The sequence below is a fragment of the Rhizobium glycinendophyticum genome, assembly GCF_006443685.1.
GTDB classification, from domain to species: domain Bacteria; phylum Pseudomonadota; class Alphaproteobacteria; order Rhizobiales; family Rhizobiaceae; genus Allorhizobium; species Allorhizobium glycinendophyticum.
Genome location: NZ_VFYP01000005.1, coordinates 113738 through 166916 on the forward strand (window position 1 = coordinate 113738; position 53179 = coordinate 166916).

The following is a 53179-nucleotide window of genomic DNA, read 5'->3' on the forward strand; positions in this document are numbered from 1 at the left end:
GATGCAAAGGCGACACTCGTGCAGGATGAGACGGGAAATGCGACGCCAGTCGCGGTCAACTCCCTGCACGCCAACAACTGTCTCCAACGCTACAGATCCTATCGCGCCGAGGACAATTCCTATCAGCCCTATGGCGGTGGTCCGCGTAAGCAGTGCGAGTTGCGTACCTTCTGAGCGTCAGAAGACAGACCCACCCGCCCGACCGGGATCGGGTTGCCCCTAACGCTTTAGACTTCCGACAATATTTGGCCTGAACGGCTAAACCGGTCAAAATAACTGGATCACTCCGCCAGAATGAGCCCTGGTGGCGGCGTTGAAGGCTGCAGGCCCGATACACGAGCCGTCAGATAGGTCAGCGCATTCTGCAGACCGTTCATCGTGTAAGGCTTCTCGATCGCACCGATCGCCCCGGCAAAATCATCGGGGATGCGTTTCACATTGCCGGTGACAAAGACAAACGGAATCCCGGTGGAAGCAAGATGCCGTCCGATGTCGATACCTGAGGGGCCATCGCTCAGATGTACATCGACGAACGCAAATTGCGGCCCCGTCTGATCGACGATTTCCAAGGCAGCGCAGCGTGAGGCAGCAGTGCCGACCACCTCGTGACCTGCCGCTTCCACTTCCATCTCCAACTCAAGCGCCAGCAGGGCTTCATCCTCGACAATCATGATCTTCAAACGTCGGAGTCCTTCATTTCCTCAACCAGAATGGTTACCAGCACATCGGTGCGGTACCCTTCGACCGTCCGCTCAACGTCAGCACGCAGTTGCTTTGCACAGGCCTCCAGCATCAGCTTGCCGAAGGCTTCCTCTTCCGGATTGACGGCCACGGGCATCGTCGTGTCGGTCACCCGGATCACAAAATGCCCATTCGTCCGTTTCACCTGCAGATGGATTTCTCCGCCACCATCGCTCAGCCCCCTTCGAACTGCGTCAAGCACCAGTTCGTTGACGATCAGGGCGAGCGCCGAAGCCTTGGCGGAAGGGACCAGCACCGGAGCGAGATCGGTGGTGACGCGAATATCGTCCCGCTTCAAAGCCCCCACCAGATCCTCAATCAGGTCCTTGGCGAAATCTGCCACATCGAACCGGCCCAGATCGTTGTTCTTAAACAGCTTGCGCTGCACGGTGCTGAGAGCTTCAACGCGGTTCAACACGGAGAACAGGGTCCGCTTCACCACGTCGTCTTGCGACATCCGTGCCTGAAGCTTGACGATTGAGGCGATGGTCAGAAGGTTGTTCTTGACCCTGTGATCCACCTCATGAACCAGCATTGTCTTTGCCTGAAGCGCTTCACTCAAGTCGCGTGTCCGGCGTGCCACTTCCTCTTCGGCGGAAAGCCGCGCCTGCGCAAGTTGCACCTCCTTGCTCTTGATATTGGTGAAATCGAGCTGGGAGGCGAAGAAATAGATGACCTCTCCCTTGGCATCCCGCACAGGGCTGACGAAGAGCGCGTTCCAGAATTTGCTGCCATCTTTCCGGTAGTTCAGGATATCGAGCGCAACATCATGCTCGCCGGCCACGGCCTCACGCAGCTGTGCGACCGCATCGCGATCTGTATCGGGTCCCTGAAGCAGACGACAGTTTCGGCCAACCAACTCGTCCGTGCTGTAGCCGGTAAGGGTCGCAAAGGCCTTGTTGCAGAAGATGATCGGATTGTCCGGCTGGCGAGGATCGGTAATCAGCATGGGCATCCGAGTCGCCTTGAAGGCGGCGGCAAATGGATCCTCGGACGGATGCGAAGCCAATAGCCGGTCGCCGGCGTCACGGGCATCCCGCCGAATGGAATTGTCATCAGTCATATGTATATTCTGTCCTGAAGCGGGCTGGTGATGACAATGATCGGCTCCCTCAAAAAGTTCCAGGAGATCAAAAAAAGTCGAGCGGTGATCGACACTCCCGTTTTTAACCTCCCCAAACTGACCCACATCCCGACATGGACTTGTCTCGACCTTTCGCGTATTCCACAGAAGAGTGATGGGCACATCGTGTTCGAGGTAGAGTGACTTGACTTCCACGGACGATGAAAACCCGCTGTCTACTGCATTCCTGAAGCACGGCGGCCGGATGGCCGATCTGATCCGGGACCATGATTGGTCGGATGGCCTGGGGCCTGTCGAAGTGTGGCCATCGTCTCTGCGGTCAGCCTTGTCCATCTGTTTGAGCTCAACCTTCCCGACTGCGATTTACTGGGGACCTGAGCTTCGCCTTCTCTACAATGACAGCTGGGCACCTATTCCGGGCGAACGGCACCCGGACGCACTGGGTCGCCCCGCGTCTGAGGTCTGGGCCGACATCTGGGACGTCGTGGGTCCGCAACTCGACGAGGTGATGACCACAGGCAAAGGTATATCGACCTATGACCAGATGCTGCCAATGGTCCGTGCAGGCGTGCAGACGGAGACCTACTGGAACTACAGCTTCACCGCGATCCGCGACGAATACGGCGCCATAGTCGGTATCTTCAACCAGGGCAATGAGACGACGGCTGCCGTTCTCGCGCGCCGTCAGGCGCAACAGGAGATCTCCAGGCTCGGACGCATGTTCGCCCAGACCCCTGCCGCCATCGCCATTCTGGAAGGACCAACCCACGTCTTCACGCTCGTGAACGCGGCCTACGAGTTGCTGGTCCAGCGCAGCGGCTTGGTCGGCAAGACGGTTGCCGAAGCGCTGCCAGAAGTTCAAGACCAGGGCTTCATAGACCTTCTCGATACGGTTTACACATCGGCAGAACCCTATATCGGCCGTGCGGTACCGATCGACTTCATCCTGGCCGGTGGGCAAGTCGAGCAGAAACATGTCGACTTCGTCTTCCAGCCGATGATCAACGCCGAGGGGGAGACGCTCGGAATATTCGTCCAGGCAACAGATGTCTCCGAAGTCGCGACTGCCATGGCAGCCCTGCGAGAAAGCGAAGAGCGGTTCGAAGCGATCGTCAATTCCATCGACCAGATGATCTGGTCGACCACGCCGGACGGCCACCACGACTACTTCAATCAGCGTTGGTACCAATACACCGGGCTGAACGAAGGTGAGACCAACGGCCTCGCCTGGGATAACCCTTTTCACCCGGATGATCGGGCGCACGCTTGGCAAGTCTGGCAACACAGCCTTGCAACGGGCGAACCCTATCATGTCGAATACCGCCTGCGGCACCACTCGGGCGAATATCGCTGGGTAATCGGCAGAGCGCAGTGCGTGCGTGACGAAGAGGCAAGGATCATCCGTTGGTACGGCACCTGCACCGATATTCACGATCTGAAACTCGCAGAGGAAGCACGCCAGTTGCTGCTGCGAGAACTGAACCACCGGGTCAAGAATCTCTTCTCGATCACCTCCGGTATGATCAATATGACGGCGCGAACGGCAGTGACCGTCCCGGCCATGGCGGAGACCCTTCAAGGGCGACTGCGCGCTTTGGCGAAGGCCCATGAACTGGTTCAGCCGGCGATATCGGCCGGCCCCCAGGCGCCGGAAACCGGATCGCTGCGCTCTTTGATCGAAGACATACTGAGCCCGCATGTGGAAGACTGCTCGCGCGTTTCCTTGTCCGGACCACCTGTCGAAATTGGACTGAAGGCATCGACCAGCCTTGCCCTGATTTTCCACGAACTCGCGACCAATGCTGCCAAATACGGTGCTTTCGCTGGCGCCGAAGGCAAGCTCAATGTTCGCTGGGCAATCATCGACCAGAACCTGTATCTCGATTGGAGCGAAGCACTCATCGGCCGGCAAATCAGCGCCCCCTCTAGCCTGGGTTTCGGAAGCAAACTGGCTAGAACGAGCGCGACGCAGCAGTTGGGTGGAGAAATTGCTTTCAATTGGGCACCGGATGGACTGCAGATCAACATGCGCGTCGCCGAAAACCGGCTCGACCGATAATATCTGCTGAACAAAGGATTGAGCGGCCAATCATGCGGTATGGGCGCCGTCCGCTAAAAGTTTAAGCAAAGATTTACGGCACTGTGGTTTGGTCGATCTTCAGTGGCATGTGCGAGGCGCTCCCGCCAGTATCGGGCCAGCCAAGAGAGCGACATGGATTTCGTTTCCATCCTTCTGTTCTGGGTGCTGCTTCTGGCAGCGGTGTTGAGCCGTGGCCCCTACATCTTCTATCTGCTGTTCGGCTCCATGTCCTTCGGCTCTTTTGCGGTCATTCCGCCCGCGCTGACGCAGGGCCTCAGTTTCACACCGCCGCCGATCATCGCGCTGGTGATCATCTTCATCTACGCAGGTGGCAAGAACGGCCTTTCACGCATGCTCAGCATTGCCCTTCGCCCGTCGCAATGCCTCCTCCTGACACTGTTCTGGATCGTTGCGATCTGGGTCACCCTCTTCATGCCACGCATTTTCGCCGGCATGGTCACCATCATTCCGATGCGCCTGGAGGAGGCGACGAACGGCGTCCCGCTCTATCCCACGCCACAGAATATTTCGCAGATACTCTATCTCTCCATCTCGGTGATGACCGTCTTTGCCTGTGCGCTCGCCTTCCGGGGGCAGAATATCCGTCAGCATGTGCTGGGCGCACTCTGCCTCGGCGGAGCCATGGTTGTGGTGACAGGTCTTCTCGATCTCGCTGGCGTCGGCCCTTACCTCGATATGTTCAGAACGGCGACTTATGTCTATCTTACCGACGTGGAGATCGCCAATGTCAGGCGGGTCGTGGGACTGATGCCGGAAGCCTCGGCCTTCGGTTCGCTGGCAGTCGCCTTCTTGACCGCCATTTATTTTCTGCGCCGCGCGATATCGAACTCCTTCATCAGGCTGTTTCTCGCACCCTGCCTAATCGTGCTCCTTGCGCTTTTTGCACTCCTGTCCACCTCCTCGGCGGCCTATGGCGGCCTTGCTGTCTTCGGCTGCGTCGCGGTAGCGGAGTGGTTCTGGCGACTTTTGATGACCGAGAAGGGCAGCAGAGCTCGCGAGGGACTGGTGCTGGAATTCTGGGCTATCGTCTCAGGGCTCGCTGCGGTTTATCTGTTGGCGCTTTTCGACCCCGCCGTTTTCAATCCCTTCCTTCAACTCATCGACACCATCATCTTCCAGAAAACCTCGTCTGATTCCTTCGAAGAGCGCAGCATGTGGACTGCGGTTTCACTGAAGGCACTCATCGACACCTGGGGCCTGGGCGTCGGAATGGGAGGCACCCGCGCTTCCAACGGCTTGATCGCTGTTTTCAGCAACACAGGCCTTGCGGGCGGCCTCCTGTATTACGGTTTCCTCATCCAGACCTACCTGCGCCGTGCGGCCAGAGGCGACGACGAGGCTCGGGTCATTCTGACAGCTGTCCGCTTCTACATGCCGCCGGTGCTGATCATGGGCATTCTCGCCGGAACCTCGGCGGATTTTGGCGTCATGAACGCCTGCATTTATGCGCTGGCCGCCGCGATCGCCGCAGATCTCCCTGCGCACGCGCACACCACTCCCGTTACGCGGCACCGGCAACCTGCCGGCGCACGGAGGACAGCCTGATGACGCAAGCCACTGGCGCCCCCCTGACGGATCGGACAATCCACGCCGGGCTGTGGACAATAGGCGCGCGGCTGGCATCCCGCGTCGTCGATTTTCTGACGCTGCTGGTTCTGGCACGTTTCCTTGGGCCCGCCGATTTCGGCCTGGTGGCCACCGCCATGACGCTGATCTTCATCGTCGAGGCGGTGCTGGAGCTGCCGCTTTCCTCCGCGCTCCTGCGCATGCCGGAGATGACACCAAGGGCCTTCGAGACGGCCTTCACCCTCGGCCTGTTGCGCGGTCTGCTGGTTGCCGGCGTGATGGCCGCGCTCGCCTGGCCGATTGCACGCATCTATGGCGACGACCGCCTCGTCCTGCTTGTCTGCACGCTGGCGCTCGCCCCGGCGACACGCGGCCTGATAAGCCCGCAAATGATCCTTTTCGAGAAGGCCTTGGATTTCCGTCGCAAGGGTGCGCTCGAACTGATTGGCAAAATGGTGGCTGCCACCATTGCTATCGGCACTGCCGTGACGACCGGCAGCTATTGGGCCGTCGCCGCAGGGACTGTGGCGACGCCCACGGTCATGATGATCTGCTCTTACTTCATGGCGCCGATGCGCCCACGCCTGACATTGGCCGACTGGCCGCTGTTTTCGGACCTCATCGGCTGGAATTTTGTCTCCCAGACGATTGCCGCCATAAACTGGCAGATCGACCGCATCCTCCTGCCGCGCTTCACGGATGTCGCCTCCTTCGGGCGCTTTGCCGCCGCCAACGACCTTTCGCAATTGCCGCATCAGGCGGTGATTGCCCCGGCCTCTGCCCCGTTGATGGCGGCTTTCGTTTCCGCTCGTGACAATGGCCGCATCCAACAGGCCTACTTGAGCAGCAGCGGCAGTCTTATCCTCGTGCTGATGCCGGTCTACGTCTTTATGGCCCTGCTATCCGGTCCCGTCATCCGGGTGCTCCTCGGCCCCAACTGGGAAGGCGCTTCGCCAATCCTGGCGGGGCTGGCCATCGCAAGCTTGCTCGGCCTGCCGTCCACCACGATGCCGCCTCTGGTGATGGTTCTGAACAAATCCCGCAGCCTGGCCGTTCGATCGGTAATCGAGCTCATTGTGCGGGTGCCCCTTTCCCTCATCGGCGTCACCTTCTTCGGGGTCGCGGGCGCAGTGATCGCCAGGGCAGGCGGATCGATCGCCGTCAGCGTCTCGTCCATGGCTCTCGTCCGTTCCGTTGCAGGCGTGAGCATGCTGGACCAGTTGAGGGCGATGATGAGGCCCGTGGCCTCCATCCTCCCGGGCGGGCTCGTATTAATGCTATGCAAACACTGGATGGACTTCGAACAGCACCTCTACCTGTCATTCATCGCTTCGGGCCTGCTCTTTTGCGCGAGCTACGCGATTTTCGTTCTGATCTTCTGGGTCCTTGCCGGCCGCCCTGGCGGCATTGAGGCCAGTGCCGTCAGAATTCTGTCGAAGATTTTCCTGAGAAAATAGAGCTGCGGCTCAGAGCTCGCCAGAAACCGGCAAGGCCCGCTGCGTCAGAAACCGGCTGATGATACGGGTCGCCTGGGTTCGGGCCGGTAGCGGGGTCAGGTTATGGTCGGCCCCGGCAATAACATGCACCTCGACATTGGGATAGGCGTGAAGCTTGGCAGCGCCTGCCCCGGCCCAGCTGTAGAGATCGTGCAGGCCGGGATCTCCCTCACTGAAGATCAAAGCGACCGGTACGCGTCGGGCGGCAAGCACCTGAAGGCGTTCGCGAACGATGCGGGTGATGCGGTTATGCCGCGACCGGTCTCCCAGGAGTGGCGAAAGCTTCCTTGCAGCGATCGCCAGAAGTGTCTTCGACACCTTGCGCAGGATGGTCGACAGCTTGAGTTCGCCCGCGAGGATCCGTTTAAACTGACGAGTGCTTCGCATGTTCTGCCGATAGGTCTCGATCGGCTCGACCGGTTCGAGGATGGCTTTTAAAATATCCTCGTCCGGCTCCCAATGCAGCTTGCGGACATTGATCATGATGGAGGCTGCAACCCGCGGATCGGCCACGGCCGAAATGAAAGCCGGATAGCCACCACTGCAGCGCCCCAGGAGCACCACGCGTTCGATCCCCGCACGCGCCGCCATCCAGTCGATTGCATAACGAACGTCATCATTGGCACGCAGAGAATACATGACCGGCTGCTCCTGCCCCGACCAGAGCGGCGTTTCCCCGATGCCTGCCAGGTCGATGCGCATGGCAGCGAACCCTTGCTGCGCAAGATCGCGCGCCAGATCGACGGAGTAACGACCCCATCCGATCGAGTGATCGGCGCCAGCATTCAGAATAAGGACAGCAGTCTTGGGCACCGGCCCCTGCGCCGGTGTGCTGAAGGCACCGAAGAACATATCCGATGGTCCGAACCGGACCAGGTCTTCGGAATAACCGTCACCAAGGATGCGCGCAACCGCCGCGTTGGACGCAGGCAGTGCGGGAGCATCTGACCCATGCGAAAAGTGAGCGCCGACCCAGGACACCACCTTTTGAAGCGTATCCACCGGCATGGAGCCGAAGATGGGGCTGGACACGTAGTCGGCATGGTCGAGGAATTCCGTGCTATCGACCGTGAGGCCACCGGCCAAAAGCTCCTCGGCCAGTCGGGCGTCGCCTGCGTTGTCGGGGCGCTTCGCCAGAAAAACCCGCTCGACCACGGGGGCAAGCGAACCCAGCGGCTTCAGCTGCCGGATTTCATTGACAGTAGCCGCCGACAGCACAAAGCCCGCCGAAATGAACCCGTTCGGCGGCCCATCCGTCGAGCCCACCTTGAACTCGCCCTTCGTCATGGCCGTCCAGGCCGCGACCTCGCGAAGGTAACCGCGCCCCTGCAATGCCGGCGCCAGCAGCACGAGGCCGGCGACAGGCCTATCCTGCGCCAGTTCAGCAGCCAGAAGTCCGCCCAGCCCCTGTCCAACGACGACAACCTTTTGGGCCCCAGTAAGGTCGCGCAGATGATCGTAAGCGGAGCAGGCTGCCTTGCGCCATGCGCCTTCATCATCGATCGCGGAGCTGGCATGGGCGGAATGTCCGGTACCCGGCAGATCAAAGCGCAGGCACGGATAGCCGAGCGCTGCCAGACGCTCTCCAAGCACCCGGTAGGTGATCCGCGAACACAGTTCCTCGAAGCCCCAGGGCGAAATCATCAGGACCGCGATCTCACCGGAGGCGGCGTGATACATGCCGGCCAGCCCGTCGAAGCTGACAGGACATGCAAGCGTCGCGCTTCCTGTAACCGTATCCGCCTTCAGGAGATTGCTGATGCTGACACCCATCAAGCTGCCTGCTCCGGCTCCAGGAACACGTCCCCCCCTTTGGCAAGGGGCACGCTGCTCCGCCGACCACAGAGGTAGCCTTCGATCCGTCCGGCGGTGACATGGAGGTAATAAAGGGCTCTGGGAAAATTCAGCCGCAGGCATGAGAGCACCGCGCCGCCTGCGGATCTCACGACATAACGTGCGAAGTATCCCAAGGAATAGCCGTGGCGGCCCAGTACATAACCCATTCCGCGGGCATACCCTCGAGCTTTCCTGCGCATGCGCGCATCGGGGCTGAAGACGTTCAATTCCGGATGGTGTGCGTAGAGGGCGGGATCGTACCAGCCGCGATAGCCGCTCGCGAGCATGCGCAAGACGATGTCCTGCCCTTCATTCGCCTGCCAGAGCGTCGAGGCACCGACACCGACGTCTTCGTCGAAACCGGATACGCCCTCGAATGCCGAACGCGTGAAAAAAAGCATCCACTCGATCTGGGTGGAAAACACATTGGCGGTAGTGACCGGCTGCGCCTGCGGTTCATAGCGTCCGTTGATGTCGCGACCGGTCTCGTCGGCCGCGCGGCCACAGACGATATCGACCCCCTTCTTCGCAAACAGCGCGAGCGCATCGTCGAGGACGCGCGGCGGGTAGAGACAATCATCATCGGGGAAGCAGACATAGTCCCCCACCGCCAGTTCGAAGCCGAGATTGCGGCCCCGGCTCGCTCCGCGAACCCCCGGCACATGCCGGTACTTGAGCGGAAAGGCGGGACTTAAGGTCCGCACCGCATTTGCCAGCACATCGTCGTCGTTCTGATCGACGATAATGAGCTCGAAGTCGCGGCAGGTCTGCGCCTCGATTGTCCGGATGAATTCCAGCACATCCGCCGGTCGCCCCAGGGTCGATATGATCAGCGAGAATTTCATCTTTGTCCCTTCCTCGAATGCTGCCGACTGCGCTCTCACAGATCCAGTATTTTCCGGGGATCGAGCCTGCCGGTCACGAGATCCCTGAACGCGAGGAGATTTCCCGACAACCGACCCCGCCGATCCACCCAAGGCTCCGGACTGAAGCTTTTGATGAGGTTGGCGCTGAAATTGCGCAGATTGCCGTCCCAGGTCTGAAAGAAATTCAAGTTGCCCTTCCGCTGGATATAAATGCGATTGGCGATCTGCGAATAGCCGAGGCGACGACCGGGGCTGCGGCCCGCTTTCTTGGTCCCGAGATGCACCCCGCGCAATTGCGTGGCATGCACCACAATTCCGTGAGCGGCCATCTGTCGGGAGAAATCGACATCTTCCAGCCAGGCATAAAGCGGCAGGTTCTCGTCGAAGCGGATGCCGTAGCGCCGTGCCGGCTCAAGCCGGATCGCCATGTTGCAACCATAGCCGTTGAAGGTTGGGCTGACCGAAAAGGGGCCCTGGAATCGGTCCCCCGCAAGGATCGCCTGCCCCTGCTCCAGCTCGAGCCCAGGCCCGAGCGCTCCATCCTCGATCACATGGCCCGTCGCGACCATGACCCGGGGATCGCCGGCAAAAAGCGCTTCCACTTCGGCCAAATAAGAGGCGGATGGCAGAAAATCATCGTCGAAGAATACCATGACATCGGCCTTGGACGCCCCGATCATCGCATTGCGCTGATGCGACGAGCCGATCGATCCCTCGACGATCCGGACCTCGCCATTGCAGTTCCGAAGCCCCTCCAGGTCGACGTCATCGGCGCGCGCCGGACAAATCAGAAACTCGTTCGGCTTGCGCTTCTGGTTGTTCATGAACGCAACCGTCTGCGTGAGAATGTCACGTCTCCCCGCTGTCGCAATCGCAACCGCCAGAGTGAGCCTTTCCTTGGCCATCAACACCATTCCCCGGAGCGGCATCGCCGCCGATTGTTGTTCATTTCCGCTTGAAGCTCCGGAGGAGCTCAATCCCGCCGATCTTCGATGGGCTAGACGAAACGTCCGCCGCTCGCGGCACTCCACCTCTCGATTGCGGAAGGCAGACGACCTGTGCTCGACAACCCGGTCGAGGAGAGCCAGCCGGGTATGACATCTGTCGACTTGACCAGCTTCGTCACGCGATCCGGATGGATCCCGAGGCCCATGGCCGAGAACGGCTTCAACAGAGCGGCAGCTGCAGTCACGATGGCGCGCGGCACCATGACGGTCTTCACAGCCGGCATGTGGCTGGCACGGAAGGTCTCGACAATCTGCTCGAGTGTGTAGCGGTCGGGATAGCAGCCATTGAACAGCACGAAACGCTCCGGCCGATCGACAGCAAACTGCAGCGCGTCAAGCAAGTCATCAACGTAGAAGCACGCCTTGATCGTGTCCTTGCGGCCTGGATAGACGAAAAAGCCCTTCTTCATGAGGGTGGCCATGCGCGTGAAATTGCCCCCTTCACCAGGTCCAAAAATCACGGCAGGACGGCAGATCACGAGCCTGCGGCTGTCGTCTTCCTCAAGCCAGGCAATCTGGATGCGCTCGGCCATGAACTTGGACCAGCCGTAGGGAGACACGGGCGCCGGCGGGGATGTCTCGCTCTTCGTTTCCTCGCCTGGCCCATAGACGGATATGGAGCTGGTAAAGACGATCTCCTTGACACCGAGACGTCGCGCAAGCGCGGTGATTGCCGTGGCGCCAAGGATATTGGTTTCGTAATACTGGTGATCCGGATGCCCGGGGGTCGTGTGGACGGCTGCAAGATTATAGATCCGATGGATCTGCATTCCGGGATCGAATTTGGACAGGTCTCTCACATCCGCGTTGAGATAGATAACGCCGTCCCGCCGGATGCGCGGCGGCTTGATGTCGACAGAGACGACACGATGGCCCTCGGCAGCGAGCCTCGCGACCAGATGCGTCCCGATGAAACCGGAACCACCGAACACCAGAGCGTTTTTCGAGCCTTCATTTTGCATGCACTAAGCCTTCCTACATCGGAGGTCGTTTGCCGGGGACACGGCCTACTGGCAGCTTGATCACAAAGCACAACCGGCCGGCAGCGTCCGCCATAGACAAAGGCTTTGAGAGCCCATCCTTGCGCGAACAAGCTGCCCGCCAGAGGGCAGACCGCATCCATCACTGCTAGGATAAAAACCCTATTGGTGTAATTTCTGTATGAATTCGGGACTACCGGGTCCTATAATGGCAAGAATGGTTAATCCTTGGTCTCGACAGTGAATGCGTCAAAGCCAAAAACAACACAACTGAAATGCCCTTTGAATACACGCGAGGTGTGTTCGGTGGTCATGGCACGGCATAGAATGTGAGACGACGTTAACCAGTTTCAATTTTTTTTGTCGCTTCTATTCCGGAATCGTACAGAAATTACGAGATCGCCGGGATTTTAACCGAAGGCGCACGTTTTTGTTCACCGCATTTCTATAGATGCTGCTGCCTATGACTGATCGTTGTCCGGGTTCGGATGCTCAATCGCTTCCATGGAGTCTCTGTTGAAGGTCGCACTGGTTCATTACTGGCTCGTGGGAATGCGCGGAGGCGAGAAAGTCCTTGAGGCTTTCTGTGACCTCTTCCCTGACGCAGACATCTTCACTCTGGTCGCAGATCCCGAACGCCTGTCGCCGAAGATTCGCCGGCACAGCATCACCACGTCATTCCTGCAGAAGATTGGCGGTCGCAAGCATTATCAGAAAATGCTGCCTCTGATGCCGCATGCATTGGAATCACTCGATCTCACGGCCTATGATCTCGTGATCTCCAGCGAAGCCGGCCCTGCCAAGGGCGTGATCACTCGCCCCGATGCACTGCACATCTGCTACTGCCATTCCCCGATGCGCTACATCTGGGATCTCTATCCGCAATACATGGCCGAGTCTGGCCTGCTGGCCCGGGCAGTGCTTTTCATGGCGGCACCAGGCCTGCGGCAATGGGATGTGACGACCGCGCATCGTGTCGACCACTTCATCGCCAACTCCGATTACGTCGCCAAACGCATCCGCAAATTTTACCGCCGGGAAGCGGAAGTGATCCATCCGCCGGTCGAGGTCAGCCGATTCAAGATCTCCGGCGGGCCGAAGGATTTTTACCTGTCGGCGGGCCAGATCACGCCCTACAAGAAGATCGAGCTTGCCGTTGCCGCCTGCACGCGCCTGAACCTGCCACTGGTGGTCATCGGCGATGGCGCCTCCACCAAGCTCAAGCAGTCGGCCGGCCCTACCGTCAGCTTCCTTGGATCAGTCTCGGATGCCGAGATGGAACGCTGCTTCTCGGGCTGTCGCGCCCTCTTGTATCCCGGCGTAGAGGATTTCGGTATCGTGCCGCTGGAAGTCATGGCAAGCGGCCGACCGGTGATTGCCTTTGCGCGGGGCGGCGCTTTGGAAACGGTAGTCGAGGGTAAGACTGGCCTCTTTTTTCAAGAACAGACCGTGGAAGCGCTGTGCGGAGCACTTACCCGTTTCGAGGCCGACAGCGGCAGGTTCGACCCGGCGACCGTGCGCGCGCATGCCATGAGTTTTGAGCCGGACCGCTTCCGCGCCGAGCTGAAAAAGTCCATAACAGACTGCATCAGCCGCCAGAACCAGAGGAGCGCGGTGAAGCCGCAGGTTTGGGACAAGAGCGCGTGAAACCGATTGTCTTCAACGGCAAATTCCTGACCGTCGCACCGACCGGCGTGCACCGTGTCGCAGAAGAACTCATTCAGGCCTTCGAGCGCCTGATGGTAAACTGTCAGCTTGTCGGAGAGCTTCCCGAGGTCACCGTCGCTGCCCCGACGACCGCCGAACGCAAACCGGCACTCTCCTTGATCCGTCTCATAAAGCAAGGCTTCGCCAGTGGCCTGCCGCGGGAATTTCCGTGGGAGCAGATCAACCTTCCCTGGATTGCCCGCAATGCGCTGCTGATCAATCTCTGCAACATGGGACCAATCTTCCACCCAGACTCGCTGACGATGATCCATGACGCGCAGGTGTATCTGACACCCGCTTCCTATTCTCTGGGCTTCAGGCTCTGGTATCGGCTGATCCAGCCCCTCCTTGGCCGGACCAACCGCCGCATCCTGACGGTGTCGGAATATTCTAAAGTTCAACTGGTTCGCTACGGCATCGCGCCCGCCGAGAAAATCACAGTCATCTACAACGGCTGCGATCACGTTCTAACGCATAAGCCGGCCCCTGGATTCGTCGCGGAAAGGGGGCTTGAACGCGGTGGATATGTCGTGGCTCTGTCGAGCACACAGGCGCACAAGAACATCCGGGTGCTGTTCAAAGCTTTTTCCGACCAGCGTCTTTCGCATCTGACCCTTGTTCTGTTCGGCGCGACAAACCGGGAAACATTCGAGAATCTGGGCTTCGAGGTTCCGGCCAATGTCCGCTTCGTCGGGCGTATCAATGATGCGGAACTGTCAGCCCTCATGGTAGAGGCACTGGCCTTCGCCTGCCCTTCGACCACGGAAGGCTTTGGCCTGCCGCCGCTCGAGGCGATGATCCTCGGCTGCCCTTCCATTATCTCCCCTTGCGGAGCGCTGCCGGAAGTGTGCGGCGATGCAGCGTTGCAGGCTGCCCCCCACACGCCCGATCAATGGGTTGAACAAGTCCTGCGCTTGGCCGACGATCAGGGCTTGCAGGCACGTTTGCGTGAAAAAGGCCGGCAACGAGCGGGTCTTTTCACTTGGGATACCGCAGCCCGCAAGCTGGCCGAGGTGATCGGGCTGACGGTGCTCGACGCATCCCTTGAGACGTCCGCGTCGGCGACCAAATCACGGTAAACAATATCTTAAGACATCGCCCATAGGCTTCGCTCGGATCAGTGGTGATTCCGAACATTCAGCCAACCTTTGAGCGGTACGTAGCATGGTCGATAATTCGATCCCTCCGGTGGAGCGCGAAGAGATGCAGAATTCAGGTTCGATCCCTCAGATCGACCTGGCGCATTTCTTTTCGGTCCTGCGTGGCGGCCTGCTGGGCATTATCGTCATGACCGTGCTCTTTGCCGCAGCGGCAGTGGGCTTTTCGCTATTGCTGAAGAACTATTATGTCTCAACGGTCAGCATCCTCGTCGACCCGGAAGGCTCACGGATCGTCGAAGGCGAGATCTACGGCGACAGCCGCGCAACCGAAGCTCGGGCACTGAACCAACAGTATATCCTCACCTCCGTGCGTGTTCTGAGCGCGGTGGTGGAATCGCAGTCGCTGGTCGATGATCCCGAATTCGGCGCCGCAAAGCCCTTCGAAAGCGATCGCGGCAAGCGCGCTCAGCGTGCGCTCGAAGCGTTGCAAAAGGCCATCGTTGCGGACCTGAACAAGGCGAGCTTTGTCATCGACCTATCGGTCACGACCGGAGACCCGGCCAAATCGGCACGACTCGCCAATGCTATAGCGGAAACCTACATCCAGACCCGAATTCAGATGAACAACGGCGTCGTTCGCCAAGCGACGACGGATCTTTCAGCACAGCTCGCGAGCCTGGAAAAGGCAGTCGAAGACGGTGACCGAGCCGTCCAGGCCTATAAGGCCGAGCATAACATCGTTGATGTCGGCGGGCGCCCGACGTCCGAGCAGCAGATCGCCGAGACAAACACCGAGATCACCCGCATTTCCGGAACGATTGCCGAAAACGAAGCGTTGATGTCGGAACTCAAGCTTGCGCGTTCCAACCCGGAATACCTGCGTTATACGCCAGACGCCTCCCTGACCCCGGCCATCATCGAACTGCGCACTCGCTACCACGCGGCGCTGGAGCAACAATCAGTCCTGCAGTCCTCCTTTGGTGATCGCCATCCGGCGCTGCAAAGTGCGCGCGCCCGTACCCAGGCCGTATCGGCCCTCCTCAATACCCAGTTGAAGGATTTTGAGACCTCGCTCGCGCGCAATGCCGAGAAGCTTAAAAGCCAGCGGCAGCTGCTGCAGAAGAACCTCGCCTCCCTCAAAGCGAACCTGAACGAATCTGACGAATCGATGGTTCAGTTGCGCGAGCTCGAACGCAAGCTCGCCAGCGATCGCCTCGTCTACGAATCCTTCCTACTGCGCACACGGCAGCTTTCGGGCCAGGAGCGGACCGTCAGTGAAAATCCGCAGATCATTTCTGCTGGCCAGGTGCCGTTGAGCAAGGCCGGACCCCGCCGCTCCCTGATTGTCGCCGGTGCAACGATCCTCGGTTTCCTCGTCGGATGCGGAATTGCGCTGGCGCGCGATATGCGGACGTCAACCGAGCCACGGGCTGCTTCCATACCGGCGTCAACACCGATGGCACAGGTGGCGGCGGCGAAAATGGCAGAACCCAAGCGCCGGCGGCGGACGTTCCGGGAATGGCTGCGCCCCGAGCCCCGCGACGAGCCTGCACCCTCGGCAGACAATGATACGCCGGATCGTGAGGAACTTCCGGCACGGATCAAGAACCGTCGCACACGGGTTACCGGCCCCGCCGCAGATGACGGTGACCTCTACGCCGCCGCGACGCGTCAGTTGATCCGACTGACCCAGGGAAGACCCAATCATATGGTTGTGGTTTACGCATCGGGCCAGCACCGCGATGGCCATCGTACGGCCCTGCAACTCGCCAAATCAGTGGCCGGCACAGGCAAGAACCTGTTGTTGGTCGACGCCGAGCGCGAGGCCAACCTCACCCGTCAGGCAGCAGCCGTCGGTAAGCCGGGATTGATGGACGCGATCTCTCTGCAGCGGATCGAGGGTGACTTCGTCAATCCGGACAGGACACCGGGTCTTTGGCTGATGCCGGCCGGCCGCCGCTCGCCGCGCATTTCAACAAAGGGTATTTCCCAATCGCAGACACTGGTCGACTGGCTGGAGGCTGACGGCCTGCTCTTTGATCTCGTCTTGGTCTATGTCGGTCGCTGGAACGTACAGCAGGCAACGCCTGCCATTGAAGCCGCGGCCGATGGTTTCGCTGTCATCGGCAACTGGTTCAACCGCCGGGATGTTGAAGAAACGGTTTCCTCGTTGGAAGAGCACGACCTGCGTCCCACCCTTCCCCTCTTCCTCGACGAGGAGGTGGACAGCGTTCCCCGCGCCGGCTGAGGCTGACCGGCTGCAGCCATTGCAAGCCGGGAGTGCTTGAACGTCGTCCCGTTAGGCACATCTTAAGTCTGTCTTGCGAATGACCGGGAAGTTGCAGGCAAGCCAGCATCTGGTTGCAGACAATTATCATTATCGAGAGAAAAGACATCTATGTCTTAAGCCGAAGATAATGAACTGCTGGCGATCTGGAGCGCGGCATTGAAGAAAACAGGATTGAACTTGGTCCTCGAGGGACACCTTCGAGTGAACTTACGTGGCGGCGGCAGCCACTGCCTGTGCCCTCTCTGCGCTTTACCGCCGGAGGTCTGCAAGCCGTGAAGCCACCGGTCGAGCGTGTCGTCATCATCAACGACTTCTCCGTTGCGCGCGGTGGCGCAACGACGCTCGTACTTCTACTGCTCAAACTTCTCAGATCTCGCGACATCCCGGTCACCCTTATCGTCGGGGACGATGGCGAGAACCCACTCTTTTCCGAGCTCGGATTGGACGTGGTTCCCCTGGGCCAAAAGGAATTGCTCAAGGGCAATCTGTTGAGAACTGCGGTCAGTGGTATCGACAATGCTCCAGCCAGTAAACTTGTCCAGGACTGGATTGCGCGGAACGATACGCCCGGCACCGTCTATCACGTACATACCTGGTCGCAGATCCTGTCGCCTTCGATCTTTCTGCCTTTGCGCCGCGTTGCGGATCGCACGGTGTTTCACGCCCACGATTCCTTTCACGCCTGCCCTAACGGCGCCTATATGAACTACCCGAAGGAAACCCAGTGCATGCTGGTCCCCCTTGGCGGGCGCTGTCTTACGACGAATTGCGATCGCAGGTCTTATGCCCACAAGCTCTGGAGATCGGCGCGTCAAGCCCGGCTTTTCGTCGCGATGGGCCAGGATATTCCCTGGGGCAGCATCTTGCTCATCCACGAAAAGATGACTGACGGTTTCAAGCGTGCCGGTTACACAACCGACATCTTGCGGACCATTCGCAATCCCGCCTCACCTTTCATTGCGTCCCGCGTGCCAGCAGAAGACAACAGGAGCTATTTCTTCATCGGCCGTCTGGAGCAGGAAAAGGGACCGCAAGATGCCCTTGCCGCCGCGCGGGCGGCAGGCGTCAGCCTCGAGGTCATCGGCGACGGCCCGTTGCGCGAGACGCTGATGGCACAGTATCCGGACATGGTCTTTCACGGCTGGCGCCAGGCAGACGAAATCGGCGAACTCATCAAGAGGGCCCGTGCGCTCGTGATCCCGTCCCGTCTTCCAGAGCCCTTCGGCCTTGTTGCCGTTGAAGCCGCCGCGAGCGGCATCCCACTGATCCTGACCGAAATGGCGCTGCTCGCCGACGAAGTGGTCCGGAGCGGCATTGGTCTCACCTGCAACACGCAGGACACCGCCAGCTTTGCCACAACCTTGCGCACGATCGAAGAGATGTCGCGTGAAGATCTGCATCGGATGAGTGAGCGGGCCTACGCGGGCGCAATTGCCATGGCCAATACGCCGGAGGCTTGGGCAGACAAACTCCTTGACGTCTACAAAGATCTACTGACGGCTAGCCACTGACCCTCTTGGGCACACTTGTGTGCCATACCCTTTAAACACCTTCAGCGCTTGCCCCGCTGCAGTCTGATCACACGGTCGAGCGCGACCAAAAGCGTGCGCTTAAAGCGCCGAAGAACCCTGCGCCAAAGCGGCAGATGCCCGTCAATCAAGAGCATGTTCATTGGTAGCGACGCCATGGTGCCTCGCACCGGACGCAGCGGCGCGTCCTCGGCAGTGATTTCGTAGAACAACTCCTGATCAGGCCATACATAGCCGTCATCCCAGGTCCAACTGTCATGTTTCTGATAGTGCTGCTTCAAGGACAGCGCGAGGCTCTTATTGGTCGGCAACGTAATGGAGCCCCCGAGCCGAGGCGTGTTCATTTCCATGAAGGAGAGGACTCGATCACTGGCATAACCGGTCACGACCAGCCGGAAATCGCGCTCCTTTTTAAGCACAGCCACGGCCCGGTAGACCTGCACATGCTCTTCGTGGCCGTATTCGCCCCAGGGATTGTGGGTGACCACCAGATCACCCTCCGCGATATGCTCGGCAATGGCGGCTCTCGCGAGTTCGAAATTGCGCTGATAACCGTCACGGTCCCGGCCACACTGAATGCCATAGGCCGTCTCGATCGGACGGCCCCAGTTCGTCGTCAAAAAACTGCGCGATTCCCGGATGTTGAGACCGATGACGGACGTCAGGGGAAAATCCCGCAGGAGTGCCGCACGGCCCCGGCTGACGGCAGCGTCGGCCGTGTCCCCGTAACAAAGGATAACCTTCTTGGCCGTAGCCAGGATGGAACTCGCCCAGAGGATTTCGTCGTCGGGGTGCGCCATGATGATGACGCAGTGATGGAAATCGCGCGGTTGCAGCATGGCGCCTGTCGTCGTTTCGGTGCCGATACACTGCCCGCCTTGACCGCCCGACGCAACCGGAAGAGGGTGTCCGGCTCTCGTTAAGGTTAAACCGCCTTCGCTGCTGCGCATGCATCGCGGAGGCTGCACGCGCCGGGGCGGTTAGGAACCCGAGCGGAAGATGCGCCACTTCGTCGGACTGAAACGCACCTTGGAACCGATCGATACCTCGGCGGAAAGCGGCAGCTCGATCTCGATATGGTGGGCAGGCCCCTCCCCCGATGTATCAAGTTCCGCAATACGCGTTCCAGCCAGGCGCCGCTGAGCGGTCACCGTTCCCTGAATGCTCTCCGGACCATCCGACAGCACGACATCCTGGGGACGGAAATAGAGATGCCCCGGGCCGGTGGCTTCGCCAGCCGCGAGTGCCACCTCAGCGCCCTGGAACACGACGTGTCCATCCTTGACCGTCACCGGCAGATGCGAGGACTCGCCGATGAACGAGAAGACGAAGGAGGAATTGGGCCGGTCATAGACATCGTCGGCCGTTCCCACCTGTTCTACTTTGCCCTGGCTCATGACCACCACACGGTCAGCCAGTTCCAGCGCCTCTTCCTGGTCATGCGTGACAAAGAAGGTGGTATGGCCGGTGCGGTCGTGAAATTCGCGCAGCCAGCGCCGCAGATCCTTGCGCACCTTGGCATCAAGCGCGCCGAAAGGCTCGTCCAGCAGAAGAACCGACGGCTCGATGGCCATTGCACGCGCAAGCGCCACGCGCTGCCGCTGACCACCGGACAACTGGGCCGGATAACGCTTGTCCAGACCTTCAAGTTGCACCATTGCCAGAAGATCGGCAACACGCGTCTTGATCTCCGCCTTGCTCGGCCGGGTGCCGCTCGGGCGCACTCGAAGACCAAAGGAAATGTTCTCGGCGACAGTCATGTGCTTGAACAGGGCATAGTGCTGGAACACGAAACCGACGTGACGCTCCTGCACCGACTTGAACGAGGCATCCTCGTTGCCAAAGAAGATCTGCCCTTCTGTCGGCTGTTCAAGGCCCGCAATAAGGCGCAGCAGGGTTGTTTTCCCGGAGCCGGAAGGTCCGAGCAATGCGATAAGCTCGCCCTTCTGGACAGAAAGGGAAACATCGTGAAGCGCCGGAAACTGTCCGAACTCCTTCCTGATGTTCTTGATGGCGACTTCCATGGGGACCCCTTTCAGTGCTTCCGCGTGCCGGAGAGTTCAGCGCTGTACCGGATTTCGAGGATCGTCTTCAGCGCAAGGGTTACGAGCGCGAGGACGGCCAGGAGCGTCGATACGGCGAACGCCGCGACGAAGTTGTATTCGTTGTAAAGAACCTCGACATGCAGAGGCATTGTTTCAGTCAGGCCGCGGATATGGCCAGAGACCACCGAGACTGCCCCGAATTCGCCCATGGCGCGCGCGTTGCAAAGCAGCACGCCGTAGAGAAGGCCCCATTTGATATTGGGCAGCGTGACATACCAGAAGGTCTGCCAGCCGCTGGCTCCGAGAGACAGTGCCGCCTCCTCGTCACCAGTGCCCTGCTCTTGCATCAGCGGAATAAGCTCGCGCGCAACGAAGGGAAAGGTGACGAAGATGGTCGCGAGAACAATGCCCGGGATCGCAAACAGGATTTCGATGCCATACGACTTGAGCCAGGGACCGAGCACGCTGTTTGCGCCGAAAAGAAGGACATAGACGAGCCCCGAGATGACCGGCGAGATCGAAAACGGCAGGTCGATCAAAGTCGTCAGGAAGGCCTTGCCGCGAAACTCGAACTTGGCAATGGCCCAGGCCGCCGCGACCCCGAAGACCAGGTTGAGCGGAACGGCAATCGCGGCAACCGTAAGAGTGAGGCGGATTGCCGAGAAAGTATCGGGTTCGGCCAGCGCCTCAAAGAACGCCGGCACACCCTTGCGAAAAGCTTCAATGAAGACCAGCAGCAGGGGCAAAAGCAGGATGATCGCCATGAAGCCCACGGCAATCGCAATCAACACGATGCGCGCTAGAGGAGTTTCCGTCGCAGGATCGTGAAAACGCGCGTGACGCTCAGCGGACATTGGCGAACCTCCGGCGGCTCCAGGCCTGAAGCAGATTGATCAGCAGAAGCATGGAGAAGGATATGACCAGCATGATTGCGGCGATGGCGGTCGCGCCGGCGTAGTTGAATTCTTCGAGCCGGATGACGATGAGGAGCGGCGCGATTTCGGAAACGTAAGGAATATTGCCTGCGATGAAGATGACCGAGCCATATTCACCGACGGCGCGAGCAAAGGCCAGCGCAAAACCGGTGAGGATGGCAGGCGAGAGGCTGGGCAGAACAACCATCCGCACGGTCTGAAAGCGTGTTGCGCCGAGCGTTGCCGCCGCCTCTTCTACTTCGCGGTCCACTTCCTCCATGACGGGTTGCACGGTGCGCACTACGAAAGGAAGTCCGATGAAGATGAGGGCGACAACGATACCGGCCGGCGTGAAGGCAATCTTGATGCCGAGAGGTGCAAACAGCGCGCCGATCCAGCCGTTCTGAGCATAGAGAGCGGCAAGTGCGATACCGGCGACGGCAGTCGGCAAGGCGAAGGGCAGGTCGACGATGGCATCAAGCAGGCGCCTGCCGGGAAAATCATAGCGGACCAGGACCCAGGCGACGATCACGCCGAAGATCACGTTGACGATCGCCGCGACGAGTGCCGCGCCGAAGGAGATTCTGAGGGCAAGCAGCGTGCGTTCGTCGGACAGAATGTCAAGGAAGCCACCAATCCCGAGCGAACTCGCCCGCACGACTAGGGCTGCAAGCGGAATAAGAATGATCAGGGTCAGGTAGGCAAGCGTATAGCCCAGCGTCAGCCCGAAGCCGGGCAGAATGCTCGGCTGGCGCCATGTTCGCTTCCTCGCTGTACTCATCAATATGCTCCCGGCCGGCCCGCGCTGACCGCGGTGTGTCGCCATTCATAGCGAGGCTAATCGCTGAAGAAAGGAAAATCCTTCCATTCCGCGCCGTCTCAGTAGAAATTCAGGTATGTCGGGTCCATAGCGACCATGAGACCGTACTGCAAAAGGCAAGGGACTTCCCGCAAAATTGGTGGAATGCCGCTTCAGCAACTTGTGAAACAAACACTCAAAAACTATTTACGAACTGGGAAATGTTTGTCTATGTGCACACCGGCACGTGGCACGGGACAGCAGGCACAGAAATGCTGACGAAAAAAGGCAAATACGGACTGAAGGCTTTGGTCGATCTCGCGCGACTCGGTCCGGGCGAAACTGCGTTCGTCTCCGAAATTGCAACTCGCAACAATATTCCGAAAAAATTCCTCGACACCATCCTGCTGGAACTGCGCAACACCGGCATCCTGCGGTCGAAGAAAGGCCCCAACGGCGGCTATTCGTTGTCGAAGCCGTCCGAGGATATCATGATTGGGCAGGTGATCCGGGCGCTGGATGGTCCGCTCGCGCCCATCCGCTGTGCGAGTCGAACAGCTTTCGAAACCTGCGACGACTGTCAGGATCCTGAAACCTGTCAGGTGCGCGTCTCGATGACCGAAGTCCGCGACGCGATCGCCTTGATTCTCGACAACATGTCGCTATCCGAGTTCGTCGCCAAGGAAAATGGAGTGGCGGAGACGTTTGTAGCCGGCGAGTGAGCCTGTAATCACCTGCCCACATAAAACACGACGACAATGCGACAGCGTTTGCAGAGGAGGTCGTTGCCCGGAAAGAGCGGGCAACAGAACGTTTGACGGTCAGAGCACCACGATGATCATCGCCACGAAGACGATAGAGGCGACCAAAGCGACCCTGCCAAGAAAACCATGCAGGCCCCAGCGTTTCTCTGCCTCCGTGTGGCTGACGCTCTTGGGGGGATATCCAACATAAGCCATGGTCGCCTCACAGGACCGGGAAGTAACCGAGGCCCCAGAAGGCCCGATCGGCAGCCTGGCGCTGATCATCTTCCAGGCCTGTTTGATCGTCGCCCGTGCGGCTCACGACCAGAGTACGATCATCGCCGCGAGAGACCTCGTCGGCTTGGGCGCGACGGAATGCTTCGAAGAAATCAAACGAAAACAGGTTGAAGCCAATGGGCATGTCATGTGCCTCCTTCTTCGCGGTTGCAGACACAGTTTTGCCGTAATCCCCGCTCCAGTCAACACAATCTACCAAATTACTATTCTATATTCTCGGGACTTTCAGCAAATTCCGTTTCGGTGTGCACATCTTCACAACATCCGGTGCCCGGTAAAAGATCCGGCTACTCAAAAGAAAACAGCGTCCACCTTGGGCCATCGGCTTGTCGGCCCCTGTTCAACGAAATACCCGCATCAGGAGGCCCGATGCGGGTATTGTCATTGGCACTGCGAAGATATCAGCGCGGCTTGTAGATCTGGTCGAAGATGCCGCCGTCGCCGAAGTGTTCAGGCTGTGCCTTGGCCCAGCCGCCAAACAGCGGATCGTCGATCGAAACCAGCTTGGTATCCGGAAGCTGCTTGAGGAGCTCCGGCTTTACCAATTCCGGCTTTGAAGGCCGGTAGAAGTGCTTGGCGGCGAGGTTCTGGCCCTCCTCGGAATAGAGATAGGCGAGATAGGCCTCGGCCTGCTTGCGCGTGCCCTTCGCGTCGACATTGGCGTCGACGACCGTCACCGGCGGTTCGGCGAGAATGGAAATGGGCGGAACCACGATATCAAAAGAATCGGGGCCGAATTCCTGACCGGCGAGATAGGCTTCGTTTTCCCAGGCAAGCAGGACGTCGCCGATCTGGCGCTGCGCAAAACTCGTCAGTGCACCCCGTGCGCCTGTATCGAGAACCGGCGCCCGCTTGTAGAGTTCACCGATATAGGCCTTGATCTTCTCCTGATCGCCGCCGAACTCCTCATTGGCCCAGGCCCATGCAGCAAGGTAGTTCCACCGCGCACCGCCCGAGGTCTTCGGGTTCGGCGTCACGATCTGGACGTCACCTTTCACCAGGTCGCCCCAGTTCTTGATGCCCTTTGGATTGCCCTTGCGAACCAGGAAGACGATGGTCGAGGTATAGGGCGAGGAATTGTTCTCCAGGCGGCCACGCCAGTCGGGCTTGATCTTGCCGGTCTCCTTGACGATGGCGTTGATGTCGCCTTCGAGAGCCAGCGTCACCACGTCGGCATCAAGGCCATCGATCACAGCACGCGCCTGCTTGCCGGAGCCGCCATGCGACTGCTGCACGCTGATATCCTCACCGGTCTCTGCCTTCCAGTGCTTGGCAAAGGCCGCGTTGTACTCCTTGTAGAATTCGCGCGTCGGATCATAGGACACATTGAGCAGGGTCGTCTGGGCAAAAGTCGACGTGGCGCCGGAAAGCGTCAGAGCAAGACCGAGCGCGGCCACGAGGCTCTTGGATATGAGAGACATCAGTTCCTCCGTAGTTGGACGAGAGAAAGCCTACCGATTGAATAGACTTAGTCAATTGCCCGTCGAAGAAAGGGAAAACTGGTTTCTTTTCAGCTTTTAGCTTAGCACGATCTCGGGAAACTACAGGCCCGCTCAGCCGACCGATCTACGGACATGTTGATCCGTGGAAAACCATTTCTCTCCTTTGCAGCAATCAACCGCGTTGCCGGTAAAGTTTAAAGGCCCAGAACAACCAGACACGGTCGAAGGCACCGGGTGCTGAATACCGGAGCATCGAGACAAGCAGGGGGAAATGCCACAAACGTACCCTGCGGCATCATAATGCCACGGAGCGAGGGAAGGGACGCGGATCTGTCAGGGAGGAGCCGCTCGGTTGTGACGAGGATTGAATAACGGCCGATACTCAAATCGGCATGGCACACCCGCCTCCACCGTACAGGGATGGAGACGGGCGGCGTTTCGGCTTGGGAGGAATCTTCAGGCAGTCGGTTGCTTGGTCTTGCGCAGGTAAGGCAGAACCGTATCGAAGGACCCGAAGCGCGTCAGTGCATCTTCGTTCGATACGGCGGCCGTGATGATCACGTCATCCCCCTGCTTCCAGTTCGCCGGCGTTGCTACCTGATGCTTCGCGGTCAACTGAATCGAATCAATCGTGCGCAGGATCTCATCGAAGTTACGACCTGTGGTCATGGGATAGGTCAGGATCAGCTTGATCTTCTTGTCCGGCCCGATCACGTAGACCGACCGCACCGTTGCATTGTCGGCCGGGGTGCGACCTTCCGAGCTGTCGCCTGCATCTTCCGGCAGCATGTCGTAGAGCTTCGCCACCTTCAGCTCCTTGTCGCCAATCAACGGGTAGTCAACCTCAAAGCCGGTGGCGACCTTGATGTCCTGCTTCCATTTGGAATGGCTCTCTACCGGATCCACAGAGATCCCGATGACCTTGACGTTGCGCTTGGCAAACTCGTGGGCGAGACCGGCCATGGCACCCAACTCCGTGGTGCAGACAGGCGTGAAATTCTTCGGATGCGAGAAGAGAACAGCCCAGCTGTCGCCGATCCAGTCGTGAAACGTGATGGCGCCTTGGGTCGTCTCCGCAGTGAAGTCAGGGGCAGTCTGGTTGATACGCAAGGTCATGGAAAATCCTCCTGAGGTTGGCGACAGTCAAACCCAAAATCCGCAACCAAGGAAGCGTGTCCATATCAATTCCTCACCCCGAACCGATGGATCTTTGCGGCAAAGGGGTGTCCGAGAGTTGAATTTTCCATCTGGGTCGAATGTGCAAAGGCAACCCGATAGGGAGCACTGCGATAAGCAAATGGCGGCCCATGACAAGGCCGCCATTTGAGAAGAATGGACGGGAGTTCTGGGCACTCCTCGTTGATAGAGGATCGCTCAGACCTAGGCGGTCACGGCGTCTGCTTGTGCATCCGTACGGTCCTCGGCCGAGGGACGCTTGACCCGGAACCAGACAACATAGAGCGCTGGCAGGAAGAGCAGCGTCAGCACCGTGCCGACGATGATGCCGCCCATCATGGCATAGGCCATCGGCCCCCAGAATATCTCGCGGGAGATTGGAATAAGTGCCAAGCTGGCGGCCGCAGCCGTCAGCATGATCGGCCGCATCCGGTGCTCGGTCGCCTCCTGGACAGCTTCCCAGGCGTGTCTTCCCGCTTTTCTAAGCGTATCGATCTGCACCACGAGAATGACCGAGTTGCGGATCAGGATCCCGATCAGAGCCAGCACGCCAAGGATCGCCACGAAGCCGAGAGGCGCACCACTGGGCAGCAAAGCGGCCACCACACCGATCAGTCCGAGCGGCGCCACGATGAAGACCATGAACAGACGCTGGAAGCTCTGCAACTGGAACATCAGGATGGTCGTCATCGTCAGCAGCATCAGCGGCACGACGGCCACGATCGGCGCCTGGCTCTTGGCGCTGCTTTCAACAGAGCCGCCCGCTTCCACCGTATACCCATCAGGCAGCTTCGCGCTGAAGGCCGCAATCGAGGGCTTCAGCGCCTGATCGATGGTGGCCGGCTGGGTCTCATCGAGGATTGCCGCTTTCAGCGTAATCGTCGCCATACGGTCGCGCCGCCAGACGATCGGCTGCTCGAGCTCGTAATGAAAGTTGGCGATGGCGGCGAGTGGGACGCCCTCGCCATTGCTGCCGGGTAATTGCAGATTACGAAGCGTTTCAATCGATTCCCGCTCAGCTTTCGGCGCTCGTCCGACGACATCGACAAGATAGATGCTGTCGCGGATCTGCGTGATGGTCGACCCACCCGTGAGGTTGTTGAGCGCCGAGGCTATGTCGGAGGAGCTGACACCGAGTTGACGGGCCTTGTCCTGCAGCAGATCCACCTTTACGACGCGCGCAGGTTCATTCCAGTCAGAGACGATCCGGCCGAGGCGCGAATCTCTGCCGATAACCGTACTCAGTTCCGATGCGAGAGTACGAACCTTCTGCGGATCGGGCCCTGAGACACGATACTGGATCGGTCGACCGACGGGCGGTCCGAGTTCCATCTTTTTGATGAAGACGTCGGTCCCCGGATATTCAACGACAGCCGCCTTGGTCAGGGCGTCGATCAGCCGGTCGCGCGCTTCCACGTCCTTGGCGACAATGACCATTTCGCCGAAGTTATTGGAGTTAGGCTGCACGTCGAAGGAGAGCACGAAGCGCTTGGCACCTTGGCCCACATAGGACGTCCAGTGCACAATATCTTCATTGCCTACCAGATGCGCCTGTTCGAACGCGTCCATCTCGGCCTTGGTCTGCGCCAGCGTGTAATTCTGCCGCGCCGTCCAGTCGACGATGAGTTCCGGCCTGTCGGATGACGGGAAGAACTGCTGCTGGACGAAACCCATGCCATAGATCGAGGCTGCGAACATCGCCATTGTCGCAAGAATTGTGAGCTTCGGCCAGCTCATGCAGGTCTGCAACAGCCCACCGAAGACACGCGTGACGATCCCCTTGTGCTCGCCATGCTTCTTCATCGTCTTCGGCAGGATTAACACGCCGAGCAAGGGCGCGAAAAGGACGGCGACAATCCAGGACACGATCAGTGAGACGCCGATGACGACAAAGAGGGTGAAGGTAAATTCACCAGCCGCGCTGTCATTGAGCCCGACGGGGATGAAGCTTGCGACCGTCACCAGCGTACCGGTCAACATGGGGAATGCCGTGGAGGTCCAAACCGCCGTTGCCGCCTTGGTGAGAGGCTCACCCTCCTCGAGCTTGGACACCATCATCTCGATCGCGATCATGGCGTCGTCCACGAGCAGACCCAGCGCGATGATCAGCGCGCCAAGCGAGATGCGCTGCAGCGAGATGCCCAGATATTCCATGAAGACGAAGGTGATGGCGAGAACGAGCGGAATGGAGACAGCCACCACCAGGCCCGCACGCATGCCAAGACTGATGAAGCTGACGGCCAGCACGATCACGATGGCTTCGAACAGCGCCTTGGTGAACCCGCCAACGGCCTCATCGACAACGACAGCCTGATCGGCAACATGATGCACGCCGATACCGACGGGCAAATCGGCTATGACCTTGTCCATCTTCTCCGTCAGTGCTTCACCGAAATGCAGGAGGTTAGCGCCTGCCTTCATTCCGATCGCAAGTCCTATGGCCGGCTGCCCGTTCACGCGGAACAGTGGCTGCTGCGGATCGGAGTAACCCCGTGTAATGGTCGCTACGTCGCTCAGACGGAAGAAGCGGTCGTTCACCCGCAAATTGATGTTGCGCAAGGCATCGTCGGAAGCGAATTGTCCGGAGACACGCAGATTGATGGTTTCGGCACCCGTGCGGAGCGTGCCGGAGGCGACGACTGCGTTCTGGTTTTGAAGGGTTTCGAGGATCTGCTGCTGCGTGATCCCGAGGGCTGCCATCTGCTTGGTCGACAGATCAAGATACACGACCTCGTCCTGCGCCCCGATCAGGTCGACCTTGCCGACATTCGGGACGGCGAGGATCTGCTGGCGGGCCGTCTCAAGATAATCGCGCAATTGCCGCTGCGTCAGCCCGTCGGCGGTGAACGCATAAATGTTGCCGTAGACATCGCCGAAGCTGTCGATGAAGGCCGGCCCCTGGACACCTGAGGGGAGATCCGACTTGATGTCGTTGATCATGTTGCGGACCTTCACCCAGGTCGGCTTCACATCCGCAGCCTTGGTGTTTTCCCGCAGATTGACATAGATCGTCGTCTGGCCCGGCGTGTTGAGGCTCTTGGTATAGTCGAGCGATTCCAGTTCCTGCAGCTTCTTTTCGATCCGGTCAGTAACCTGACTGGTCATTTCGTCAACCGACGCACCCGGCCAGGAGGCCTGGATCAGCATGGTCTTGATGCTGAAGTCGGGGTCCTCTTCACGGCCCAGATTGATGTAGGACAAGACGCCCGCCACCATCGACAGGATCATGAAGTACCAGACGAGCGACTTGTGCTGCAGCGCCCATTCCGAAAGGTTGAATGACTTGATCATAGCGAGGTCTCGTTCGAAATGCGGATGGGCTGGTTGTCGGTGAGCGAATTGACGCCAGCCGAGACGATGCGGTCTCCGCGGCTAATTCCGCTGATGATGTCGAACCCGCCGCCGGAAGATGGCTTCACCTCGACATTCCGCTTGGAGACGATGTGCTTGTCTCCGTCGATAACCCAGACGAATGGTTTATCCGAAGCACCACCGACAGCGCTCTGCGGCAGCCACAGATGATCATCCGTCCCCGCAATGGGCGATGCGGACACGGTACTTCCAAGGCGATAGCTCTCGGGCGGCGAATCGAGCGCGATCTTCGTCCGACGGCTGCGGGTTGCAGCATCGGCCTGTGGCGCGGTCTCGCGTACCGTCCCGCGCACCTTCTGTGTCGGATTCGCCTGTAGCGTGATCTCGAACGGGGTACCGATCGTCGTCAGCGCGTCGTAACGGTCCGGAATATCGACGACAGCATCGCGCGCCTCCAGCTGTGCGACCGTCACCACGGTCGTTCCGGCCGAAACCACCTGCCCGACTTCCGCCGAGACCGCCGACACGACACCATCGGTATCGGCGGTCAGCGTGGCATAACTGAGTTGTTCGCGCACCTTGTCGAGGCTCGCCTGCAGTTGCACAACGGTGGCTTCTGCGGCTTCGCGGGACTGAACGGCCTCGTCCAACTGCTCGCGCGTGCTGGCATTCGACGCCACCAGCGTCTTCTGCCTCTGTTCGTTGACCCGTGCGAGGTCGAGTTTCGCGACAGCAGACGCCAGATCCGCATCCGCTTGCTTGACGCTCAGCTGCAAGGCGGTGGAATCGAGGTTTGCCAGAACCTGACCCTTCTTCACGAGATCACCGACATTGACGTGACGCGCGGTGATGCGGCCGAGAACCTGGAAGCCGAGATCCGCGCTGAACTTCGCTTCGACCGTTCCCGTAAATCCAGCGATCACAGCTGCGCGTGGTTCGGCCACGACAAAAAGAACAGGGCGAACGGGTGCCTCCACCTCTGGCGCCTCCTCTGAACACGAGGAGAGAAACGCAGCAATCAGCATGAGCGGGAGAATGATGGGAGCTCTCATTGAGCCGCTCCTTTCGAAATGGCGACTTTCTGTTGCTCTCTCAGAAACTGGCCGCCGTCGACGACAACGAGTTCACCGGGTTCGATACCGGATGCGAGGACGACCCGGTCGGCGTCGTAACGCTCGACCTGAACCGGCTTGAGTGTCGTCGTAAGAGCATCCTTATCAACGACCCAAACGGCAGATTTACCCTCCTTTGAGAACATGGACTGCCACGGAATGGAAATGCGATCCTGCTGCGCCATCACCACATCGGCAACGATGGCCGCACCGAGCGTCATCTCGGGCGGCGGGTTGTCGATCGAGAGTTTGACGCGAATCGTTCCGAGCGAGCGATCGAGGGTAGGACTGATTTCGCGAACCTTCGCCGGCACCGAAATCTCCGGCCGCGACAGCAGGCTCACCGTCAGGGAAATCGGATTGGCGCCGGTGCTCAAGGCGTTTTCCTGCACATTGAACACCGCATCGCGAGCGCCGTCATGGGCAAGCGTAAACACGGTGCTGGAAGCCTGAACCACCTGCCCCACTTCCACGTCACGTGCGGTAATAGTGCCGTCTGCATCCGCCTTCAGCTCTGTCTGCTCCAGAGCTTCCTGCGAAGTCTCAAGGGCAGCCTTGGCGGCATCCAGATCCTTTTGCGCCGAAAGGAATTCCTGCTGAGCGCTGTCGACTTCCTGCTGCGAAAGTGCGCCCGTCTGAATGAGCGTCTTGCGACGGTTCAAGACAGAACTGGATTTGCGCAAGGTCGCTTCCTGAGCGGCAACGCCAGCTTTGGCGGATTCGATGTCTGCCAACTGCTCCGTCGGATCCAGAGTTGCAAGCACCTGCCCCGCCTTGACCCGGTCTCCGACACCGACACGACGCTCGATGACCCGACCGCTGACCTTGAAAGATAGGTCGCTCTGGACCCTGGCCTTGATTTCTCCGGTTCCGGCGGCACGTATCACATCATGGTCGACCTTGGCGACTTCGACTGTCACCAAGGGAACCTCGGCTTCGGCTTTCTTCGACGAATCCTCGCAGGACGAGAGCGTCAGCATGGAAAGGGTCGCAAGCAGCGACACCTTCCATAGTCTGCCAGGGTGGCGCAGGCCTTTGGGTGGATTGAGCATAGGGGTTTCCGAGTGAAGTGGCAGATGGGTGGACTTTTATTCATCAACCATTGAATATATGTCGGATTATTGGGCTAAAGTCAATTCGGAGGAAATTTCCAGATGACACCAGCGGAGCGACATCGCGGACGCCCCAAAAAAGGCGATGAACATGATACCGAGAGCCTGCTTGAAGCAGCATTGGCGAGCTTCGCCGAGCACGGTTTCGACAAGACGCCGCTACGCCTGATTGCAGCAAGGGCGGGAGTGGACGTCGCCCTCATCTCTTACCGCTACGGCTCCAAGTTTGGGCTTTGGAAAGCCGTCGTGACCTCTGTTGCCGAAGAATCGCTTCTGCAGACCGAGGACTTTCTGCGTCATGCAGAAACGCTGCCGGTCGACCAGCGACTGCAGTTTATCTGCACCAGACTGGTCGACACCATCTTCCAGCGCCCCGCCTTCTCGAAGGTTCTGCTTTCTGAAACAATATCTAATATAAGCGCGGAACGTAAAGAACTGATTAGTGGTACACTCATGAAGCCGATGCACGACCTGATCATGTCATCCTTGCGCGACATGAATTTGATCCAAGATCTGGAGCAGCAACCGGACCCTGGTCTTTCACTGACAGTCGCAATTGCATCCGCAGGCCTCGTGTCTTCGACCGGTAGCTTTGCAACCCTGTTTACCAACATTGGGGATGACAGGCAGAGACTGGAGGAAGATCTCGCGAGATTGCTCTGTCGGATCTTGAGACAAAGCTGAACCGATAAACCCTGGCGTTTTACCAATAGGTGAAAGGCCGTCAGCCCTCCTAATGAAAATATGTGGTAACGTTTCCACATTGGGAGTTGACGGCAACGAGGCGGTGCACTAGCCTTTATGAAAACGTTACCACATCGGGAGGAAATCGATGAAACTCGCGCGGCTCAACCGCCTCTTCGGCACGTCTGGAAACTGCTTCGACGTCGCCATCGACCACGGCATGTTCAACGAGCGCACCTTTCTCGCGGGCATCGAGAACATGCGCACCGCGATCGACGTCATCGCCGCAGCCGCCCCGGATGCGATCCAGCTCCCGCCGGGCACAGCCCCCATGTTGCAGTCGATCCCCGGGAAGGCACGCCCAGCCCTCGTGCTGCGCACCGACATCGCCAACATCTACGGCAATCCGCTTCCAAGCGCCTTGTTCTCCGAGATCATTGACCGCCCTGTCGAACAGGCGATCGCGCTCGATGCCGCATGCGTCGTCGTCAACCTGCTGATGCTGCCGAACCAGCCGGAGGTCTACCGGGCCTGCGTGCGCAACGTGAACAGCCTGAAGCGCGAATGCGAGATCTACGGCATGCCGCTAATGGTCGAGCCGCTGGTCATGCAGGACAATTCCAAGGGCGCCTACATGGTGGACGGCGCGATCGACAAGATCCTGCCGCTGGTACGCCAAGCCGCAGAACTCGGTGCCGACATCATCAAGGCCGACCCATGCGACGACGTGACGGAATATCACCGCGTGATCGAGATTGCCCAAGGCCTGCCGGTACTCGTGCGCGGCGGTGGCAGGGTCTCCGACCAGGAAATCCTCTCGCGCACCAAGGTGCTGATGGAGCAGGGCGCTCGCGGCATCGTCTATGGCCGCAACGTCATCCAGCACGCCAATCCGGGCGGCATGACCCGTGCGTTGATGGCCATCGTTCATGACGGCGCAACCGCCGATGAGGCGTCCAGCCACCTCGTCTGAGGCAGCGTGACGGGAGGAGGAAAGCTATGAAGACATTTCGTTTCGGCGTCATCGGCTGCGGCCTGATGGGACGCGAGTTTGCCAGCGCCGCCGCGCGCTGGATGCATCTGACGGACGCCAAGGCCCGGCCGGAGATCGTCGCCGTCTGCGACACCAATCCTGACCTGATGGGGTGGTTTCAGACCCACGTCCCATCAGTAGCTCAGGCCACAACCGACTACCGCGAACTGCTGGCCAATCCGGATGTGGACGCCATCTACTGCGCAGTCCCCCATGTCCTGCATGCGGAGTTCTACACGGACATTCTGAAGGCCGGAAAACACCTGCTGGGCGAAAAGCCCTTCGGCATGGACCGGGAGCAGAACCGGGCGATCGTGGCTGAACTCGCCGAGCATCCGGAACTCATCGTCCGCTGCTCGTCGGAGATGCCCTACTTCCCCGGTGCCCAGAAAGTTATCGCGATGGCGGCAAGCGGCGAGATGGGTGAGATTCTCGAAGTCGAAGCCGGGTTCCTGCATTCCTCGGACATCGATCCCATGAAGCCGATCAACTGGAAGCGGATGGAGCACATCAACGGCGCCTATGGCTGCATGGGCGACCTCGGCATGCATGTCCTCCATGTCCCTCTGCGGCTTGGATGGTTCCCGGACACCCTGCACGCCAATCTCGTGAAGCGGGTGACCGAACGGCCTGATGGCAAGGGCAACACGGTGCCCTGCACCACCTGGGACAATGCAACGATCAGCAGCCGCGTGCGCACCGCGGGCCAGGATTTTCCGCTGATCCTCAAGACCTGGCGCATCGCCCCCGGCGAATCCAACACCTGGTACATCCGCATCCTTGGCATGAAGAAGAGTGCCTTCTTCTCGACCAAGCAGCCGCGCCAGTGGCAGTGGATGGATTACCAGGGCAGCACCCAGTCCTGGAACACCGAGGACCTCGGCTACGGCTCCGTCTTCCCTGCTATCACCGGCAAGATCTTCGAATTCGGTTTCGCCGATGCAATCCAGCAGATGTGGGCAGCCTTCGTCGACGAACTGGCCGGCGGCACCGCAAACGGCTTCCCCTGCGCCAGCCCGGCTGAAGCTGCCGCCCACCACGCCGTGCTGACGGCAGCCCTTCAGTCCGGTCTCGAAAACCGCGTCGTCACCGTCGACTACGATTGAGGCGCGGCGATGAAACGCTCTGAAATCAATGAGGCCATACGCTTCGCCATCGGAATGCTCGAGACTTGGCGTTGGTCGCTGCCTGCCTGGGGCCAGTGGACATCCGCAGACCTCGCGGCCAATCCCGAGGCGGCACAGTATCTGCGCAGTCGCCAGCTCGGCTGGGACGTGACCGACTTCGGCTCCGGCCGCTTCGCGGAGCAAGGCCTTGTGCTCTTCTGTCTGCGCAACGGCATTCTGGGCGTGGACGGCGAACGGACTTATGCAGAAAAGCTGCTCTTCATTGAGGAGGGCCAGCTGACACCCGCCCATTTGCACAAGGCCAAGCAGGAAGACATCATCAACCGCGCCGGTGGTGATCTCGTCATCGAATTCTGTGCGGCCGACGCAGCGGATAAGACAACCGCCTGCGACGTGACCGTCCTCGTTGACGGGATTGAACACCGACTCGGCACCTGGGAACCGCTGATCCTGCATCCGGGCCAGAGCGTCACCATACCCACCGGTCTTTATCACCGCTTCTATGGTGCCATGGGAACCGGTCCCGTTCTGGTCGGCGAAGTGAGCCAGGTCAACGACGACCGGACGGACAACTACTTCCTGGAACCGATCGGTCGCTTCGCCGATATCGAGGAGGACGAACCGCCCCTAAGGCCCCTCTGGAACGAGGGGAGCGTCTGATGAGAGCCAGGGAGGAGGTTTGCAACGGACGGGATGAACATGAGCGCGGCGGCATCGTCTGCGTCGGCAACTTCATCGTGGATCGCATCCACACGCTGTCCTATTGGCCTGAACAGGGAAGCCTCGCCCATATCCTGCATCAGGACATGGGAGTCGGCGGCGGCGCAGCCAATGTGATCACCGATCTCGCCTCGCTGGGGTTCCCCGGTCGCTTGGCGGTAGCCGGTGCACTTGGCGATGATCGTGACGGCGACTATGTCCGTGATCGTCACGCGGCCCTCGGAATCGACGTCGAAGGTCTGCGCACACTCCCGGGGCACGCAACCGCTCATACCCATGTGATGAACGTGCCGGGCCAGAGCCGCACCTTCTTCTATCACGGCGGCTCCAACGATCTTTTGACCGACAGCGCTATCGATGCGAAAGCCTATGCCGAAAGCGGACACAAGATCTTCTATCTCGGCTACCTGATGCTCCTACCGGCGCTTGACCGGAAGGATGAGCGCGGCTCATCCGGCGCCGCCCGCTTGCTGAAAGCCGCGCGCGATGCCGGTCTCACAACCTGCGTCGACTTCGTCTCCAGCGAGGATCCCGCCTTTGCCGAACAGGTGGCCGTTGCCCTGCCGCAGTGCGACTACGTGATCGTCAACGAGACCGAGGCAGGACGCGCAACCGGAATAGCGGTTCGCGACAAGACGGGCGCGCTCCTGATGTCAGCGTTGGAAACGGCGGGGCAGAAGCTTCTGGACGGCGGCGTCGCCAGGGGCGTTGTCATCCATGCACCAGAGCTCTCCATCTGGTTCACACCCGGAACAGCGCCCGTCAAAACGCCGGCCTACCCCGTCGATCCCTCGGCAATCGTAAGCCCCGTCGGCGCAGGTGACGCTTTCTGTGCGGCAGTGCTCTACGGCCTGCACGAAGGCTGGCCGATCGACACCATTTCCGCTGTCGCCCATCGCGCAGCGGTCCATTGTCTCGGTGGCGCGACGGCCACCGATGGCATCCCCGACATGTCGGTCCTGCTCGCCGAAATCGGCGACAGCGGTCCGGCAGCCGGATAGCAGCCCGATCCCGGCGAGGAGGCCGTGATCACCAATCGAAACCCTAGGGAGGAAAGACCATGAAGAAGATCATTATCGCAGCCACGCTCGGCCTCGCAGCCAGCACCGGCATCGCCACAGCCGAAGACAAGCCCGTCATCGCAAGCATCGTCTTTCAGGGCGATCAGTTCATGAAGTCGCTGCAGGCCGGCATGCGCGACGCCGGTGAGAAGGCCGGCGCGGAAGTGCTGGAAATCAACATCGACGGCGACCAGGCCAAGGAAAGCCAGGCGATCGACACCTATATCGCCCGCAAGGTCAGCGCGATCGTGATCGCTCCCGTTTCCGCGAAAAATTCGGCAGCGGCCCTGAAGCGCGCCCGCGATGCCGGTATCGTCGTCGTCGCCGTCAATGGCGGCCTCACCGAAGCCGGCATTGCCCAGGCAACCTTCTCAACCTCGAACAAGGACCTTGGCGCCACCACCGGCAAGGCGGCCGCGAGCTTCATCAAGGAAACCCTCGGAGGCAAGGCCAAGGTCGCGATCCTCGGCTTCAAGTCGCTTCTGCCGGAACAGAGCGGCGAGCGCACAGAAGGCTTCAAGGAAGCAGCAGCAGAAGGCAACAGCATCGATGTTGTCACCGAACAGGACGCCTGGCTCCCGGAAAAGGCCGTTTCGGTCGCAACCGACATCCTGACGGCCAATGCCGACGTCAACGTCATCTATGCGGCCAATGAAGGCGGCACGATCGGCGCGATGCAGGCCGTCCGCAATGCCGGCAAGGCAGGCTCCGTCTACGTCTTCGGCATCGACGGCTCGGAACAGCTGGCCAAGGGCCTGCTCTCGTCCGACAACGTGCTCCAGGCCGTGACCGCCCAGTCGCCGTTCGACATGGGTGCAAGCGGTGTCAACGCAGCACTCGCCATCCTGAAGGGTGAAAAGGTTGCCGAGCAGACATCCGTCCCAACGCTGCTCCTGTCGCGCACCCAGCCGGATGCCGTCAAGGCTTTCGCCGAGTCGCTGAAGTAAGGCCGGCGGAGAGACCTCCATCCCGCTGGAACCGGGTGCAGAGCACGGCCAAGCTCTGCACCTCCCTATCCCGGCTGTCCCTCGGATGCACGGAGCAACAATGGCAAACGCGCTCGAACTGCGGCACCTGACGAAACACTATGGGTCCGTCAAGGCCCTGAACGACTTCACCCATTCCTTCGCTAAGGGACAGGTGCACGCTCTGCTCGGCAAGAACGGCTCGGGCAAAAGCACCTTCATCAAGATGCTGGCCGGTGCGGTCCAGCCGACCTCGGGCGAAATGCTCGTCGACGGCCGCGCCTGCAGCTTCACCCACCCCTCGGATGCGCTGAAGGCGGGTATCGTCACGGTTTATCAGGAACTGAGCCTCGTGCCGCATCTCTCTGTGGCCGAGAACATCTATCTCGGTCGCCTGCCCCGGCACGCGAATACGCCCTTCATCGACTGGCCGGGCCTGCTACGCCAGGCAAAGGCACTGCTGGACGAAATGGGCGCCGGCGACATCGATCCGGCCCAACCTGTATCGAGCCTCTCGATCGGGCGCCAGCAACTCGTCGAAATCGTCAAGGCGATGTCTCTGAACCCGAGCATCCTGCAGCTCGACGAACCGACCTCGGCACTTGCCCAGGCAGAAGTGCAGCAGCTGTTCGGCCTCGTCCGTCGCCTTCGCGACCGGGGTGTGACCATCATATATATTTCTCATCGGCTCGCCGAACTCGGCGAAATCGCCGATACCGTCACGGCCCTGCGCGACGGTCACTTCACCGGCTCCTGTCCCATGGCAGACGCGACCCCTGCCGTCATCCTCCAGATGATGTTCGGCGACATCACCCCGGCAATACGGCCACCCCGCCCGATTGCTGCTGGAGAACCGATCTTGAGCGTTCGCAACCTGAGCATCGAGCCGATGCTCAAGAGCGTCAGCTTCGATCTGCACAAAGGCGAAGTCCTGGGCATTGCCGGCATGCTGGGGTCTGGCCGCACCGAATTGCTTCGTGCGATCTACGGCGCCGGGTCGGCCAACGGTGGCGAGATCAGGATCGACGGCAGACGCGTCGAAGACGTTTCGATCCAGACCATGAAACGCCTCGGTATCGGCTATACCTCGGAAGACCGCAAGGAGAGCGGGCTTGTCCAGATCCTTTCGATCCACGCCAATCTCTGCCTGGCCGCCATGCAACGCTTCAGCCACCGCGGCTTCGTTACCGAGGGACGGGAACGGCCCGCCGTCGAGCGACAGATCGGGGATCTTTCGATCAAGATCGGAAGCCCCATGCTGCCCGTCTCCAGCCTCTCCGGTGGCAATCAGCAAAAGGTCGTCGTCGGCAACTGGCTGAACAATGCGCCGCGCATCCTGCTCTTCGACGAGCCCGGTCGCGGCGTCGACGTCCAGGCCAAGCAACAGATCTACCAGATCATCTGGTCAAAGGCCCTCGAAGGCCTGTCCAGCATCGTCGTCTCCACCGAACTGGAGGACCTGGTCGAATGCTGCGACCGGATCCTGATCCTGCGCGATGGCCGTATCACCGAGGAATTCGTCAATGACGGCCTCGATCCCAAGACACTCTATGCCGCCTGCATGGCGCGGCAGACCAACCCATGAATTCGGAGAGGCCGATGACCCGCTCGGGCAACACCTTCGCGACCTTCGCACGACGCAATTCGATGCTGATCATCCTGATCGCACTCTACATCCTCGTCGCCTTCACCGCGCGCGGCTTCATGAGCATCGACAACCAGCTCAACATCCTGCGCACCATCGCAGTGCCCGGCATGATCGCCTTCGGCATGACGCTGCTGATCATCGTCGGCGAGATCGACCTTTCCGTCGGATCGATGGTCGCGGCCTCGGCCTGCGTGCTCGCCTGGTTGGTCAGCCTGATATCCGGAGGAGCCTTTGAACCCAGTGTCTGGCATGTGGTGGCAGCCGGCATTCTGACACTCGCCTTCGGCGCCTCCATCGGAATCTTCAATGGCTGGCTGCGCAACCGCTTCATGGTGCCGACCTTCATCTCCTCGCTCGCCATGATGGCGACGCTTGCCGGCCTCGCCAACCTGATCACCGACGGCACGCCGATCGAATCCTTCCCGTCCTGGTACTATTTCATCGGCAGCGGCCGCATCTTCCACATCCCCTTCCCGGTCTATCTGCTGCTACTCGCCTTTATCGTCACTCACGTGCTCGCCAACTACACGAGCTTCGGTCGCTCGGTTTATGCGATCGGCGGCAATGCAGAAGCGGCCCGCCTCTCGGGCCTCCATGTCAACCGCACCCGAACCTGGTGCCTCGTCATCACCAGCCTCTTCGCGGTGGCCGGCGGCATCGTCTATTCCTCGCTGCTCAACTCCGGCAATCCGACGATCGCCAAGGGCATGGAACTGGAGGTGATCTCGGCCGTCATCATCGGTGGCGTCAGCCTCTTCGGTGGCAAGGGATCGATCTGGGGCGCATTTGTCGGGGTGCTCTTTCTCGGCGTGCTGCTCAACGCCATGACCCTCTGGGGCTTCAATCCTTACGCCCAGCAGGTCGTCCGCGGCGTCCTGATCCTCGGTGCCGTCTTCATCAACCTGATCATTGATCGACCGGCAGCGTCCCATGGCTGAGGAAGAACACATCGAGCGCCTATCGATGCGCTGGGATCGTGGCGAGGCAACGCTACAGAGCCTGGGCGGCATGCTCGCGCCTGTCCGGTTCAAGCTCGATGACGGACGCTCCGTCTGCCCCTTCCATGTCGCACCATGGCACGACGAGGACATGTCCGACCAACCTGGCATCTTGCGCCGACTGCGCGGGGACTGGCCCTGCGTCCCCTTCGGCTCTCCGCCGGCGGCATCTTTGCCAACCCCTTGGCCCACCAAAACCACCCGCGCAGGCGACGGTGCCCTTTCGCACGACCGTCATCCTCACGGCTATGGCGCTAACCACCACTGGGATCTGGAAGCGCCCTCCGAAAATCGCATGTCGGCAACGATCCGCTACCCGGACGATCACCCGATTCAAACGCTGGAGAGACAGGTCGAGGGCGTGGCCGGCCGACCGGTGATCGACTGCAGCCTCACCATCACGCCGCGCCGGGACACCCGCCTGCCGATCGGCCTCCACCCGGTCTTTCGACTGCCAGAGCAGGAAGCCGGCGCCATTCTCGATGTCGGTCCACACGGCACGGTTTGGTCACATCCTCTGGACGAAGAGACGCCGAAATCTCTGGTCCAGCCAAACCGCCACTTCGAAAGTCTCGATGGACTATGGAGCAGGCAGGATCGGCCGCTGTCACTCACCCGCCTCCCCCTCTCAGAGCCTTCAGAGACCCTTTTGCTATTGACCGACATCTGCGGCCGGGCAGTCCTGACCAACCACGCGGAACGGTATCGGGTGACGCTTCAGTGGGACCCGCTGATCTTCCCAAGCCTGATGCTATGGATTTCAAATCGCGGCCGCACCCACCGCCCCTGGAATGGCCGACACTTGGCGCTCGGCATTGAACCCGTAAGAGCTGCCTTCGATCTAGGCACGCGCGTATCGGCCGATCCCAACCCGTTGCAGCGGGCAGGAGTCGAGACCTGCTACCCGTTTAAGGCAGGATCTCCCCTCACAACCCATTACCGGATCGGCGTTGAAGCCATCTGAGGGTCTCAACCCTGGCGACCGGCCGGAACCGGCCCCGTCGACTCCCGCTCGATCAAACGAACCGGCAACCGGACCCGACTGACGGGACGACGCTCCAGCCCCCGCTGCCGATCGACCAGACGTTCTTCGAGCTTTCTTGTGGCTTCGAGCCCAACCTCGCGAATGGGCTGCGCGACCGTCGTCAGCCGCGGCAGGACATAGCTTGCTTCCGGCAGATCATCGAAACCGATCACTGAGCAGTCGTCCGGGACGGTCCGGCCGATGTCGCGGGCCGCATGGATGGCGGCGACAGCGGCGATATCGGTGGTACCGATGATCGCGGTCACTTCGGGGCGTTTTTCCAGGATCATGCGCGCCAGCCCATAGGTGGCGACAAAACTGTGCTCCTCGCCGATAGCCTCGAATGCTGGCGGATAGCCAATCTCCTGCAGAACATCGCGAATACCGCTGAGACGCAGCTGGATCGGCTGACTGTGCCCCGGAGCGCCGACGACGGCGATATGCCGGTGCCCGAGACCCGCCAGATGCCGCGCCATGATGCGCCCCCCCTCGGCGTGATCGGCCATGAACACGTCGTCGGAGATCCCGACGAGCTCTCGGTCGATCGCAATAATCGGGATACCAGAATCGACCAGCGGCTGCAGGTGTGCCGTTCCACCATAGGCACTGGCGACGATGACTCCTTCGACGCGCTGCGCCCGGAGCATGGCGACGTAACGTGCTTCATGATCCTCGTTTTCGGCCGAGCTGCAGATCAGCGTATGATAGCCGCGCTCGAACAGTTCCCGCTCGATGGTGTTGGCCAGAATGCCGAAAAACGGTACGTCGATGGAGGGAAGCATGAGGCCGATCATCTGGCTTGCCTCGCCCCGCAGCATGCGCGCGCCCTTGCTCGGCGCATAGTTCAGGTCTTTGATCGCAGCCTCGACGCGCTGGCGCACATCCGGTGAGACATAGCCGCTATTGTTGAGGACACGCGAGACCGAAGAGACCGAGGTCTCAGCAACCTTGGCAATCGTCCGAATACTGGTTGTCACGCCCCGCCTTCCCGCATCGCTTCACAAGACACTGGAGTACGCACAATTCCCGCTCCAGACAAGTTGCACGAAAAGCATACAACACGGACTTCCGGCCTTCGAACCGTGGGATGCCGTGACATCGCTCGCTCAATCAGCGGACAGGTCGCGCAAATTTCGGGGCAAGGCGTTCATACATTCCACCCCGGATGCCGTGACCAGGAACTGATCCTCGATCATCAGCGCCCCGAAATTCTGACCGTAGAAAGGCGCCTCCAGCGCCACCACCATGCCGACCTCAATGAGTTCCGGATTGTTGGCCGAGAAGAAGGGCCATTCCTCGATGCCGACGCTGCCGCCGACGGAATGCCCGAAATGGCCGCGAAAATACTCGCCAATACCGTCCCGCCGCATCGAAGACAACATGGCTGCATGAACGGCACCGAACGTGTTTCCAGGCCGGATCTGCTCCAGCCCGGCCGCGAAAGCGGCCTCCAGCGCCTTGAACACATCCTGCGCCAGATCAGAGACGGGACCATAACTGAAGGTTCGCGCACCATCTGAGGAATAGCCATCGACAAGGGTCCCGACATCGGCCTTGATCAGGACACCGGGTGAGACGACGGCCGCCATGTTGGAGAGATCAGGCCCGACCGAGATGAAATCCCAGTGGCCGCTGAGCGAGAACCCGCCGGCTGTCGCCGCATCCTGGGCGCCCGCCTTCCAGGCGGTCGAAAGATCTGCGAGGCAACTTCCGGGGCGAATGGCTTTCGCCATGCGAACCAACCCGCCTTCAGCCGCCTGAGCGGCACGCCGCAGCCGATGGATTTCGTTTGGCGTCTTGATCGCACGCAACCGGCGCAAAACATCAGAGCCATCCACCCAGCTGATTGTCGGCAACGCCCGGCGCAACGCCTCGAAATCCGCAGCCGGCATAAATTCCAGGTCGACGCCCACCCGACCATGGGAGAGCCCCCGCACGGCGAGCAGATCCCCCAGCAAGTCAAAACACCGGCTTCTGTCAAAGGTTTCCGGTCTTGGCCCGCCGGCACCCGAACGCCGGTAACACCCGTCGATGTCGGCAAGACGCGTTGCCCCCTGAAGGTCAACACCATCGATCCAGATGCGGTGCGTGCGCAAGTCGACAGCGGGGGACTTCAGGCGAATTGCAAGTGCGGCATGATCGCTGGCAACGGCAGCAAGAGGCAGCGAAGCATCGGCCGGCACGAGCGCTGCGGCAGCACCGGCCCGACCCCACATCGTGGCGACGCCCGCTGGCGCACCGATCGCATACCGGAACGCTTCGGGCTGGAACAGGACAAGGGCATCGAGACCCGCCGCCTGCATCAGCCCCTGTGCTCTGGATCTATCCAAATCGCTCATCGCTAGCTCCGACATTGTCCTTGAAGCCACTTATCTCCAGTCGACAGCAAGCGCCAGTATCGGGTGATGCCGGCGTCTCGCAGCGACTTGTAGAAATTCCGCTAAACCGCCCCCGCGGATGTGCTTGGAACTTGATGACACTCCCCCACTGGAATACACCAGCAATTCTGGTGCCTGCAAAACTTGCGGCTGTTCGGAAGCGCGCATGCCCGCAAGGCGAGTTCGGGGTTCGGGAGTTTGACATGGAGCGGCAATCCTCGGCTTCCGCACAAAGGTTCGCCACGACAGCCACCTTGATCGCCTGGATTGGCTTTGTAGCACTGGCCGCCACCTGGGGCGTGCAGTCCTACCACAACACGGTGCGCGCCGCCGAAGACCGCGTCGCTACCTCCACCCACATTGTCGCTACCCATGCCACCTGGGTTTACGAACTGGGTGTGCAGGCAACCCGACGCATAGCCGATGCGGTGAAGGAGCCCCATGATCCAGCCAACGGCGGGACCACCGTGCGGGATATCAGCGACGCCGTTCAGGACTTGCCCGGGGCGGTCAAGGCTTATGTGGTCGACGCAGAAGGACATACGCTCTATTCGACCGATCCGAACGTAAAGCCGATCGACATCACCGACAGGGACTACTTCGTGGCGCTGAAGGAGGGGCGGACGGAATATGTATCCTCGCTCCTCATCAGCCGACTGAACAATGACCGCATCTTCGTCTTCAGCCGTCGCCTCGAGCGCGACGGTGCCTTTGCCGGAGCGGTGACTGTCTCTCTTTCCGGTGACATTATGAAGCCGATCTGGGAATCGGTTGATCTTGGAGGCAGTTTTTCGGTCGGCTTTATCCGTAACGACGGAATGCTCGTTGCCCGCTATCCGAAGCCGGATCGCGAACTCGACATGAGCAATCATCCTCTCTTCACCAACTATCTCAAAACTGCGGATCAGGGCACTTACCTTTCCCAGATATCTCCAATGGACGGCGTGCGCCGTCTGGTCGGTTATCGCAAAGTCGACGGTACACCGTTCATCGCCATTGCCGCCGCCGACTACGATTTGCTGATGCAGCCATTCTGGCGGGACATGACGGTTTTGGCCTCGGTCACTATCCTTGCCTGCCTCGGTTCACTCGCCGCCGCCTGGCGAACCCGCCAGCTGCTGAGAGATCAGGATCATCAGTCCGCTGCCCTTCAGGTCGCGCTGGAAAACAATGAATTCCTTCTGCGGGAAGTCCACCACCGAGTGAAGAACAACCTGCAATCCGTAATGTCGCTCATTCGCCTTCACATGAAGGGGAACGAGAAATCCGAAGCCCTCGGCAATCGGATCAAGGCCATGGTCGCCGTGCATGAACAGATTTACCAACGTGATTCCTTCAGTCAGCTGGACGCGGCGGAACTCGTTGAGACAGTGACACACAACGTCGTCGCGGCCCACGGTGCGGACGTTCAGGTCGAATTCGATCTGGCGCCGATGAAGGTCTCCAATGATCGCGCGACGTCGCTGGCGCTCCTGATCAATGAACTCGTCACCAACAGTCTGAAATATGCCTTCGCCGAAGACGAGAGGGGCAGATTGACCCTCATTCTACAGCCTTTGGGCGATGATGGCTTCAGCAGCCTCGAAGTCATCGACAATGGCAGGGGGTTCGATCCCGAGACCCTGTCCAAAGGCACGGGAACCCGACTGATAGAGGGCTCGATCCGTCAGCTCGACGGCAGCTTCGAACTCGACGGCAGTGCGGGAACGCGTTTCAAGGCACGCATCAAGCTGGTCTGACGATCAGAACATGTCAGAAAAACGCTGCTGACATCTTCAAAAAAACGACCATCTGCGCGAAATCCAATTAAAGCCGAGTCAACCACTGGTACCCCGTCCGCCGAGCGTTTAAATTGGACGTCTATAAAACATTTTTAAATTAACACTGTTGTTCGACTCGTCCATGTCCGATTTGAGAAAGCACAAGATTTGGTCCGAAGACCATCTCGAGATGCAGACCTTCAGCGAGGCGGTCTTTCGCCCCTCGCTGTTTGAGAGCCTGGAAAAACCAGGTCCCTTCGATATTACTGCCAATATCGCGGCAATCCAGGAGATGACGATCTGGCAGATCCGGTCTATGTCCGGCTACAGAGTACGGTACGGGTGTCCGCACCAACATCAGGTAGAAATTCACTTCATCGAAACAGGGCAGTTCGTCTTTCGTGCTGCCGGTGAAGAAATTGTGGCGACGGCCGGAAGCGCCGTACTTCTAAAAGACACGCGCAAAATCGAAACGGTCGCAAGCCCAAATTCGGCCAAACTGGCGATGGTCGTTCCTTTCAATCAGGTCGCCCATAATCTCAATCGCAGCCATGGCAGCGCCGGCCGGGGCTTGGGCGAATTCCGCTCGCTTGTCGGACCCGACGTCACGGGCATCGACATCATCCAGAGGATTGCCACCCACCTCCTCTACGGCATCGATCCGGCAGACGACCCAGCCGACGCGGAAGGCGCGCCCGCATTGGTGCATGATGCGCTGATCATGATGTTTGCAAGCCTTTGGCCACGGACCACCGCCGGGGAGCGAACAACATTGCCTCGTCCCCTGGAACGCGCCATCAACTGGCTCGATCAACATGCACACGAAGACATCTCGATCGAACAGCTCGCCCGGCGCGCCGGGGCCAGCATCCGCACCCTACAGAACTCGTTCCGGCAGCATTTGTCGACGACCCCGAATGCCTATCTCCTGCAGTTACGCCTGAGCCGCGTCCACGAGGATCTCCTCCATGGCCCGGCCGACCAGACGATTGAGGCGATTGCCTCCCGGTGGGGGTTTAAGCACATGGGATATTTCGCGGCTCGCTATCGTGAATTGTACGGAACATCGCCTTCTGACACCCGAAAAGCTCGGCCAAGCAACGAATAAGAATATTCTAAAATCTCGCACGCGCAAAAAGATCACGAAAACGCATAATTGTGGGGAAGTGTGCGCAATGAATACACGCTTAAGTCTGCGTTAACACGCTGACGGCAGTGTTGCATCATATAGAGCCTCCATTGTGAGTCTCCAGCGCCCACCGCATGATGCGGAAATCAAAAAATCCCAATATAAAACTGTCCCGCTCAACAGCTAAACCCTGTTTTGCCGAGGGAAACCCATGCGTATATTTGCGATAGACGATAGTCCCTCAATCTTATCTTTCATCAAGCGCGCCATTGCGGCCATCGACTCGTGCGAAATCCTGCCATTTCTGGACCCTTCTCACGCACTCGCTGTTCTCAGGAGCCAACAAGCCGACCTGATCCTGGTCGACTACAACATGCCAAGCATGAACGGTATCGAGCTGATTTTGCAATTCAGGCAATTGCCGAAGGCAAAGGATGTTCCTGTTATCATGCTGACCTCTGAGACGGATCCGACCATCAAGCTCGCGGCAATAGAAGCCGGAGTCACCGAGTTCCTGAACAAGCCGATTGATCAGGCAGAGTTCGGCATCCGGGTTCGCAATCTTCTGTCGCTGCGATTGGCTCAGCAGGCGCTTGCCGAGCGCGCAGAGGCACTGGAAAAGGATGTTGCCACAGCTCGGGCGCGCATTGCAGTCCAGGAAAAGGAAATCATCTGGCGGCTGTCGAAAGCCATGGCCTGTCGCGACGGCGAGACGGCACTTCACCTCGAACGGGTGGCCGTGATCGCCCGAATGGTCGCGGAAGAACTCGGTATAGACGCCGCCACGTGCGAGAAGATCTATCTCGCAAGCCCTCTGCACGATGTCGGAAAGATTGGCGTTTCCGATTCGGTCCTGCTCAAGTCCGGCCCCCTCGACGCACGAGAACTGGACGAAATGCGTGCGCATGCTGCCTTCGGAGCCGAAATCCTCGAAGGCAGCGATAGCGAAATCATCCGCATTGCAGCCACGATCGCTGGCAGCCATCACGAGAAATGGGACGGCACGGGTTACCCGCAAAAACTAGCCGCCGACAGGATCCCGATCGAAGGCAGGATCGTGGCGATCGCAGATGTCTTCGACGCCCTCTGCTCGGAACGTCCTTACAAAAAGGCCTGGCCGGTCGATGAAGCGCACCGTGAAATCCTGAGAGGCAGCGGCAACCACTTCGATCCCGCCTGTGTCGCCGCCTTCGATCGCAGATGGGCCTCCATTCGCCCCCTCTATGCCAAGACGAGCGCACATACTTCGCCCGCCCCTCCTGAGACAGACAGCCCATCCGCCGCTCCCGCTCAAGCCGAAACCGCACTGGAAACAGCAGCATGACCGAGAAATTGAAGACGCTCCGCCTCGACGGCGCACTGACGATAAAGACAGCCGCCGAAACCCGCGAAGCCATGCTGGCCGCCTTTGGTGAGGCAAAGGCAAGTAGTAGCCCCGTGGAGATCGAAATTTCCGAGAATTGCGACTGTGACCTGACATTGCCGCAGCTTCTCCTGTCTGCGCAAGCGACGGCTGCAAGGGATGGCATCGCGCTGCGCATCCGCGCCCCTCACCGGGGACCGTTTTTCACCACGCTGGAACGGGCAGGTCTCTCTGCTGCGTTCGACGGTGGTTCACTGACAATCATGAATGGAGATCAGAGATGAGCGCAAACATTCTCACCGTAGACGATTCCGCCAGCATCCGGATGACCACCCGGATCGCGCTCACCAACGCCGGCTACAATGTCACGGAGGCGGTTGATGGCGCAGACGGACTGCAGAAGTTGAAATCCGGCAACTTTGATTTGATCGTGACCGACCTGAACATGCCGAACATGGACGGACTGACGATGATCCGCAACCTGCGCCAGTTGCCGGCCTATATGGGCACGCCCGTCATCTTCCTCACCACCGAGTCCGATGGTGACATCAAGCAGCAGGCCAAGGCCGCAGGTGCCACGGGCTGGCTCACCAAGCCTTTCGACGCAGACAACCTCACCAAGATTGCACGCAAGGTCCTCGGCCGATGAACAATCTGGATCCCATAGCGGTTTTCCGAACGGAAGCAGCCGAGCAGCTTGAGTTAATCGAAGCGGGCCTGCTCGATCTGACCCGCGATCTCGACGACAAGGGGCAGATCGATGCCGTCTTCCGCGGCCTGCATACGCTCAAGGGATCGGGCTCGATGTTTGGTTTCGACCAGCTCGCCGCGTTTACCCATCACTGCGAAACAGCCTTCGACCGCGTCCGCAAAGGGGAAGCGCCAGCGACGAGCGAACTGATCGCCGCAGTCCTCGATGCGCAAGGCCACATGCAAGCCCTGCTCGATCAGCCAAATGGCGATCATGATGCCATGAGCACCAAATTGCTGGAGCAGTTGCACAGGGCCGTCGGTCGCGAAGCGTCAAGCACAAGCCACCCTACCACCGGCAAACCAAAAGAAGCACCTGCCGAACCGTCCCGACGCACCTGGCAGCTCGACTTCCGCCTGCCCGCCGATTCCATGGTCAACGGCACCAACCCGCTCGGCCTTATCGACGAACTGCGCGACCTCGGCGAATGCGGGCTCAGCGTCAATTCCGATCAACTGCCACCTCTTGACGCCATGGATCCTACCCAGCTCTATCTCGGCTGGAATGCGACCATCGTCACCGACAAGCCACGCTCCGAGATCGAGGATGTTTTCATCTTCGTCATGGACGAAATGGTGATGGACCTGAAGGACGTGACGCCGGCATCAGCGCCTGTCGTTCCTGAAACGACGCTGGCACAACCGGCAGAAGTCCACCCCAACGAGGTGCCTTCAGCCCGCGAGGAACAGCGCACACCGGCAGCCGACGCCAAGTCCCAGCGGCAGTCGGACAATGTCCGCGTACCGGCCCTGCGCCTTGACGAAATGATGGACCGCGTCGGCGAGCTGGTGATTGCGCAATCACGACTGAGCCAGATGGCCGGCTCTGTCGTCGATCTGGGCCTGCGTTCGGTTTCGGAAGAAATCGAACGGCTCGCAGGCGAACTGCGCGACACGATGATGGTGCTGCGCATGATGCCGGTTGCGAGCCTTTTCAGCCGCTTCCGCCGCCTCGTGCACGATCTCGCCCGCGAAACAGGCAAGGAGATCGAGCTCGTCACAACAGGCGAAACCACGGAAGTCGACAAGACGGTCATCGACCGGCTTGCAGATCCACTGGTCCACTTGGTGCGCAACTCCATCGACCACGGGCTGGAATTGCCGCAAGATCGCATCGCTTCCGGAAAACCGGCTGTCGGCCAGGTCGTCCTTTCGGCACATCAGACCGGCAGTGAAGTGGTGATCACCATCAAGGACGACGGCCGTGGCATCGACCGGGCTCGGGTCCGGGCAAAGGCCGAAGCCAACGGTCTGATCCAGCCGGGCCAGTCCCTGTCGGACCAGGAATTGCTGCAGCAAATTTTCCAACCCGGCTTCTCCACCGCAGAGAAGGTCACTAACCTTTCCGGTCGCGGCGTCGGCATGGACGTGGTCAAGAAGACGATCGAGGCGCTGCGCGGCTCGATCGACGTCAAGAGCGACGAGGGGACCGGGTCGGAGATTGCGCTCCGCATTCCCTTGACGCTCGCCATCATCGACGGCCTTCTCGTCCGCGTCGGCAATGGCAATTACGTCATTCCGCTCTCGGCGGTCGAGGAATGCCTGGAACTCTCGCTCGAAGAGGACCTGCGCTCGCGCGGGCGCAGCTTCATCTCGCTGCGGGACGATCTCGTGCCCTTCCTGCGCCTTCGCGAACTCTTCAGAACCGGGAGCCAGCCGGATCCATATCAGAAGGTCGTTGTGATCTCCACCGGGCGCGAGCGCGTCGGCCTCGTCGTCGACCAGATCATCGGTGACCACCAGACGGTCATCAAATCCATGTCCAAGCTGCACGACCAGGTGTCGTCCTTCTCGGGCGCCACGATCCTCGGGGATGGCAATGTCGCACTGATCCTCGACGTCGCCCACTTGATCGCGGCCGGACAGCAACAGGAGGCGCAATTGCGGGCTGCAGGATGAGCGAACAACAGGCAAAGACGGACCACCGCGCGGTCTTCATGGGCGCGGACGATCTCTCGGTTCTGACCTTCACGCTGAATGGCGAAACCTTCGCCATCGAAGCGACGATCGTCCAGGAAATCCTCGACCTCCTGCCCGAGACCAGCGTGCCCGGCAGTCTGCCCTTCGTCGGCAGCGTCATCAACTTCCGCGGTAAGGTCATCCCGCTCGCCGACATCAGGGTCGCCTTCGGCATGGAAGCCGGCGAAGTGACGATCGACAGCCGGATCGTGGTCACGGAACTTGCTCTCGACGGCGAACTCTCCCTGATCGGCATCCGCACCGACAAAGTTCATGAGGTCACCCGCCTGCCAGCTTCGGCGAGCGAGCCACCGCCGATCGTGGGGATGCGTTGGCGGCCCGATTACATTCACGCCCTCGTCAAGAGAGAAGGTGAATTCATCATTCTTCCGAACCTGCAGGCAATCTTCGCTTCCCAGCGCGGATCCACCATCTCAGCGACAGCTTGATAGAAAGCGAGGAGGCCATGCGCTTCACGATCAAACTAAAACTTCTTCTGGCATTCGGCTTCATCATCACCATGCTGGTCGGCACGGCCTTCTACAGCGTGTCGAGCATTGCCGATGTCAACACGCACTGGACCGACACCCTGAACGGCCCGGCATCGCGCCTGAGCGCGGCGCAGGATCTGAACATCGCGCAGTTGCAGCAGGTTCGTCAGCAGAAGAACATGCTGGTGTCGACATCTACAGACGAGACGGAAAAATACATCGCCAACAGCGACAAGGCCCGCGCGGAATATGATGAGACCTTCAACATCATTCTCGGCAAGGCCACCGAACAGGGCATGGTGCTTTGGAACAAGCTGAAGGGCCTCACCGCCGACTTTCGTAAGCAGGATGACCAGATCCGCAGCTTCGTGCTGGCGGGCAACGTGGATGCCGCCTCGCGAATCTCCACCACCACCGCCCGCGCGACAACCTCTGAGATCGACGCTCTCTTGTCAGAGGTCTTCCAGCTCGAGCGCGAACGTCTCGCCGCAGCCAACAAGAATGCGCTGGACGAATACGCGAATATTCGTTCGATCGTCATTGGTCTTGCCGCCGCCGCCTCGATTGCCGCAGTCCTCGCTGCAATCTGGATCATCATCTCGATCAGCCGTGGCATCAGCACGGCCGTGACCACCGTCCAGCGCGTGTCCGAAGGCGATTTGACCAAGCTCGCCGAAATCCGCACCAGCGACGAAATCGGCATGCTGCTCGGTCACGTCAATTCCATGGTCGAACGCCTGCGCGCCGTCGTCGGCGATGCGCTCGCCGCATCGGAAAATGTTTCGGCCGGCAGCCAGCAGCTTTCGTCCGGGTCGGAACAGCTGTCGCAGGGGGCGACCGAACAGGCCTCGTCTGCCGAAGAAGCGTCCGCCTCGATGGAAGAGATGGCCGCCAACATCAAGCAGAACGCCGACAATGCCGCCCAGACGGAGAAGATCGCCCGTCAGTCGGCAACGGATGCCGAGGAAAGCGGCAAGGCTGTCGACAAGGCCGTCACCGCCATGCGCACGATCGCCGAGAAGATCTCGATCGTCCAGGAAATCGCCCGCCAGACCGACCTGCTCGCGCTCAACGCGGCGGTGGAAGCAGCCCGTGCCGGTGAACATGGCCGTGGCTTTGCCGTCGTCGCTTCGGAAGTCCGCAAGCTCGCCGAACGCAGCCAGGCGGCAGCGGCCGAAATCTCGGGCCTCTCCAGCGAGACCGTCTCGGTCGCCACCCAGGCCGGCGAGATGCTGACCCGACTGGTGCCGGATATCCGCAAGACCGCCGAACTGGTGTCTGAAATCTCGGCAGCCTGCCGCGAGCAGGACATCGGCTCGAGCCAGATCAACGAGGCGATCCAGCAGCTCGACAAGGTGACCCAGCAGAACGCCGGCGCCTCGGAAGAGATGTCGGCCACCTCGGAAGAGCTCGCCGCCCAGGCCGAAGAGCTCCAGGCCTCGATCGCTTTCTTCAAGGTGGACGGCGCAGGCAAGTCGGCCACCGGCCAGGGCAGCCAGCAGGCGAAACAGCTGAAGGCCGTTGCAGCCAAGATGGCAAGCCACGCACCGGCGAAGCGTCCCCTCGCCCGGCCGACAACCAGCACCTCCAAATCTCAGGGCTTCTCACTCGACATGAGCATGGGTGGCCCCGACAGCGACGACCAGGACTTCCGCGTCGCATGACCCATCTGCGCCCGGCTCGCCGGGCGCAGCCCCCCGAACAGGCCGGGCAATCCGGCGGGAAGTGAATGTCCTCGCTTCTGTCGAATGCAATCTGGCGAGTGACCTGGTGCGCACAATCCGTCGCCACCGGCCTTGCATCAACAACCGCATTCTCTGGTCTCTATTCAGACGAGAGCGATGCAGCACTTTTTAGATCACGACGCCAGGACATGGGGATATATTCTATGCGTTTCACGATCAAATTTAAGCTGGCCGCTGCCTTTGGCCTGATGCTTGCGCTTCTTATCGGCACGATGGGCTACGGTATTTACAGCCTCGGCATTCTCAATCAGTCAATTTCCGACACCATTGCGGGTCCGGCGGCCCGGCTTGAGAAGGCTCAGGAGCTCGGCAACATTCAGCTGCGCCTGACGCGGGCGCAGACCAACATCGCCCTCTCTGAAAATCAGGTAGATGTCGCGAAGTATATTGAAGCCAGCGACCGCAACCTGAAGAAATTCGAGGATACGGTAGCCTGGCTTGTTCAGGCGGCCTCGACCGAGGCTGGCAAGAAGGCGTGGCAGGACGTCCAGACAGACTTTCAACAGATCCAGACCCTTGATCGTCGCCTCAGGGAACTCGCCAAGGCTGGAGACAGGGTCGGCGCAACGCGGCTGATCATGGTCGAAGCCCGCGCGATGACCGACAAGATCGAAGAAACCATCAATACCCGGATGGAAGCCAACCGTGACCAGATGAAGCAGGCCGACACGGACACTGATGTGCTCTACACGTCGACGCGCAACATTCTCCTGGGCGTCGCCGCGTTGGCCGTCTTTGCAGCCATTGCCACGGCCACCTGGATAGCCATGAGCATCAGCAACGGTCTCAACAAGATCAAGCTCGTTGCCGAAGCGGTCTCGATTGGTGACTTGGACCAGAATGTAGAAATCAAGACGAACGACGAGATCCGTGATCTGGTCGAGACGATCAACAAGATGACGGCCAACCTGCGCCAGATCGCCGGTATTGCCAGCCAGATCGCCAATGGCGACCTCACCGTCGCACCGAAGCCGCTCTCCGACAAGGATACTCTCGGCTTGTCGCTGGAAAGCATGGTCGAGCGTCTCCGCGGCGTCGTCAGCGATGCGCTCGCCGCATCGGAAAATGTTTCGGCCGGCAGCCAGCAGC

The 53179-nt window shown here is 60.0% G+C and carries 46 protein-coding genes (1 of these 46 only partly in view); 27 read left to right on the forward strand and 19 right to left on the reverse strand.

Annotated elements, in window-relative coordinates; genetic code table 11:
- Nucleotides 1-174 carry the 3' portion of a BA14K family protein gene (locus FJQ55_RS20860; protein WP_161597013.1) on the forward strand. Its footprint begins 483 nt before the window's first position, so 174 of the gene's 657 nt are visible here — the last part of the coding sequence; its start codon lies off the left edge, out of view; its stop codon occupies nucleotides 172-174.
- A gap of 107 nt (nucleotides 175-281) precedes the next feature.
- On the opposite strand, the gene FJQ55_RS20865 is transcribed toward FJQ55_RS20860, so the two are convergent.
- Together FJQ55_RS20865 and FJQ55_RS20870 are read right to left on the reverse strand one after the other, a co-directional pair.
- Nucleotides 282-680: a response regulator gene (locus FJQ55_RS20865; protein ID WP_140831618.1), complete on the reverse strand. Its 399-nt coding sequence runs from the start codon at nucleotides 678-680 to the stop codon at nucleotides 282-284.
- Nucleotides 677-1804 carry a PAS domain-containing protein gene (locus tag FJQ55_RS20870; protein WP_140831620.1) on the reverse strand — a complete coding sequence of 376 codons (1128 nt, stop codon included), beginning with the start codon at nucleotides 1802-1804 and terminating at the stop codon, nucleotides 677-679. The genes FJQ55_RS20865 and FJQ55_RS20870 overlap by 4 nt, the downstream gene beginning before the upstream one ends.
- Nucleotides 1805-2150: 346 nt before the next feature.
- On the opposite strand from FJQ55_RS20870, the gene FJQ55_RS20875 reads away from it, so the two are divergent.
- The 3 genes from FJQ55_RS20875 to FJQ55_RS20885 all read left to right on the forward strand — a co-directional run bounded on the left by FJQ55_RS20875 (nucleotide 2151) and on the right by FJQ55_RS20885 (nucleotide 6949).
- Nucleotides 2151-3884 carry a sensor histidine kinase gene (locus FJQ55_RS20875; protein ID WP_246085226.1) on the forward strand — a complete coding sequence of 578 codons (1734 nt, stop codon included), beginning with the start codon at nucleotides 2151-2153 and terminating at the stop codon, nucleotides 3882-3884.
- 153 nt (nucleotides 3885-4037) lie between these two features.
- Complete coding sequence (locus tag FJQ55_RS20880) at nucleotides 4038-5471, forward strand: hypothetical protein (protein ID WP_140831623.1); 1434 nt, start codon at nucleotides 4038-4040, stop codon at nucleotides 5469-5471.
- The gene (locus tag FJQ55_RS20885) at nucleotides 5471-6949 is read left to right on the forward strand and encodes a lipopolysaccharide biosynthesis protein (RefSeq protein ID WP_140831625.1); all 1479 of its coding nucleotides are present in this window, start codon (nucleotides 5471-5473) and stop codon (nucleotides 6947-6949) included. The genes FJQ55_RS20880 and FJQ55_RS20885 overlap by 1 nt, the downstream gene beginning before the upstream one ends.
- A 9-nt stretch (nucleotides 6950-6958) precedes the next feature.
- Here the strand turns inward: FJQ55_RS20885 and FJQ55_RS20890 are convergent, their stop codons facing one another.
- The 4 genes from FJQ55_RS20890 to FJQ55_RS20905 all read right to left on the reverse strand — a co-directional run bounded on the left by FJQ55_RS20890 (nucleotide 6959) and on the right by FJQ55_RS20905 (nucleotide 11659).
- Nucleotides 6959-8761: an alpha/beta fold hydrolase gene (locus FJQ55_RS20890; RefSeq protein WP_161597015.1), complete on the reverse strand. Its 1803-nt coding sequence runs from the start codon at nucleotides 8759-8761 to the stop codon at nucleotides 6959-6961.
- Complete coding sequence (locus FJQ55_RS20895) at nucleotides 8761-9669, reverse strand: glycosyltransferase family 2 protein (protein WP_140831629.1); 909 nt, start codon at nucleotides 9667-9669, stop codon at nucleotides 8761-8763. The genes FJQ55_RS20890 and FJQ55_RS20895 overlap by 1 nt, the downstream gene beginning before the upstream one ends.
- A gap of 35 nt (nucleotides 9670-9704) precedes the next feature.
- On the reverse strand, nucleotides 9705-10595 hold the full coding sequence (locus FJQ55_RS20900) for a glycosyltransferase family 2 protein (protein WP_140831631.1): 891 nt from the start codon (nucleotides 10593-10595) through the stop codon (nucleotides 9705-9707).
- Between the two features lie 92 nt (nucleotides 10596-10687).
- Nucleotides 10688-11659: an NAD-dependent epimerase/dehydratase family protein gene (locus tag FJQ55_RS20905; RefSeq protein ID WP_140831633.1), complete on the reverse strand. Its 972-nt coding sequence runs from the start codon at nucleotides 11657-11659 to the stop codon at nucleotides 10688-10690.
- A 534-nt stretch (nucleotides 11660-12193) separates the two neighbouring features.
- On the opposite strand from FJQ55_RS20905, the gene FJQ55_RS20910 reads away from it, so the two are divergent.
- From FJQ55_RS20910 to FJQ55_RS20925, 4 genes are all read left to right on the forward strand, one after another.
- On the forward strand, nucleotides 12194-13324 hold the full coding sequence (locus tag FJQ55_RS20910) for a glycosyltransferase (RefSeq protein WP_140831635.1): 1131 nt from the start codon (nucleotides 12194-12196) through the stop codon (nucleotides 13322-13324).
- Complete coding sequence (locus FJQ55_RS20915; protein WP_140831638.1) at nucleotides 13321-14463, forward strand: glycosyltransferase family 4 protein; 1143 nt, start codon at nucleotides 13321-13323, stop codon at nucleotides 14461-14463. The genes FJQ55_RS20910 and FJQ55_RS20915 overlap by 4 nt, the downstream gene beginning before the upstream one ends.
- An 85-nt stretch (nucleotides 14464-14548) precedes the next feature.
- Nucleotides 14549-16732 carry an exopolysaccharide transport family protein gene (locus tag FJQ55_RS20920; protein WP_140831640.1) on the forward strand — a complete coding sequence of 728 codons (2184 nt, stop codon included), beginning with the start codon at nucleotides 14549-14551 and terminating at the stop codon, nucleotides 16730-16732.
- A gap of 314 nt (nucleotides 16733-17046) precedes the next feature.
- A complete protein-coding gene (locus FJQ55_RS20925; RefSeq protein WP_140831642.1) occupies nucleotides 17047-18285 on the forward strand; it encodes a glycosyltransferase family 4 protein in 1239 nt (412 codons plus the stop codon).
- A gap of 41 nt (nucleotides 18286-18326) precedes the next feature.
- On the opposite strand, the gene FJQ55_RS20930 is transcribed toward FJQ55_RS20925, so the two are convergent.
- The 4 genes from FJQ55_RS20930 to cysT all read right to left on the reverse strand — a co-directional run bounded on the left by FJQ55_RS20930 (nucleotide 18327) and on the right by cysT (nucleotide 22043).
- Entirely contained in the window at nucleotides 18327-19142 is an 816-nt protein-coding gene (locus tag FJQ55_RS20930) for a PIG-L family deacetylase (protein ID WP_161597016.1), read from the reverse strand.
- Nucleotides 19143-19283: 141 nt separating this feature from the next.
- Nucleotides 19284-20327 (reverse strand): sulfate/molybdate ABC transporter ATP-binding protein, encoded by a 1044-nt coding sequence (locus FJQ55_RS20935; protein ID WP_140831646.1) that lies wholly within the window; start codon nucleotides 20325-20327, stop codon nucleotides 19284-19286.
- A gap of 11 nt (nucleotides 20328-20338) precedes the next feature.
- Nucleotides 20339-21202 carry a sulfate ABC transporter permease subunit CysW gene (gene cysW / locus FJQ55_RS20940; RefSeq protein ID WP_140831649.1) on the reverse strand — a complete coding sequence of 288 codons (864 nt, stop codon included), beginning with the start codon at nucleotides 21200-21202 and terminating at the stop codon, nucleotides 20339-20341.
- Nucleotides 21192-22043 carry a sulfate ABC transporter permease subunit CysT gene (gene cysT / locus FJQ55_RS20945; RefSeq protein WP_140831651.1) on the reverse strand — a complete coding sequence of 284 codons (852 nt, stop codon included), beginning with the start codon at nucleotides 22041-22043 and terminating at the stop codon, nucleotides 21192-21194. The genes cysW and cysT overlap by 11 nt, the downstream gene beginning before the upstream one ends.
- 290 nt (nucleotides 22044-22333) lie before the next feature.
- Between cysT and FJQ55_RS20950 the strand changes: the two genes are divergently transcribed.
- Nucleotides 22334-22783 (forward strand): RrF2 family transcriptional regulator, encoded by a 450-nt coding sequence (locus FJQ55_RS20950; protein ID WP_140831727.1) that lies wholly within the window; start codon nucleotides 22334-22336, stop codon nucleotides 22781-22783.
- Between the two features lie 99 nt (nucleotides 22784-22882).
- On the opposite strand, the gene FJQ55_RS23380 is transcribed toward FJQ55_RS20950, so the two are convergent.
- The 7 genes from FJQ55_RS23380 to FJQ55_RS20980 form a co-directional block, all read right to left on the reverse strand.
- A complete protein-coding gene (locus FJQ55_RS23380) occupies nucleotides 22883-23020 on the reverse strand; it encodes a hypothetical protein (RefSeq protein WP_161597017.1) in 138 nt (45 codons plus the stop codon).
- A gap of 7 nt (nucleotides 23021-23027) precedes the next feature.
- Nucleotides 23028-23225 (reverse strand): hypothetical protein, encoded by a 198-nt coding sequence (locus tag FJQ55_RS20955; RefSeq protein ID WP_140831653.1) that lies wholly within the window; start codon nucleotides 23223-23225, stop codon nucleotides 23028-23030.
- A 277-nt stretch (nucleotides 23226-23502) separates the two neighbouring features.
- Nucleotides 23503-24522: a sulfate ABC transporter substrate-binding protein gene (locus FJQ55_RS20960; protein ID WP_140831655.1), complete on the reverse strand. Its 1020-nt coding sequence runs from the start codon at nucleotides 24520-24522 to the stop codon at nucleotides 23503-23505.
- A gap of 477 nt (nucleotides 24523-24999) precedes the next feature.
- Nucleotides 25000-25659 carry a peroxiredoxin gene (locus tag FJQ55_RS20965; RefSeq protein WP_140831657.1) on the reverse strand — a complete coding sequence of 220 codons (660 nt, stop codon included), beginning with the start codon at nucleotides 25657-25659 and terminating at the stop codon, nucleotides 25000-25002.
- 264 nt (nucleotides 25660-25923) lie between these two features.
- The gene (locus FJQ55_RS20970) at nucleotides 25924-29007 is read right to left on the reverse strand and encodes an efflux RND transporter permease subunit (RefSeq protein WP_140831729.1); all 3084 of its coding nucleotides are present in this window, start codon (nucleotides 29005-29007) and stop codon (nucleotides 25924-25926) included.
- Nucleotides 29007-30083: an efflux RND transporter periplasmic adaptor subunit gene (locus tag FJQ55_RS20975; RefSeq protein ID WP_140831659.1), complete on the reverse strand. Its 1077-nt coding sequence runs from the start codon at nucleotides 30081-30083 to the stop codon at nucleotides 29007-29009. The genes FJQ55_RS20970 and FJQ55_RS20975 overlap by 1 nt, the downstream gene beginning before the upstream one ends.
- Nucleotides 30080-31195, reverse strand: a complete 1116-nt coding sequence (locus FJQ55_RS20980; protein ID WP_140831661.1) for an efflux RND transporter periplasmic adaptor subunit — start codon at nucleotides 31193-31195, stop codon at nucleotides 30080-30082. The genes FJQ55_RS20975 and FJQ55_RS20980 overlap by 4 nt, the downstream gene beginning before the upstream one ends.
- A gap of 102 nt (nucleotides 31196-31297) precedes the next feature.
- On the opposite strand from FJQ55_RS20980, the gene FJQ55_RS20985 reads away from it, so the two are divergent.
- The 9 genes from FJQ55_RS20985 (at nucleotide 31298) to FJQ55_RS21025 (ending at nucleotide 40455) form a co-directional block, all read left to right on the forward strand.
- Nucleotides 31298-31939 carry a TetR/AcrR family transcriptional regulator gene (locus tag FJQ55_RS20985; RefSeq protein WP_140831664.1) on the forward strand — a complete coding sequence of 214 codons (642 nt, stop codon included), beginning with the start codon at nucleotides 31298-31300 and terminating at the stop codon, nucleotides 31937-31939.
- A 148-nt stretch (nucleotides 31940-32087) separates the two neighbouring features.
- Entirely contained in the window at nucleotides 32088-32912 is an 825-nt protein-coding gene (locus tag FJQ55_RS20990; protein ID WP_140831666.1) for a class I fructose-bisphosphate aldolase, read from the forward strand.
- 26 nt (nucleotides 32913-32938) lie between these two features.
- Complete coding sequence (locus FJQ55_RS20995; RefSeq protein WP_140831668.1) at nucleotides 32939-34078, forward strand: Gfo/Idh/MocA family protein; 1140 nt, start codon at nucleotides 32939-32941, stop codon at nucleotides 34076-34078.
- 9 nt (nucleotides 34079-34087) lie between these two features.
- Nucleotides 34088-34759, forward strand: a complete 672-nt coding sequence (locus FJQ55_RS21000) for a D-lyxose/D-mannose family sugar isomerase (protein ID WP_140831671.1) — start codon at nucleotides 34088-34090, stop codon at nucleotides 34757-34759.
- Nucleotides 34759-35820, forward strand: coding sequence for a carbohydrate kinase family protein (locus tag FJQ55_RS21005; protein ID WP_140831673.1), 1062 nt, complete (start codon nucleotides 34759-34761; stop codon nucleotides 35818-35820). The genes FJQ55_RS21000 and FJQ55_RS21005 overlap by 1 nt, the downstream gene beginning before the upstream one ends.
- A 59-nt stretch (nucleotides 35821-35879) precedes the next feature.
- Nucleotides 35880-36827: a substrate-binding domain-containing protein gene (locus FJQ55_RS21010; protein WP_140831675.1), complete on the forward strand. Its 948-nt coding sequence runs from the start codon at nucleotides 35880-35882 to the stop codon at nucleotides 36825-36827.
- A 100-nt stretch (nucleotides 36828-36927) separates the two neighbouring features.
- Entirely contained in the window at nucleotides 36928-38430 is a 1503-nt protein-coding gene (locus FJQ55_RS21015) for a sugar ABC transporter ATP-binding protein (RefSeq protein WP_140831677.1), read from the forward strand.
- A gap of 14 nt (nucleotides 38431-38444) precedes the next feature.
- The gene (locus tag FJQ55_RS21020) at nucleotides 38445-39431 is read left to right on the forward strand and encodes an ABC transporter permease (RefSeq protein WP_161597018.1); all 987 of its coding nucleotides are present in this window, start codon (nucleotides 38445-38447) and stop codon (nucleotides 39429-39431) included.
- Nucleotides 39424-40455 (forward strand): aldose epimerase family protein, encoded by a 1032-nt coding sequence (locus FJQ55_RS21025; protein WP_140831681.1) that lies wholly within the window; start codon nucleotides 39424-39426, stop codon nucleotides 40453-40455. The genes FJQ55_RS21020 and FJQ55_RS21025 overlap by 8 nt, the downstream gene beginning before the upstream one ends.
- A 5-nt stretch (nucleotides 40456-40460) precedes the next feature.
- Here the strand turns inward: FJQ55_RS21025 and FJQ55_RS21030 are convergent, their stop codons facing one another.
- Both FJQ55_RS21030 and FJQ55_RS21035 read right to left on the reverse strand, forming a co-directional pair.
- Nucleotides 40461-41492 carry a LacI family DNA-binding transcriptional regulator gene (locus FJQ55_RS21030; protein WP_140831683.1) on the reverse strand — a complete coding sequence of 344 codons (1032 nt, stop codon included), beginning with the start codon at nucleotides 41490-41492 and terminating at the stop codon, nucleotides 40461-40463.
- A 129-nt stretch (nucleotides 41493-41621) separates the two neighbouring features.
- Nucleotides 41622-42854, reverse strand: a complete 1233-nt coding sequence (locus tag FJQ55_RS21035; RefSeq protein ID WP_140831685.1) for a M24 family metallopeptidase — start codon at nucleotides 42852-42854, stop codon at nucleotides 41622-41624.
- A gap of 242 nt (nucleotides 42855-43096) precedes the next feature.
- On the opposite strand from FJQ55_RS21035, the gene FJQ55_RS21040 reads away from it, so the two are divergent.
- The 9 genes from FJQ55_RS21040 to FJQ55_RS21080 all read left to right on the forward strand — a co-directional run.
- A complete protein-coding gene (locus FJQ55_RS21040) occupies nucleotides 43097-44632 on the forward strand; it encodes a sensor histidine kinase (protein ID WP_161597019.1) in 1536 nt (511 codons plus the stop codon).
- Between the two features lie 163 nt (nucleotides 44633-44795).
- Complete coding sequence (locus FJQ55_RS21045; RefSeq protein ID WP_140831689.1) at nucleotides 44796-45761, forward strand: helix-turn-helix domain-containing protein; 966 nt, start codon at nucleotides 44796-44798, stop codon at nucleotides 45759-45761.
- 232 nt (nucleotides 45762-45993) lie between these two features.
- Nucleotides 45994-47106, forward strand: a complete 1113-nt coding sequence (locus tag FJQ55_RS21050; RefSeq protein WP_140831691.1) for an HD domain-containing phosphohydrolase — start codon at nucleotides 45994-45996, stop codon at nucleotides 47104-47106.
- Complete coding sequence (locus tag FJQ55_RS21055; RefSeq protein ID WP_140831693.1) at nucleotides 47103-47429, forward strand: STAS domain-containing protein; 327 nt, start codon at nucleotides 47103-47105, stop codon at nucleotides 47427-47429. Before FJQ55_RS21050 ends, FJQ55_RS21055 begins: the two co-directional genes overlap by 4 nt.
- Nucleotides 47426-47794 (forward strand): response regulator, encoded by a 369-nt coding sequence (locus FJQ55_RS21060; RefSeq protein ID WP_062284258.1) that lies wholly within the window; start codon nucleotides 47426-47428, stop codon nucleotides 47792-47794. Before FJQ55_RS21055 ends, FJQ55_RS21060 begins: the two co-directional genes overlap by 4 nt.
- On the forward strand, nucleotides 47791-49794 hold the full coding sequence (locus FJQ55_RS21065) for a chemotaxis protein CheA (RefSeq protein WP_140831695.1): 2004 nt from the start codon (nucleotides 47791-47793) through the stop codon (nucleotides 49792-49794). The genes FJQ55_RS21060 and FJQ55_RS21065 overlap by 4 nt, the downstream gene beginning before the upstream one ends.
- Nucleotides 49791-50303 carry a chemotaxis protein CheW gene (locus FJQ55_RS21070; RefSeq protein WP_140831698.1) on the forward strand — a complete coding sequence of 171 codons (513 nt, stop codon included), beginning with the start codon at nucleotides 49791-49793 and terminating at the stop codon, nucleotides 50301-50303. The genes FJQ55_RS21065 and FJQ55_RS21070 overlap by 4 nt, the downstream gene beginning before the upstream one ends.
- Before the next feature lie 17 nt (nucleotides 50304-50320).
- Complete coding sequence (locus FJQ55_RS21075; RefSeq protein WP_140831700.1) at nucleotides 50321-52009, forward strand: methyl-accepting chemotaxis protein; 1689 nt, start codon at nucleotides 50321-50323, stop codon at nucleotides 52007-52009.
- A 224-nt stretch (nucleotides 52010-52233) separates the two neighbouring features.
- A partial coding sequence (locus FJQ55_RS21080) for a HAMP domain-containing protein (protein WP_140831703.1) occupies nucleotides 52234-53179 on the forward strand: 946 nt, incomplete at its 3' end.

Coding starts and splice junctions, on each gene's coding strand:
- FJQ55_RS20870 (WP_140831620.1), bottom strand. CDS start 1,804: ATGACTGATGACAATTCCATTCGGCGGGATGCCCGTGACGCCGGCGAC.
- FJQ55_RS20880 (WP_140831623.1), top strand. CDS start 4,038: ATGGATTTCGTTTCCATCCTTCTGTTCTGGGTGCTGCTTCTGGCAGCG.
- FJQ55_RS20885 (WP_140831625.1), top strand. CDS start 5,471: ATGACGCAAGCCACTGGCGCCCCCCTGACGGATCGGACAATCCACGCC.
- FJQ55_RS20890 (WP_161597015.1), bottom strand. CDS start 8,761: ATGGGTGTCAGCATCAGCAATCTCCTGAAGGCGGATACGGTTACAGGA.
- FJQ55_RS20895 (WP_140831629.1), bottom strand. CDS start 9,669: ATGAAATTCTCGCTGATCATATCGACCCTGGGGCGACCGGCGGATGTG.
- FJQ55_RS20900 (WP_140831631.1), bottom strand. CDS start 10,595: ATGGCCAAGGAAAGGCTCACTCTGGCGGTTGCGATTGCGACAGCGGGG.
- FJQ55_RS20905 (WP_140831633.1), bottom strand. CDS start 11,659: ATGCAAAATGAAGGCTCGAAAAACGCTCTGGTGTTCGGTGGTTCCGGT.
- FJQ55_RS20920 (WP_140831640.1), top strand. CDS start 14,549: ATGGTCGATAATTCGATCCCTCCGGTGGAGCGCGAAGAGATGCAGAAT.
- FJQ55_RS20930 (WP_161597016.1), bottom strand. CDS start 19,142: ATGCTGCAACCGCGCGATTTCCATCACTGCGTCATCATCATGGCGCAC.
- FJQ55_RS20935 (WP_140831646.1), bottom strand. CDS start 20,327: ATGGAAGTCGCCATCAAGAACATCAGGAAGGAGTTCGGACAGTTTCCG.
- cysW (WP_140831649.1), bottom strand. CDS start 21,202: ATGTCCGCTGAGCGTCACGCGCGTTTTCACGATCCTGCGACGGAAACT.
- cysT (WP_140831651.1), bottom strand. CDS start 22,043: ATGAGTACAGCGAGGAAGCGAACATGGCGCCAGCCGAGCATTCTGCCC.
- FJQ55_RS20950 (WP_140831727.1), top strand. CDS start 22,334: ATGCTGACGAAAAAAGGCAAATACGGACTGAAGGCTTTGGTCGATCTC.
- FJQ55_RS23380 (WP_161597017.1), bottom strand. CDS start 23,020: ATGGCTTATGTTGGATATCCCCCCAAGAGCGTCAGCCACACGGAGGCA.
- FJQ55_RS20955 (WP_140831653.1), bottom strand. CDS start 23,225: ATGCCCATTGGCTTCAACCTGTTTTCGTTTGATTTCTTCGAAGCATTC.
- FJQ55_RS20960 (WP_140831655.1), bottom strand. CDS start 24,522: ATGTCTCTCATATCCAAGAGCCTCGTGGCCGCGCTCGGTCTTGCTCTG.
- FJQ55_RS20965 (WP_140831657.1), bottom strand. CDS start 25,659: ATGACCTTGCGTATCAACCAGACTGCCCCTGACTTCACTGCGGAGACG.
- FJQ55_RS20975 (WP_140831659.1), bottom strand. CDS start 30,083: ATGAGAGCTCCCATCATTCTCCCGCTCATGCTGATTGCTGCGTTTCTC.
- FJQ55_RS20980 (WP_140831661.1), bottom strand. CDS start 31,195: ATGCTCAATCCACCCAAAGGCCTGCGCCACCCTGGCAGACTATGGAAG.
- FJQ55_RS20985 (WP_140831664.1), top strand. CDS start 31,298: ATGACACCAGCGGAGCGACATCGCGGACGCCCCAAAAAAGGCGATGAA.
- FJQ55_RS20990 (WP_140831666.1), top strand. CDS start 32,088: ATGAAACTCGCGCGGCTCAACCGCCTCTTCGGCACGTCTGGAAACTGC.
- FJQ55_RS20995 (WP_140831668.1), top strand. CDS start 32,939: ATGAAGACATTTCGTTTCGGCGTCATCGGCTGCGGCCTGATGGGACGC.
- FJQ55_RS21000 (WP_140831671.1), top strand. CDS start 34,088: ATGAAACGCTCTGAAATCAATGAGGCCATACGCTTCGCCATCGGAATG.
- FJQ55_RS21005 (WP_140831673.1), top strand. CDS start 34,759: ATGAGAGCCAGGGAGGAGGTTTGCAACGGACGGGATGAACATGAGCGC.
- FJQ55_RS21010 (WP_140831675.1), top strand. CDS start 35,880: ATGAAGAAGATCATTATCGCAGCCACGCTCGGCCTCGCAGCCAGCACC.
- FJQ55_RS21015 (WP_140831677.1), top strand. CDS start 36,928: ATGGCAAACGCGCTCGAACTGCGGCACCTGACGAAACACTATGGGTCC.
- FJQ55_RS21020 (WP_161597018.1), top strand. CDS start 38,445: ATGACCCGCTCGGGCAACACCTTCGCGACCTTCGCACGACGCAATTCG.
- FJQ55_RS21025 (WP_140831681.1), top strand. CDS start 39,424: ATGGCTGAGGAAGAACACATCGAGCGCCTATCGATGCGCTGGGATCGT.
- FJQ55_RS21035 (WP_140831685.1), bottom strand. CDS start 42,854: ATGAGCGATTTGGATAGATCCAGAGCACAGGGGCTGATGCAGGCGGCG.
- FJQ55_RS21040 (WP_161597019.1), top strand. CDS start 43,097: ATGGAGCGGCAATCCTCGGCTTCCGCACAAAGGTTCGCCACGACAGCC.
- FJQ55_RS21045 (WP_140831689.1), top strand. CDS start 44,796: ATGTCCGATTTGAGAAAGCACAAGATTTGGTCCGAAGACCATCTCGAG.
- FJQ55_RS21050 (WP_140831691.1), top strand. CDS start 45,994: ATGCGTATATTTGCGATAGACGATAGTCCCTCAATCTTATCTTTCATC.
- FJQ55_RS21055 (WP_140831693.1), top strand. CDS start 47,103: ATGACCGAGAAATTGAAGACGCTCCGCCTCGACGGCGCACTGACGATA.
- FJQ55_RS21060 (WP_062284258.1), top strand. CDS start 47,426: ATGAGCGCAAACATTCTCACCGTAGACGATTCCGCCAGCATCCGGATG.
- FJQ55_RS21065 (WP_140831695.1), top strand. CDS start 47,791: ATGAACAATCTGGATCCCATAGCGGTTTTCCGAACGGAAGCAGCCGAG.
- FJQ55_RS21070 (WP_140831698.1), top strand. CDS start 49,791: ATGAGCGAACAACAGGCAAAGACGGACCACCGCGCGGTCTTCATGGGC.
- FJQ55_RS21075 (WP_140831700.1), top strand. CDS start 50,321: ATGCGCTTCACGATCAAACTAAAACTTCTTCTGGCATTCGGCTTCATC.